The organism is Cohnella zeiphila (assembly GCF_014212055.1).
GTDB lineage: Bacteria > Bacillota > Bacilli > Paenibacillales > Paenibacillaceae > Cohnella > Cohnella zeiphila.
The window spans coordinates 173,015-224,532 of sequence record NZ_JACJVO010000020.1 but is presented as its reverse complement, the minus strand read 5'-3'; the positions used below and the strand labels follow the sequence as shown (position 1 = coordinate 224,532).

The following is a 51,518-nucleotide window of genomic DNA, read 5'->3' as shown; positions in this document are numbered from 1 at the left end:
CTTCGAGAGCCAACGCTTCCGCTACCACCGCGCCCGGTGCCAGCTTGCCTGCCGTCACGCTGCCGTCCGCCAGCTTCGCTTCCGTCACCGCCGCATCCGCCAATTGCTCCTCGCCGACGGCTTCCGCGGCCAGCTTCTCGCTGACGACGGCACCGTCCCGCAGGTGAACCGACGCGATGGCGGCAGGCTCCAGCCGCTCCGATCCGATCCGCTGTTCCGCCCGCTTTACGAGCGTGAACATATCCGGAGCCAGATGCGAGACCGATACCGTCCCTTTCCGCAGATGAAAGCTCTGCACGGAGTCCGGGCTCAGATGCTTGCCTTCTACCGTCTCCAGCATCAGATGCTCGCTGCCGACGCTTCCGATCGCCAGATGCCGCGAATCCACGCTTCCCTCAGCCAGCTTCTCGGCCGTTACGGCACCGTCGGCAAGCGACGAGCCGTTTACGGATCGAGGGGCCAGATGAGACGCTTCGACCGCCCCCGCCTGCAATTGCACCGGACCGACGCTGTCTTCGCACAACTGCGCTTCCGCCACGGAGCTGGCCGCCAGATGCTTGTGCCCCACGCTGCCTTCCTGAAGCTGCCCGCTGCCCACGCTGTTCTCCATCAGCTTGGAGCTGCCGATGCTGGCGTCGGCGATATGCAATTCCCGGACGCTGTTCTCCGCGAGATGGAACCCGAGCACCGACTGCGCCGCCAGTTGTCGGCTGCCGACCGATTCTACCGCCAGATGACGCCGGCTCACGGCGCCGTCCTGGAGCGCATCCGGACCGATCGCCCCCGGCGCGACCGCCGCCTCGACGACGCTGCCGTTGGACAAGTGATCCTCCATCACCGCACCCGCCTGGATATGGCGCGCCCCGACCGCTTCGTCCGCAAGCGCGAGCTCCGTGACCGAGCCGAACGCGATCGCCTGCCGTCCCACAACGCCTGCCCCCAGCTTCGACGCGGTAACGCTTTGGTCCGCCAGCTTCGCCGTCGTCACGGAGAGGTCGGCCAGTTTATCGGTGGACACGCTCTCCGGCGACAGCTTCAGCGAGGTGACCAGATGATCGGTCAAATGGTGGGAGTAAATCGATCGAACCGCCAACTGACGCTCGCCTACCGATCCGGGAGTGATGTGCTCCGCCATTACTGCCCCCGGCCGTATCGCTTCGGCGTGAATCGCCCCTGGCGCGAGATGGCTCCCGTCGATCGCTCCCGCCTTCAGATGCCTGCCTTCGACCGCTTGGGCGGCGATCGCGTCGCTTTGAACCGATGCCTCGCGAAAATGGTCCGCACCGACGCTTTCGGCGGCCAGCTTCTCTCCGGTTACGCTGGCTGCCGCCAGATGCGCCGTCTGGATCGCTCCTTCCGACACATGACGGGCTTCCACCGCCGATTGCGCAAGCTGCTCGCTCCGCACCGCTCCCGACGTCAACTGTTCCGTGCTCACGCTTTTACGGGCCAGCTGCCGAATCGTCACCGCTTCGGCCGCGAGCTGCGACGTGCCGACGATCCCATCCTGCAGATGCTCGGAAGTGACCGAACGGCCGGCCAGCTCGCGGGTTCCGACCGCTCCTTCGGCCAGATGCCGGCGTCCGACCGCATGATCGGCCAGTTTGTCGGAAACTACGCTTCCCTTGGCCAGCTGCTTCGTATTTACCGCTTCATCGGCCAGCTTCGCCGAGACGATGCTCTGGTCGGCGATCTTGGACGACGTCACGGTCTGCTCGACCAGATGCACCGTCGCGACGGACGATTCCGCGAGTTTGGCGGCGGTAACCGCGCCGTCCTTCAGGTGGCGGACGTCAACGGCTCTTTCGCCGATGTGGACGCCGAGAACGACGGCCGGGCGAAGGTGCTCCGCCGCTACCGTTGCTTGGGCCAGCTTGTTTCCCGTTACCGAACGTTCGGCCAGCGCGTCCGTGCCTACGGAGCCTGCGACGAGATGTTCGGACGAGACGGAGGACGGAGCCAGATGTTTTCCCTGCACCACCCCCAGCGCCACGTGATCCGCCAGAATCAAGCCTTTTTTGAGATGGATGGAGTCGATCGCTTCCATGGCCACCTTCTCCGACGTGACCGCTTCCTTCTTCAGCTTGGAAGGGGTGACGGCGTCGTCGGCCAGCTTGGACGTATCGATGCATTCGTTGGACAAATTCTCGCTTCGAATGGCGCCGCTGCGAATCTTCTCCGACGTGACGGCCTGATCCTGCAGCAGCTCCGAGGTGATGATCGCCGCACTCAGATGTTTGGGCTGGATCGAGCCTTCGGCGATCTTGTCGGCGCTGATCGTGCGGTCCGCCAGCTTCGCGGACGAGACGCTTCCGTCCTTCAGCTTTTCCCCGGTGACCGACCGGTCCCGGATTTTCTGCCCGGAGATCGAATTTTTGGTCAGATGCTCGCCGGTGATCGATTCGGGGGCATACTTGGAGGAGGTAATCGATCCGTCCGCCAGTTTGATGGCCGTCACGGCGAAATCGGCGATCGATTCGGTCGCGACGGATTCGGGTGCGAGCTTTTCCGTTTCGACGGAATAAGGCGCCAGCTTGGCCGCGGTAACCGATTCGTCCGCCAAATCATCTGTATAGACGATCGGCGTCGGCCGCGCGGGACGCTTCCGTTCGTCGAGTCTCCGGCTGCGCTCTTCCCGTTCCAATAATTCGTAGGGAGCTTCCGGCACCGCCGAAACGTTTGCAATCGGAGCCTGCGGAGCGTTCGCCGCCGGAGCTTGCTCCTTCATCAGCGCAGCCAACGAATCGGCAGAATCCGCCGCCTGCTTGGCAGCCGCCTCGACGACCGCCACGATCTCCTGCTCCTCTTCCATTACGGCGGACATTTGCTCCTGTTCGTTCTTCTGTTGCAGCTCGGTCGCGTTGGCGATCGCTTTGGAGACCGCCTCCGTATGGCTCCGCTCTTTCTTGTCGGTCCCTGCGGTCTTCGCTCCGGGAACCGGCGCGGCGGCGTTTTTGGCGTTCCCTCCGGCCTGCCTGGACGGGGCAGGCGGCGCCGCAGCCGAGGAGCCGTGCACATTGACCTGTTTTTCATCCGTAATCTGCATCTCGTCCAGCCATTGAAGCTCCATCTTGTTCGGATTGTCGACGTAGAATAACGGCCGGCGAGGCCCCGGTTTCTTATTGCCTTTGCCCTTTCTCATGTCCCTCTCCTTCCCTGCATGCAAGCTAACATATCATATGCATTCACCCATGGGCGCGTCACGCAAAAAAACAGGTTTACATTTCGGGGCGCCGAGCGTATATTATAACCATCAAGAAGTTTTGCACTAGGGAAACATTATGTCTCATACGCCAAAAAGGTTGCCCTGAACAACTTTAGGGACGACTTCTGAGAGGTGATCAACATGCAAGACGATCTGGCAGTCGCGCCGGGGAAATCGCAGCGCGGCTGGCGCCGTCAAGCGAGCCAGCCCTCGCTGCCCGAAGCGCACCGTTCGCTGAGAATTCCGAAGAACGGTTCATGGTTCCGTAAATTTCTCGCTTTCGTCGGACCCGGCTACATGGTAGCGGTCGGTTATATGGACCCGGGCAACTGGGCGACCGACATCGCCGGCGGTTCCCAATTCGGATACACGCTGCTCGCCGTCATTCTCTTTTCCAATCTGATGGCCATGGTTCTTCAGGCTCTGGCCGGGAAGCTCGGCATCGTCACCGGCCGGGACCTCGCCCAGGCGTGCCGGGATCATTACAGCAAGCCCGTCAATTACGGACTGTGGTTCCTTTGCGAGCTGGCCATCGCGGCCTGCGACCTGGCCGAAGTGATCGGCGCCGCCATCGCGCTGAACCTGTTGTTCGGTTTGCCGCTGCTCTACGGCGTCATTCTGACCTCGGCCGACGTGCTGCTCATCTTGTTCCTGCAGCACAAAGGCTTCCGCTATCTCGAAGCGTTCGTCATCGCTCTGATCGCGATCATCGGCATCTGCTTCGGAGCGGAGCTCATTCTGTCGCATCCCGCGTTCGGCGATGTGGTCCGGGGCTTCGTGCCGAAATCCGAGATCGTGTCGAACCCGGCGATGCTGTACATCGCGATCGGCATCATGGGCGCCACGGTCATGCCGCATAACCTGTACCTGCACTCTTCCATCGTGCAGACCCGGCAGTACGAGCAGACGACGCTGGGCAAACGCCAGGCGATCCGCTTCGCGACCTTGGATTCGACGATCGCGCTGTTCTTCGCTTTGTTCATCAACGCGGCGATTCTGATCATCTCCGCGGCGGCCTTCCACACAAGCGGGCACTCGGAAGTCGCCGATATCGGCGAAGCGTACCACCTGCTCGCCCCGCTCCTCGGAACGACGATGGCCTCCATCTTCTTCGGAGTCGCGCTGCTGGCATCGGGCCAGAATTCCACTCTGACCGGCACGCTCGCGGGGCAGATCGTCATGGAAGGCTTCCTGGGGCTTCGGATGGCCCCTTGGCTTCGCCGCCTCATCACGCGCATGATCGCCGTCATCCCGGCGGTCATCGTAACGGCGCTGTACGGGGAGAAAGGAACGAACGATCTGCTTATCCTCAGCCAGGTCATTCTGTCGATGCAGCTGTCGTTCGCGGTCGTGCCGCTCGTTAAATTCACGTCCAGCAAGAAGAAGATGGGGGAATTCGCCAACCGTCCGTGGCTGAAAATGACCGCCTGGGCGATTACCGGACTCATCGTCGTTCTGAACGCTTATCTGCTGTATGCCACCCTTTTCGGTTAAACGTCGAGAAGCCTCTTCCCCGCCCGGGGAGAGGCTTCTCTTCTTCTTAAATAAGGAATTCAGAACGATCGGGTCCCGTCCCGGCCCGCTCCCGGCCGGTTGCCAGCCGCAGCTGCTCTAGCCATTGGTCCGCCGTGTGCTCCCAGGTAAAATGCCGCTGCACCCGCTCCATGCCGTTGCGGCCCATCTGCTGCCGCAGCGCTTCGTCGCGCAGCAGCCGCGTGATCCGGGACCCGAGCTCGGACCGGGCGTTCGCCGGGTCGAACAGCAATCCCGTCACGCCGTCCTCGACGACTTCGGATACGCCACCGACGCGGCTGGCGACGACCGGCAGCCCCGATGCCATCGCCTCGACGTTGACGAGGCCGAACGCTTCCCGCCGCACCGAAGGAACCACCGCGATGTCCGCGGCCGCGAACCACCGGGGAATTTCAAGGTGGCTGACATACGGCTGAAAATGAACGTGTCTCTTCCATGGCTTGGCCATCCGGTGCAGCTTGCGGACATACGACGTCGTCACGGGCGAGCCATAGAACGGGCTGCCCACAATGGCGACAAGTACGTCGGGCGCTTCGCGAACGAGTTCCGGCAGCGCTTCGAGCAGCAAGTGCACTCCTTTGAGCGGAATGAGCCTGCCGACGAACAGAACGACACGGCGCCCGCTCCATCCCCGCTCCGCTTTCTCCAGCTCCTTCAGCCCCCCGGCGAACCGGTTCGCTTCGACGCCGAGATGGACGACGCCCGTCTTCTCCGCCGCTTGGGGAACGCGCCGAGCGATGTATTTTTTCAGAAAATGACTGTTGACCAAAATCCGGTCCGCCGATTCCAGACATCCCGGAAGCGAACGCGGGGTCATATAGGGACGTTCGAGGAAGGTGTTCGATTGAAGGCTTAGCCACACTTGCGCCTGCGGAAAACGCCGTTTCAACACGGGAACCATCAACGGCCGGTTCTCGATCTGGATCACGTCCGGGCGATAGACGCGAAGCCGGTTCGTTACCGCTCGCCAGTACCGGGCTTTGCTTTTGGCCGGAAACCGTTCGCACGGAACGCCCCGATGCAGCCCTCGCGTCCGCAGCCTGCGGCCGATCCGTCCGAAAATTCGGGCGTCGACGGACGGAACGAGCAGCGGCACGACTTTCTCCACGACCCGTTCAACGGAGCCTCCGCGGGGCGAAGGAACCGGATAGTCGCCGGGCGTTACGAATGCCACCTTTACCATGGTGCGCTCCCTCCTGCTCAAGCGAACTGATCGAGATAGCATACACGTGCGGCGTGCAAACGAACACGGCGGTTGTCCATCTTGGGGATTTGAACTTTGCGGAGGGATGTGGCACACTAAATGAAATCGTAGCGCCGAGCGCCTGAAGACGGCGCGCCGGTCTTGAACATGGGAGATAAAGGAGTTGCCGGGAACCAGATGAACCGTTGGCTGCTGCGCGCCATGACCGAGTTGACCTCGCGCAAATTCGTGTCCCGCCTGACGGGACGGTTGGCCAAATCGCCGCTGAGCCGGCGCATGATTCCCCGCTTCGCGGCGATATACCGGATCGCGGCTCACGAGGCGGAGAAGCCGATCGAACAGTACGGGTCGCTGAACGAATTTTTTACCCGGCGGCTGAAGCCGGGCTCTCGCCCCGTCGATCCCGCGCCCGACGCCCTCGTCAGTCCCGTCGACGCCTTGATTACCGCCTGCGGCGTCGTTCGCGACGGAACGCTGCTGCAGGTCAAAGGGCAGGACTATACGCTGGACGAGCTGCTGAACGATTCGCCCCGGATGTCCCAATACCGGGACGGCTGTTATTGGGTTCTCTATTTGAGTCCCACCGACTATCACCGGATTCACGCGCCTTGCTCGGGCGCCGTGGTTGAGAGCGAAGCGATTCCGGGCCGGGTCTACCCGGTCAACGAGTTCGGCCTCACGTCGATGCGAAAAGTGCTGTCCCGGAATGAGCGGCTCGTGACGTACATCCGGCACGACGGCGGCGAAGTCGCCGTCGTCAAAGTCGGCGCGCTCAACGTCAGCAGCATCCGGTACGTGGAGCCTCGGCCGAAGCGGCTGGAGCGAGGCGACGAGCTCGCTTATTTCGAATTCGGCTCGACGGTCGTGCTGCTGGCCGAAGACGGCACCTGCGAGCCCCGCTCCGACCTGAAGCCCGGCGCCAAAGTGCGCATGGGCGAGCGGCTCGGCACGCTGGCCGGAGAGGAGGATGACGGGAGATAACCGATTTTTTCGGCTATCTCCCGTCATGGGGACCGCCATGTGCACCCGTTAGCCGATTTTTTCGGCTATCTCCGGTCGCTCAACCTCCATTTGGCCATGAATAACCGAATTTATCGGTTATTCATGGCCAAAGGCCGTCCGTTCGCTTAGTCCGCCAAGCTGGCCGCTTCTTCCCGGAGCCGCCGGAAAACCCGGTAGCTGCGCCGGGCGCATTCGGAGATCGCGATCGGGTGGAAGCCGTGCAGGTCGGCATGCAGTGTGTCGTTCAGCGGCTCGATCCACTGCGCGGGAAGCACGCGTGCGCCCAGGCTCGCTCCGAGGATAGAGCCGACGGTCGCGCCGTTGCAGTCGGTGTCCCATCCGCCGAGAACGGCGGTCGTGATTCCCTTATCGAAATCTCCGTTCGCGTGGATGAGCGAAGCCGCGACAAGCGCCGCGTTGTTGTTCGTATGCACGGGATCGTAGTGCTTGAACGCTTCCCAGATCCGCTCGACCAGCTCCAGCGGCTCTTCGGCGGATCGCGCAATCTCGATTGCGCGCTGGACGTCCGCGGCCAGCCGGGACGTCGCGGGGATCTCGCTTAAGCCGGCGGCGACGATCTTCTCGGGGTCGGACTCGACGAACGCGGCGGCGATCATCGCGGCGACGAACATTTCCCCGTAGATGCCGTTCTTCACGTGGGAAAAGGAAGCGTCGCGCCAGGCCAGCTCCGCCGCCAGTTCGGGATGGCCCGCCGCGCCGTATGCGAAGCCGTCGGCCCGAATCTGCGCGCCGATCCATTCCCGGTACGGATTCAGATGCGTGCGCACCCACGCCAGGCGAGCCTCCCAGTCCGCCGGTTTCTCTCCGCCCGCATGGAAGGTCGTCTGCGCGAAGTTGAGGTAGGCCTGCGTCTCCGCGGTGCAAACCTGCTGGTAGGCGAGCCGGCTGTGCCACAGCTTGCCGATGTCCCAGGAGTCCCAGTTCAATCCTCGCTCCTCCAGCATGAGCAGGCCGAGCACCGTGTAGCGGACATCGTCGTCGCTCTCCATGAAGCGGATGCTTTCGCGCGTGCTGGCGCTTCCCCACCGCGCCAGCGAGAGGCCCAGCGATTCTGCGCGGGAACGCTCCGGTACGTATCCGCGAATCGGGTAAGCGTCGGCTCCTTCGAACCATAGCTGGACGTTGCGCCAGCCCGGGCGCCCGTCGCTTCCGCTCATCATCGCCCAGTTCTCCAACGGCTTGCCAAGCGCGCAGCCGCTCAAACGGCCGAGCCAAGCGCCGAGGAACCGGTCGTTCCACGTCATCTCGTCATGATCGGCCTCATATCGGCGCGGTCCGTCCGGCCGCAGCCGGCGAATGCCCGTCAGATCGGACGGCTCTTCGAACGGAAAGTCGGTCGATACCTCAAGCCGCGCCAGCTCCCGGTACAGCTCCGTCAGCTTCGCTTCGTCCTCGCCGCATGCTCTCCATTTCTCCTCCATCCCGTCCACGCTGCAGCCTTCTTCCCGTCTCTGCACGATTTCCAGACGAACCAGCTGCCGCAATCGGTCCCAACCTGCCATCGCAAGCACGCTCCCTTATCGGTTTTGTCTTAACCATACCCGCGGGGACGCCGTTGCGCTTCTTCTTTCCGGCCATACCCTTCTCAAAAACGGCTATTCTCGCCCCGAATGGCGGCGACGATATTCAAGCGGATGAACGCCGACCAGTTGACGGAACGAACGGTAGAACGGGGCGGCGCTCTGAAATCCGCAGGCCAGGCTGATCTCGGTTACGGTTCCGTCCCCCGTCGCAAGCAGCCGCTTCGCTTCCTGGATGCGGACGAACGTCAAGTACTCTTTGAACCTCTTGCCCGTCCCCTCTATGAAAAGATGCCGGAATCGCGACGCGCTGAGCCCCGCCCGCTCCGCCGCGTCCGCCAGTTCGAGCGGCTCGCGGAACGAGGCGGCCACGTGATCGAGCGCGGGACGCAGCCGCTCCAGCGCCTTCATCCGGCCGCTCCACTCCTCGCGGGAGTGGCGGGACTCTTCCGCGCGATGCAGGCGCGCGACCAGCTCCAGCATGCGGGCGCGCAGCACCGTTCCGTACAGCGGCCGCTTCGCCTCGTACTCGTTCAGCATCGCGGCGAACCAGTCGCCCAATGCCGGAAAATCGGGCGCCGCAGCCCGCAGCTGCCGCTCGTTCCAGACGCCCGGGCGAACGAACGCCCGCAGCAGCTTGCGCTCGTCCGCGGGCAAAAGCCGCTCGTCGAAGTAGGCAAAGTACCAGCGGCACGCGCGGTCCTCGTCGCCTTCTCCGATATGCGGCTCGTACGGCGGAAACAGCAAAACGGAGCCCGGCCCGACCGCCGTCTCCGCTTCCCCGATCCGGAACCGGCCGCTTCCTTCGGCGCAGTACCCGATCTCGTAGAAAGAATGCCAATGCTCCTCCGTCCGTTCCCGCTTCAGGCGGTATTCGAACAAATGCAGCGGAACCGAAGCTTCGAAGCTGAACATTTCCAACATGCGGTCTCTCTCCTCCCGCTCAAGGCCCGGCCAGAATGCCGTCGATTTCCGCCGCGCTTTCCTTCATCGCTTCCGCCGCCGGCTTCTCCCCGACGAGAATGCGCGTGACCGTCCGGGAGAACACCTCGTCGACCTGATCCCACTGCGGAACCGGAGGGCGCGGGTCGGCGCGGCTCAGCTGGTCGAGGTAGACGCGGAACTCCGGTCTCAGCTTGTCCCGGTCGAACCCTTTGATCGACGGGATGAGCCCCGTCCCCGCCATCAGCTCCTGAACCGGCTCCGACACGAGGAACTTCATGAACGTCCACGCTTCCTGCGGATGGCGCGAGCCTTTGAACAGCACCAGGTTCTCGCCGCCGAGCACCGAGGTTCCCTCCCGGACGTCCGACGGAAAGAGCGCCGTCTCCATGTCGGCCAGGCGCGGCGCGTTGGCGGTCGTCTCGTTCGAAGTAAAAAACCAATGCGCCTCGTCGATCATCATGATTTTCCCGTCGAACAAGCCGTCCCACCCGCCGGGTTCGCCCCCGACGACGGACGGGCTGATCAACCCTTCGTCGAACCAGCCCTTCAGCTTCTCCATCGCCTTGACGCTGGCGGGACTGTCCAGATAGCCGCTCGCGCGGTCCAGCGACGGACCGAGCAGTTCCCCCCCAAGCGTCCGAAAATACGGAAGCATTCCCCACGTGCTCGAGCAGCAGACGCTGATGCCGAACAAGCCTTCGTCTTTGGCCTTCAGCTTTCGCGAAGCGGCGATCAGCTCGTCGAACGTTTGCGGAGGGGCGGAGAGGCCCGCTTCCGCGAGCAGCTTCTTGTCGTAGATCGGCACCATCGTCGTCGCGTCGAGCGGGATGCCGTAGTAGCGGCCGTCATAAAGGTTCGTCTGCAGCAGCGAGCCGGTGAAACGGTGCTCGTAATCGCCGAAGTCCGGCATTGTCGACAGGTCGGTCAACGCTCCGCTGCTCGCGAACTGGGGCACCCAGATGATGTCCATCCGCATGACGTCCGGCTGCTTGTCGTCGGCGACCGCGGCGACGATGTTGTCGTTCAGCTGCGACGTATAGTTCTGGCGGACGGCGTGCACGACGATGTTCGGGTGCTCTTTCTCGAACATCGGCAGCACTTGCGTCTCGAATACTTTGGACTCTACGTCGCTGAACGTATGCCAGAACGTCAGGTCGACCGTCGATCCCGGAGCGGCGCCGGGAGACGCCCCGGCCGGGTCGTCCACGAGCGAGTAAGTGGAGCATCCGGCAAGCAGGATGCCTGCCAGCAGCAGCGACGCCGGCGCCAGCCAGCCCCGGCCGATCCGCCGTCTTCTCATTCCCCGCCGCCTCCCTGCTGCATCCGGCTGCGGTATTCCGCGGGCGTGCAGCCGGATTCCCGTTTGAACATTTTCAGAAAATGCTTGGCGCTGTTAAACCCGGCGTGCCCGCCGATGTCGTATACCTTCAGCGTCGTCGTCTCCAGCAAGTGCTTGGCATAGCGAATCCGCAAGCGGATGACGTAATCGATAAAATTCAGTCCGGTATGCCGCTTGAATTGCTCGCTGAAATAATTGCGGCTCATATGGACATGATCCGCCGCCTCGCGCAGCGACAGCTCCTGCCGGTAACGCTCCTGAATGTACGCAACGGCGTTCTGGATCGCCGCGGCGCCCGCCGAATCCTCGGCGGCGGAAGAGACCGGCAGCGGCTCCCCGGCCCCCGCGCCTTCGCGGAACCTCGCCAGCACGATGCTCTCCACTTCGCTCAGGGAGCCGGCCCGTTTCAGCCGCTCGTGATCGTCCATGAGCAGCTCGAGCTTCTCTTCGGCCTTCAGATAAGGCCGAACCGACTGCATTCGCAGCAGAACGTCTCCGGCCATCTTGCGCACTTCGCCCGGCGGGAACGGCCGCGACCGCCACAGCGAGATCAGCTCTCGCAGCGTCCGCTCGCAGGCGTCCTCGTCAGAAGCGGCGAGCTGGCGAGAGAGCGCATCCCGCAATTCGGCCGATCGCTCCCGGGCGCCGGACTCGGCGGCGCGCAGCGGAGAGGCATGGCCGACCGCCGCGGCGTCTCCGCCGTCCCGGCGGCGAATCTCGCCGTCGTAGCAGGCGCCCGTGCCGCCGAAGAAAGCCGCCTCGAAGGCGTTTCGCACCCACTCGGCCGCTTCGGGCAGCCGCTCCGGCCGATGGAACGGCGGGCTGATGCCGACCGTGAAGGAAAGTCCGTCTTTCATCCCGGCATGAGCTTGCCGGATCGAGAGCCCGGCGGCGCCGGTCCCTCCGTCCGCCTTGCGGTCGGACAGCAGCAGGGCGATTTCCCGCTCGCCGCATCGGCATGCCGTCCCTCCGGGCAGCAGCGCAGCCAGCCGCTGCGCCTGCTTTTCCGGATCGACGTCAACTTCCGCCCGCCAAATCGACAGCACGTACGGACCGGGAAGCTCGGCCGTCAGCGCCGACAGATCGGCCGGCTGCCCCGCCAGCGCGCGCTGAAGCTCGGTCTCCAGTCCGTGCCGTTTGCGTTCCTTCTCTTCTCGGTCCAGCAGCGCCGAGCGTTCCTCCAGCGATTTCTCTTCGTCCAGCTTGCCCCGGCATACCGCCAGCAGGCGGGTGACGTCTTCCGGCTCCATCGTCGGCTTGAGCAGGTAATCGACGACCGCTCCAAGCTGCACCGCTTGTCGGGCGTATTCGAAATCGTTGTAGCTGCTGATCAGGATCGCTTTCAAATGCGGCCGGCTCCTCTTGGCGAGCCGAATCAGCTCCAGGCCGTCCATCTTCGGCATTTTGATATCGGTGATCAGGATATCGATCTCCTTCTCCTCCACCATCCCGAGCGCCGCCTCTCCGTTGCCCGCCTCGCCGGCGCACTCGACCCCGGCTCCCGTCCAATCGACGGTGGAGGCCAGGCCGTAACGGATGATCGGTTCGTCGTCCACGATCAGCGCTTTGTATACCATTGCCGCTCATTCCTCCTTCGGCGCCAACGTCAGCGTCACGATGGTCCCCCGCCCCGCTTCGCTGCGAATGTCCACGCCGCTTCCCGGGCCGTAATACAACCGGATCGTCTCCTGCACGTGATGGAGGCCGATGCCGAGCATGCCCGTCCGGTTCTCCTCCGCCTCGCCGCGAAGCAAGGTGGCGAGCCGCTCCGGCTCGATCCCCGCGCCGTCGTCCGCCACCGCGATCCGAACGGCCGGCGGATGCACTTGGCGGCGGACGTCCAGCCGGATGATTCCTTGGCCGTCGCGGGGGGCCAGCCCGTGGAAAATCGCGTTTTCCGCCAGCGGCTGCAGCAGCATGCGCGGAATCTCGAAATCGAGCGTCTCCTCTTCGGCGGACGTTTCGAGCGACAGTCCTTCTCCGTACCGGAAACGCTGAATGACCATATATTTGTCCAGAAGCTCCAGCTCCTGGCGAATCGTCGTAAACACGCTTGCCTTGCCCATGCTCGATTCCATCAGCTCGACCAGCGCGGCGATTCCTTTGTAGGCGTTGTCGGTTTGGCCGAGCTTGATCATCCAACGGATCGAAGAGAGCGTGTTGTACAGAAAATGAGGGTTGATCTGGTGACGCAGCGCGCGGATCTCGGCTTCCCTTTTCCGCGTGCCGGCCTCCTCCACTTCGCGGATCAGCGTCTCGATCTGTCCCGCCATCTGGTTGAAGCGCAGGCTGAGCCGCCCGATCTCGTCGCGGGAACGGATGCGCGACCGCGCTTTGAAATTGTTGTTCTCGATCGCCTTCATCTGCCTCGTCAGCTCTTTGAGCGGATGCGTGATCCGGGTCGAGAACATCAGGCCGACAAGCAGCGCGACCAGCAGGAACATCGCGGTATACATGGTGACCCGGCGCTGCAGCGAGACGATGTCGCCGATGATCTCCTTTACCGGCACCTGGCCGACCAGCCGCCAGCCGTTCGCCATGCGAACCGAAACGACGTAATCTTCCTCCCCGTTCAGCTTGGTCTGGAATTCGGCGATCTCTTCGTTCTGCGAGGCCAGTCTCTCCGCCAATCCGGCGTCCGCCAGCGGGCGGCCCCATTGCTCGGAGTCGGAGGAGATAAGCACCTGGCCGGTCGGGTCGACGACGCGCCAGGTTCCGGACTTGCCCAGCTGGATCCGCTGCACGGCGTCGAGAATGAGCTGTCCGTCGAGGTTGACGAGGATGACGCCCTCCGTCTGTTTGGTCTTCAAGTTGCGAAAGGCGTCGACCAGCGTCAGCACGAGCTCCGTATCGTCTCCGCCGCCGCTGAACGGATCGTAGCCGAGCGGAAGCCACAGCTCGTTCGCCTTGTCGCTCACGACGTCGCTGTACCATTCATGGCCGGAGAGCGTATACCGCTTCACTTTGGACGCGTTGAACAGTCCGCTACCCCAGCTTTCCCCATTTTCCCGCAAAATGTAGATGCTGCGCACGAACGAGCTGGAGTAGATCGTGTTGTTGAGCGTCTGCCCGACCGAGTCCTTGATCTCGAACTGCTGATCGACCGTCAGATGGCCTTGCCGCTCCTGATTCAGCACTTCCTGCAGCCGCGTGTTGCGGAAGATCTGCTGGCCCATGTCGGTGCCGACCGTCAGCATAAGCGACAGATAGTCCGCCGTCTGCTTGGCCCCTTGCTTGGTGGAAGCCCTTACATGGCTGCCGATGATCGACACGGAGGAGCCGTAGTACGTCATGCTGATAAAAGTCGCCGACAGCAGAATCAGACTTAGCACCATGGCGATCAGCTTCGTGGACACTTTCTCGAAAAGCAGGCGCTTCAGCCATTTGATCATGCGAATTCCAGCTCCAGCCTTCTCGGTAATTTCCGTATGCTCATTATAGCATGCGCGGTTTGCGTTCGGGTGCGCTGTGCGTCGCGCTCGTGCGGACTGGCAGACAGGACGCGACGGCAGTCATCGCAGCGACAGACGCGCGTTCGTCAATCGCGACGCGGCCGCCGCGCACGCCTCCGAATGCGGCAGTCGGTACCGCCGTCCGGCCGCGCGATCTTCAAAAGCCTGCAAAAATGCAGGAATTCACACGCCGAGATTACGAGTTCGGCGAAAGCCTGCAAATGTGCAGGAATTCACACGCCGAGATTACGAGTTCGGCGAAAAGCCTGCAAATGTGCAGGAATTTTTCCCGGATTGGGCACCTGCGTAACGGGAATGCCGAAAAGCCTGCATTTTCGCAGGAATTTCCGCCTTCTCCCCCAAAAACCGAAGCAAAACCTGCACTTTTGCAGGTTTTGCTTCTGCTTTGCCGGCATAACTCCCGACTCTTCCGACCGGTCGGAAAGTCTCGTTCGACTTTGTCGGGAGCCAGCCGGCTTTAGCGGGAATCCGCCAGGTTTAGCGGGAATCTGCCAGGCTTTAGCGGAGCCCGCCAGGCATCGACCGCCGCCGGACTTGCCGGAACTCGGAGCGCCGAATCGCGCTAGTTCGTCTCGGCCGCCATCCCGCCGCGCAGCCGGATGACAACGACCGTCCAATAAGCGAGCTTCGGCAGCGTGAACCGGACGAACTTGCCGCCGTCTTCGCCCCGGCGCGTCCACTCATAAGCAAGCGGCAGCGGCCGGATCGACTCGCCGTCCGGGGATGCGGCGAAAACCGCTTCGATCCGGTCGACGACCTCGACGCTCAGCTCGATGTCGCGTACCGTTTCCGGAGCGCGCTCCTTCGGCGCGTGCCAGACGTCGTTGTCCAAGCCTGCCAGATTGACCAAATGGATGACGTAGGCATCCTTCTTTTCCTTGGCGAGCGTCCACACCGTTCCGGGCGACGCGTCGGTCGAGAACCGCACGCCCTCATCGGCTGCGCGGAACGCCAACTCGTTGTTGATTCCTCCGGTGAACGCGTCGGTCCAGTCGTCCAGCTCCGGATCGAACAGAATGTCGCGATACATGACGATGAAGTCGGAATAGCGGGCCAGCCGCTCGCGGAACGAGGGCGACGCTTGGCCATGCTTCGGATAATACGGGTCGGCCAACACGCCGCCTTTCTCCCCGAGCAGCAAATGGTAAGCGCCCGACGCGAAAATCGCGCTCATGGCGACCCGGGCCCCGATCTCCGCCTGGACGGGTTCGGCCGGCCGTTCCGGATGGAACGGCGGCAGGTACGCGGCGAGAATGATCGGTTTGCGCGTCAAAGCCCGCGTCCGCCGCACGAGCGCATATACGTCCCGCAGCCGCGTGACCGGGTCCCATACCTCGGTGTAGACCGCGTCTTGCCCGGCTTCCGCCGTTGCATGAACCGGATACGTGCCGACGTTGTTGAAGATCAGCCCGGCCTCGGGCAGCTTCTCGCGGGCGCGATCGATGAGCGCGGGGTATGCCTCCGCGAGGCGAACCGTGGCGGAGCCGCCGTCCGGCGTCCGGCGAATCGCCCGCTTGGGGAAGCCGTATTGATCGAGATGGAGGCCGTCGAACCCCCATTCGATCGCGTGGCGGAATTCGTCCGTCACATGCTCCGTCCAGACCGAGCCCGGCGAGATGTCCATAATGTAGAAAAAGTTGCCCAAACTGTAGGGCGTGCCGTCGTTGCGGTACAGCAATTGCTCCGGATGCGCTTCGGCATAGTCCGGCAGGCTGGCGTAAACCGCGGCGTAGGCGAACGAGGCGATGCCCCGGGCCCGCAGCGCCTCGATGCGCGCGCGAACGGCGCTCAGCGAGATCGTGCGGCCAAGCGGGTCGGTAAACGGATCGTCTTCGGTGAGCAGACAATCGTGGCGGTACATCCAGTCGTAAAACTGCACGACGTTCAGATGGTGCCGCAGCAGGAAGTCGGCCTGCTCGGAGCCGTCACCGCTTCCCGGCGCGAAGTCGCTTAAAAATCCATAGCGCGGAGCCTCGCTCCACCGTTCGGCGACATCGAACGCCGTCTCGGCTTCGGCCTCCCCATTCTCCAGCAAGCGCGCGAACACGCCGTACGCTCCGGACGCCGCGAACGCGGGCAGCGCGATCTCGCCGACATGCGTCGCTCCTGAGCCATCGGGATTTCGAATGCTTACGTTCTTCCCCCCTGAGCGAATGGGATTTCGAATGCCGGCGCTCTCCCCCCCTGAGCGAATGGGATTTCGAATACCTGCGCTCTCCCCCCCTGAGCTGACGGGATTCCGATCGTTCGCGTCTCCCGCTCCTGAGCGAACGGGATCCCCATCGCCAGAACGCCCGCCTGCACCCGCAACGGGCAGCAGCTCGCCTTCGCCCTGCGCAATCGTCCGGTCCAGCTCGCAAATTTGCCAGCCGAACCGGACGGCTTGCGCCGGTCCGCCTCCCTCCTCTCGCCATTCCGCGCGGATTCGCACCGCTTCGCCCGGACGATATTGCGCCTTGTCGGGACAGATCCATAGCTTCGGATGTTTTTTCAAAACAAAGTCCTCCTAGTTTTTCAAGCTGCCGTCCGAGAGGTTGGCCTGAACGAATTGCTTCTGGAAGATAAGGAATACGAGAATCGTCGGAACGAGCGCGATGATCGACGCCGCGAAAAACAGCCCATAATACGTCGCGTACTGGCCGCGGAACAGCTGCAGCGCGATCGGCAGCGTCCGGTGAGCCTCCGACTTCATCACCGTCAGGGCGACGACGAATTCGTCCCACGTTCCCTGGAACGAGAAAATCGCTAATGTGCCGATCGCGGGCAGCGACATCGGGATATAGATTTTGCGGAAGATCGTGAACCGCCCGCCCCCGTCGATAACGATCGATTCCTCCAGCTCCCGCGGAATGCGCTCGAAGAAGCCCCGCAGGAAAAACGTGCTGCCCACCAGCCCCGAGCCGACATAGATGAGCACGAGTCCCTGGTACGTGTCGACCAGATGGAGCGCCTTCAGAATCGTAAACTGCGGAATGATGTTGATGATCGCGGGCACGAACAGCGTGAAGATGAACACCCGGAACAGCAGCTCCTTGCCTGGAAAAGGGAACCGCGCGAACGCATACGCCATGCAAGCGGACAGCGTCAGCGAGAACGCCATCGTCAGCAAGGTGACCATCAGGCTGTTCAGGAAGTAAAGCTGGAAGTGGTTCTTGCCCCATGCCTGCGCGAAATTGGCGAACGTCTTCGTATCGGTCATCAGCTTATGGGGCGAAGGCAGGCTGAAGTTGTCGGTCGTCAGCGCGGTCAGCACCATGTAGACGAACGGCGCGACGACGAAGGCGACGCCTATGACGAGCAGCAGGTGGATCAGGATCGTGCGGATTTTCCTCATGGCGGTTCCCCTCTCAATACTCGATCCGGTCGCGTCCGATGGATCGCTGCTGCGTGTAGGTCAAGGCGAAGATAAGCACCCCGAGGCAGACGCTGATTGCCGAAGCGTAGCCGAAGTCGAAGTATTGGAACGCCTGCTTGTATAGGTACGTGTTGAGCAGCTGCGTCGTGTCCATCGGTCCCCCTTGGGTGATCGCGTACGCCTGGATAAAAGCCTGGATCGCCCCGTTGATCAGGTTGATCATCACGTACAGGGTGAGCGGCCGGACGAGCGGGAGCGTGATGTTCAGCAGCGCGGCGAACGGCTTCGCGCCGTCGATCTCGGCCGCTTCGTAAAGCGACTTCGGAACCGACTGGAGCGCGGCCAGATAGAGCACCATGACCCAGCCGACGCCTTTCCAGACGCTGACGATCCAGATGACGGCGTTGGCCGTCCACGTATTCTGCAGCCAATTCACCGGATCCCGCATCACATGCAGAAGGTCGACGAGCACGTAGTTGACGATTCCCTCGTCCCCGTCGGCGAACAGGAACCGGAACAAGTAGGAGACGACGATCCACGAGCTGATGACGGGCACGTAGTAGACGAGCCGCCAGAGCACCTTCAGGCGGACCGTCTTCGCCTGGATCAGCAGCGCGAGCACCAGGCCGATGACCCACTGCCCGGGCACCGTGACGAGCGCGAGCAGAATCGAGTTGCGGAACGCGGTGCCGATCAGCGGATCGCGGAACACGTGCCGGAAGTTGGAGAGGCCGGCGGCTTCGCTCGTCTCCGGTTTGATGACGTTATAGTGGAAAAAGCTGATATACATCCCTTTGACCATCGGGTACATGACGAAAACGATCGTCAGCGCGAAGCCGACGGCGAGGTAGGGAGACACCTGGGCGTATTGCTTGAGCGCTTTGCGCATGGCGGAGCCGTCCTTTCCGGGAAAGCTGGCGGCAGCCGGCCCTGCCGGAAGGCACGGACCGGCCGCCGCGGAGGTGGCGATCGATGGGGATGGTTCGGTTATTCGCTCAGGAAACCGTCAACCTGCTTCGCCGCTTGGTCGAGCGCGTCTTTGGCGCTCGCCTTGTTCTTGAACACCGACTCGAACGCCTTCTGGATCGCGTCGTTGATCTTGTTCGCGTTCGGGCTCGGCGTGCGGGCGTAGGCGGTCCCGAGCTGGTCGATGTACGGCTGCAGGTACCAGACGTCCTTCAGATCGGGAGACTGGGCCGCTTCCTTGTTGGTCGGAATTTGGCCGGTCTGCTTCGCGAGGAGCAGCTGCGTGTCCGTCGACGTCATGAACTGGATGAACTTCCAGGCGGCGTCCGGCTGCTTCGCGCCGTTGAAGACGACCATGTCCTCGCCGCCGATGACCGAATGGCTCTGGCCGTCCGGACCGGCCGGCAGAACGGCCGGCAGCATCTTGCCCTTCGTCTCGGCGTCGCCGATGAGCGAGAAGAACCACGGGCCGTCGGCGATCATCATGTAGGAAGCGGCTTTGCCCTTATCGCCGCGCAGCCCTTCCCACGTGCCAGGCTGGCCGCCGGTGATCGGAGGCGACAGCAGGCCTTCCTTGTACCAGCCGTCGATCGTCTCCAGCGCTTTCACGCTCGCGTCAGAGTTCAGGTAGCCGGTCGCTTTCGTGTAGGCATCGTCGGTATATTTTCCGCCCAGGGTCCAGAACCAGGCCGAGAAGTTCCACACGTCGGGTCCGCCGATCGTGATGCCGGTGTATTTGCCCTGCGCCTTCAGCTTGCGGGCGAGATCGGCCAACTCGTCCATCGTCTTCGGCGGCTCGGAGGCTCCCGCCTTGGCCAGCAGCTCCTGGTTATAGATCGCGACCTGCGTATTCGTATCCAGCGGCACGCCGTAGTACTTGCCTTGGTACAGGTTCGTGTCTACCGTGCCTTTGAACGAATTGTCGAGAATGTCCTGCGCGCCGGGGAACCCGGAAACTTCCTGCAGCGCCCCCTGCTTCGCCATATTCGACACCCAGGTGTTATCCATCCGCATAACGTCCGGCGGCGTGCCTCCGGCGACGGCCGTCAGCACCTGCTGATCGAGATTGTCCGTCGGCATCCGCGTCGCGTGAATTTTGATGCTCGGATTGGCCGCTTCGAACTTCGGAATGACCTGCTCGAGCAGCACTTTCTCTTCCCCTTCTCCGTATGCGTGCCAGAATTCCACCGTCACCTGCGGCTGATCGCTCGGCGCGGCCGAAGCCGACTCGCTCGGACTGGCGCTCGGACTCGAGCTCGGACTCGAGCTGGCGCTGGAACTGGGGCTTGCGCTTGGGCTGGCCCCGGACGACGCATCGTTGCCGTTGCCGTTCGAGCCGCAAGCCGATAGAACGGCCGCCGCCAGAGCGAGCAGAGCGACCCCCTTGGCCGGTTGCATTTTGAATTTCACTTTGAAAGTCCCCCTCGAAAAAAATCTTGGATGATTACGCTTTCAATTATGGGGGAGGGCGCGGGGCTTTCGACATTTCTCTGATTTCCGATTTGGTGCGTTATGTTCGGCATTTTGTCGAAGAAGGCGGGTGCCTAACCGCCGGAAGGTGCACGATGTTCCGTTCAATCGGAAAATAAGCGACAAGATCCCCGGAACTTAGATGCTTTAACGGCAAAAAGCCCGCCTCTCGGCGAGCTTTTCGTTGCCCTTATCGCGTGCGGCACCCTTACCGGTTCGCTTGCAGATGTTCGGCCAAACGGTCCCAAGTTTCCGTGAATCCTTGTTCCATCCCCATATCCAGCACTTGACGAACCGCTTCGGCGGAAGCGTATTCGGCGACGCTTACCACCTTCGTTTTCCCGTCGTTCTCTTCGAAGGTCAGCGTAACCTGAGTAGAAGGCATCTCTGCCGATTCCTTGCCTTCGGCATCCGAGAAGTAGTCGACGTAGACGATCTTTTCTCCCTCTTCAATCTCCCGGTAAACCGCTTTGCCCCAGGATTCCATTCCGTAAAAGTCACCTTGATTCCGATCCTCGCACTTCATGCAGTAGTGCCAGCTGCCGCCCGGCCGAAAATCGACGTTGCAAACGGTCAGGACCCAGCCGCGCGGCCCCCACCACTGTCTCAAATGTTCCTCTTCCGTAAACGCCTTGAACACGAGCTCGCGCGGCGCTTCAAAAACGCGCTCCGCAATAAAATGATTTCCTTCAGCTTTGACGATCATCTTCGACATCGTTGTTCCTCCTCGAATTTGGTTGTGCCTGCAGAATTTGCAGATATCGGTTTAATTGATCGAATCGTTCTTCCCATAGCCGGTACGAGTTCAGCCATTCGTCGAGCTCCCGGAACGGCTCCGGCCGCAGCCTGTAATTTCGGCGGTTGGCGTCGGCGTGAACGTCGACAAGTCCGGCTTCCAACAGGATTTTCAAATGCTTGGAAGCTTGAGGCTGGCGGAGATTCAAGCGATCCGCGATCTCCCCTACCGTCAAAGGACCTCCGCGCAGAAGTTCTACGATGAGCAAACGATTAGGTTCGGCCAACGCGCTAAATGTCTTTAATTCCATCCTTCTTCACTCCGGAAAAAAGCCGAGTTTCCGATATCGGACGCTGCAACCACCTCGCTTCAACAAGTGTTTCCTTTGTTGAATTCAATATACCATCAAAAGAATATTCCCGTCAAGGAATATTTTAAAAAAGCAAACGACCGGCCCTGTTCGAACCGGTCGTCGCAATCGTTGCCTTTTGATTTATTGAACGTTGCCGTAGAACCAGGCTTCGCCCGACGTCATGATGCGGTCGTGAAGCGCCTGGACGTCATCGTCGGTCCAAGCGGACGTGGTCGGATTTTGCCGCACCAGCACGACGTTCAGGTTCGAGAAATCGCCGGTGGCGACAGCGCCGGTGCTCGACAGTTCCGACAGCGGAATCACCATCTCGATGTCGCCGGTCGACGTGCTCCACTGCGGCGCGGTGACGCCGGTAATCGTATGGTCGAACGTCCACGAGCCGCCCGACACCCGGAAGGCCGAGAAGTCGTTGCTGTCGCTCCAGCGGCCGACCATGTATTGCGCCGCATGGTCGAGCGTGCCGCCGTACATGCCGGTGGACGACGACGACGCCGAGCCGTGCTTGTAGTCTTCCGCGTACACCATCACGGCGAAGCGCGGCGCGGTGTTGAAGGCGGACAAGCTGCCGCTTTTGTTCTTGATGCGAACGTACAGGTTGCTGGCGTCGTTGCTGATATAGACGCGCTGAATGTCGGTATCCCCGGACCCCGAAGCGCTGGCGTTGTTGTCCAGGTAGTACGGCACGTTGCTGTACTGCGACAGGTCGGCGGAGACGTTCGTCGTCACCGAGATCGTTTTGTACGCGCCGACGTTCGCCTGCGGCGAGATGACCCGCAGGTCGGCCTGACCGCCGTAAGCGAGCGCCGTCAGGACGAACCAGGCCGCGGTGACCGGCTCGAGCATCGTACTGGGCAGCGGCTTGAGCGTGATGCGGGACACCGCTTCTCCCGGCGCCATGTAGCCGACGCCCATGCGGGACACCATCCACTTCAGCTCCGCCAGCGCCGTCGTGAGGTCGCCTTTATAGATCGAATACAGGGCGTGGTACGACGTCATCTGCGGCCAGCTCGGCTCGTCGCTCTGCGCTTCGTTGCCGGCCGGGCTGTACGGCGACGTATAGTAGAAGTTGTCGCTGTCGTAGCGGGCGATGCCGTACGTGTCGTGCTGGAGGTGACTAAGCACGGCGGAGACGTGGCTGCTCGCCCTCGAAGAAGCCGCGTCAATGGTGCCGTACACGATCGCCGCCATCGACGAGGCGTCCACCAGCGTATTGGAGCCTCCGCTTGTCGTCACCGCGCGGTTGAAGTTCGTGCCGTTCCACATGCCCTTCGGACTCCAGGTATCGTCCCGGTTGATGCTGGTGCGGATCTTGCTCGCCACGCCGTTATAGTCGTCGGCAAGCGACGGCAGCGATTTGGCCCGCGCCATGTACTGCGCCGCATCCAGCCCCGTCGCGTACAGCGACTGCGTGAAGATGTTGTACTCGACCGTCTCCTCCCAGATGCTCGCGTCGGCCGGCCCGAATTGATAGGGGTCCGAGCCGATCGCGTTGTAGATGAAGTCGGCCGACTTTTTGTAACCCGTCCAGATATTGTTCAGGAACGTCGAGCTGCCGGTAATCTTGTAATGCAGATAGGCCCCGATGAGGAAAATGCCGATGGCGTCGTGCTCCGGCTCGACGAAGCTGACGTAGCTGGAGTCCCACAGGTTGAACGTCGTCTTGAAGCTGCCGTCGCTCTGCTGCCGGTCTCTCAGCCAGTACCAGTATTTCTCGGCTTCCGCCGTGAATCCGGCCTGGTCGAGAATCATCGCCGTCACCGCGCTGTCCCGCGCCCACACCTTGTAGCCGTAGGCGATCGGGTTGGTCGTGGCGGGCATCGCGCCGGACACCGGATTGATGGAGTTCTTGATCGCGATCAGCGACCGCTTGTACGCCGAGTTGATGCCGGCGTCGGCGAAGCTGACCGGCTTGCCGCCCGACAGCCAGGTCGCGTAGGCGCTCTGCGTCTGCGTGAACCAATAGGAAGCGGTCTGCCCGAGCGCGGTATCGACGGCGCTCTGGGCGTGGGCCAGCGTGTCGCGGACCGTCGCCACGAACGAGAGCGTCACCGAGCTGTTCGCGGGAATCGTGAACGACTTGTTGAACGCCACGCTGATGTCGGCCGCGGTAACGCTGGCGTTGTTCTTCAGCGTGCCGTTGTCGTCGAACGTATACCAGGGAGCGACGGTGCTGCTGCTCAGGCTCGAGTCGGCGTCGTTCGCCGCCTGGTAGCCGGTCATCGTCTGGAACGCGCCGAGCGCCACGTAATATTGGCCGGAATTGCTCATGTTGACGAACAAGGCGTTCCGGGCGCTGTCGTAGGAAGCGGAGTTCGTGCTGTTCGTGCCGCCGAGCGTCTTGTTGTTGACGTGAATCTGTTCGAGCAGATTGTAGTTGATCGCGGACGAACCGCTGTTGGTGAACGTGTAGGTCGCCACGGTGAAATTCTGGTTCGGCACCATGGCGTAATCCTTCGTCACCGTGAGCGGCATATTCGAGCCTCCGTAATCCAAATACTTCGTGCGCAGGATGCCGCCGTCGTCATAGTACGCTTCGGAATTGAAGCTGTGGATCTGATCGTACTTGACGGAATGGGTCTCGTCGCGGAAGAAGCCGGAATAGTCTTTGATCTGGTTCGTGTTGAAATCGTTCGAGATCCGCATCTCGCCGATGCGCGGGCCGTACGTTCCGGTGTCGTTCTGCGACAGCTTGCTGGCCATCCAGATGTTCATCGAATCGGTCCAGTTCGACATGTACAGGCTGGTCGCCGACTGCGTCGTCGGCGAAGTGGGCGTGTCCGCGGAAGCGGCGGGCGCCAGCATCGGCAGCGCCGTGCCGACGAGCGACAGCGCGAGCGCGGCGAGGCCGCCTCTTTTCCACAATCGGTTGTACCCCATGGATATCCCTCCCGGTTTGGTGTTAGTCGATATCGATCGAGAAATCCGTGCCTTCCCAGCGGTCCGTTCCCGTCTCCATCACGCCGTTGCCATTGTCGTCCCACAGGTAGGTGAAGTTGACGGTCGTTCCGGACGCGAACGGTCCGATCGACGTCTCGTACCGATGGCTCGCGTCGGAGGAGCCGTTGCTCGGCATCGGAGTGTCGGTCGTGCCGGTCCAGCCGTTCGTTCCCCAATGAAGCCAGCCGTACTCGCCGTTGCGGAACGTAATCCGGTAGCCTGCCGGAACGGACGTAATCTGCCGGTCGAACTGCCAGACGTACGTCTTGTCGACGTTCAGCCGGTCGAGGTTGATCGCGCCCGGACTGGACGCTCCTTCCCAGATGACGACCGAATGGAGGCCCGGCTTCAGATGGACGGTCAGCTCTCCGTCGGCCCACGTATCCCAGTTGGCCGTGGCCGGGAACTGGACCGTGCCCGCGGCCGCCCCGTCGACATACACGTCGCGCGCCGCCGCAGACCCGCCGTTGGCGTAGCGGAACCGGAGCGAGTAATCGTCGTCCGTCGTCGCCTGCACGAGGAACGATACGCCCTTGCCGCTCCCGCCGCTAAAGCCGTCCACGAACCCGCTGCCCGAGTAGCCCGTATGGTTCGTATTCACGGTGACGCCCGTCTTGACGGCCGCCTCCGCTTCATACTGGTTGCCCGAAGGCGCCGTGAACGTCCGCTTGACGTAGATCATGTCCCAGTATTGAAGCGACGGAACGGTGAACGAGATGTAGCTGCCGCTGGCGTCCGAGCCGGTCGTGAACGACAGCTCGGAGGTCATGCCGCCATCCTTGTCGGGGGAAGCGACATACACGTGGCCGACCGTCTCGTCCGGCGACAGGTACAGCTTCGTCGCCAGATTCGTCAGCGTCGAAGGGGCCGTCGCGCTGTTGCGCCATTGGTCGTCGTTGCCCTTCAGATTGAGCAAGTGGACGATGTCGTAATCGGGCGTCCGCTTGTCGATCGTCCAGATCGTATTGCCCGTCCCGTCCCCGCTCACCGTCTGCCCGGCGATCGACACGAACTGATTGCCGGAATCGTTGGTCACGACATTGCTGTCGAACAGCAGGTTCTCATAGGCGGTAATGAACGAATAGTGGTCCTTCATCGCGCCGATCAGCGAATTGCGCATGCTCTTGCTGCGGTTCGGATAATATTCGTGCGGCAGCATCTGGTTGTCGTCGCCTAGCTCGATATGCGTCGCTCCGCTGGCGGCCATCATCGCGTCCGCCAGCCGCACCGACGCGTCGTCGAACGTGCCGAGCGTCAGGCTGTCCAAGTTGATCGCGCCCGTGTTGCCCGAATCGTACGCGACTTTGATCGTGTGCGTCCCGGCGGTCAGGTCCACCTGCAGCCAGGCATCGCTTTTCCAGGTGTCCCAGCTTCCCTGGTCGTAGAAGCCGATGTCCTTGACCAGCGTGCCGTCGACATAGAGGTTGCGCGTCGCCATGCTGCCCGTGTCGTTGCCGTAAGCGAACACGAGCGAGTAATGGCCGTCCTCCGGCGCCGTCACCGTGAACGTGACCGAATCCCCTACGGCGTCGAACCCGTCGACGAAGCCGGTGCCGGTGTAGCCCGCGTGGTTCGTGTTCGTCGTCACGCCCGTCTTCGAGGCGGACTCCGCCTCGTAGCGCGGCCCGATGTTCTCGCCGTAGTCCATGTACGCCGCCAGCACGACCGCTTTGCCGCCGCTGTTCGCGCGCAGGGAATCGATATAATTTTTGAGCTGATTATAGCTGTTCGACTTGTACCAGATCTCGCTGTAATTGAAGTCCGTATTCGCGTTGGCGCTGACGTCGTTCGCCGCCCAGCCGCCGACCGTTCCGTCGACGATGTTGAAGGCCAGCTTGTTCTTGGCGGAATTGTTCGCGGTCAGGGCGGTCTTGGCCGCGTTCAGGAACGGAACGAAACGGGCGGACAGATCGATGGAGGCGCCGCTGTACGTATGCACGTTGTCGCGCTGCCCCATCTGGTCCACGTGGATGCCGTCGAAGCCGGCCGTGTTGATCGCATCCTTGTACTGGTTCTGGATGTAGCTCTGCCAGCTCGCGTTGGCCGGATCGAACATCCACAAGTACGTCGAGCCGTCGCCGAAGTCGACGTTCAGCTGGCTCGCGTGGGCGGTGTCGGCGTAGATTCCCCACTGCGGGCTGATGCCATGGGCGTCATAGCCTTCGCGGGCCGCGTACACCATCGCGTAAGCCATGGCGGCCATGTTCTGATTATGCGTGGCGGCGATCTGGTTCTGGATCGTGGACCAGGAGATCGTCCGGTTGAACAGGTCCTGCCAGGTCGAATCGACCGTTCCGCCGGTCCGTTTGAACAGCGTGTCGTGCCGCCACATCCAGTCGTAATATTGTAACGCGTTCAAGTGGTAGTCCTCCGCGAGCCGGTTCACCTTGGCTTGGCTTTGAGAGGAAGTCTCGGTTGTCGGGAATTCGGATAAATAGCCATAGCGGGGATAACGGGTAAAATCGGACGACACGTCGATCGCCGTCGTGCCGGAACCGAACGTGCCGCAGTCGATCTTGACGAAGTAGCCTTGGAAGTCGGTAGACGGTGCCGTCCAATTAAACGTAACCGTAACGGTCGCTCCGGCCGCTACCGTTACGGACTGCGAAGCCGTATACGTCGAGGTCTCGAGATGGGAGATCGCCAGGTGTGCCGTGCCCGTCCAACCGGAAGAACCATGATTGGTCAACTCGGCTTTGATCTGCACCGCGCTTCCCGGCGCGTAACGGGCCTTGTCGGTGTAGACGCGGTTCACGCCGCCGATCGTCTCGGCGTGAACGGCGCGCTGCGCGGCAAGCGGAAGAATCGGCATGAGGCAGATCATCGCAAGCAGAAGGAACCCGGCGCGGCGGGTGAAACCATGCCGACGGAGAGTCATCAAGCGAACCAACTCCTTTGTCCGTTGAATCTTGCGGTCTTACAAGCAGCGCGGCTTGTCCGAAACGCGGCGGAATACAGAGCGGACCTCACCTCCCGTAGTCGAAGTCGGACCCGATGCGGCGGAGCGCCCGCGAAGGCGCCCGCTCCCCGAGCCGATCCCGGGGTATTTCCAGTATAAGGCATTTGGCGAAAGGCGGAGAGTGTTCTAAATTTCGATTTGGTGTCGTCTTTTCGGCATTTGTGAAGCGCTTTCTCGGAAGAGGACGCCGTTTGCCGTTTCTAAGGCTGTTTTCCCGGGACCATTGGGCTAGATGAGTAGAGCCTAGACGAAGAGCCGCGCGACAAACGGCCCGCTAAAAACAAAGAGCCCTATCGAAGTTCCGAAGGGCTCTTTCCCGTGTACTGCTTAAATTGGCGGCTGAAAAAGAAGATATCGCGATAGCCGAGCGTATCCGCCACCTCGGTGACGTTCATGCCGGCGTGAAGCAGCAGATGCTGCGCCCGCTCGATGCGGGAGCGGATCATGTACGTCTGCACCGACGTCCCGATCAGTTCCTTGAACTTGATCGAGAAATAGCGGGCGGACAGGCCGGCCCGCGCGGCCAGATCGTCGACCCGGTGATTGGCGGCGGGGTGCTGGCGGATATAGTTGGCTACCTCGTGAATGCTCTCGGTCAGCTGGTTGCTCGCCTTCCGCTCGACCGGCTCCGCGCGATCCTGGCGCAGCAGGTGGATCATCAACTGCTTCAGAATCAGCCGCGCTTCCTCTTCGGCGGCGAACGTCTTGACGAGGAACAGGCGCACGTAGCGGGACAGCAGGTTCTCGAAATCGATCGGGTCGTCGACGACCCGGTACGGTTCGGGAACGAGCCCGGCCGGCTCGGCTACGTCGAAGTGAAGGTACGTGAGCACGAGCGGCTTCTGCGGCTGATGCGTCGCGCTCGTGTGGTCGCCCGGCCGGAACAGGAAGCAGCTCCCCTTGCCGACCGCGTAAGGCTTGTCGTTCAGCACGACTTCCCCTTCCCCGCTCCAGACATAGAACAAATCGTAGTTGGCCAGCGGCTTCTCCCGCTTCGCCCACTTCCAGCCGGGCTCGCACACCGTCTTGGCGAAGTACGGCAGCAGCACGAACGAATCCGGCGACAATTGGATCATCCGATCGACCCCCTTTGAGCTGAACGGCCGAGCGGCGGCCGCAGCGATATCAGACCAAGCGTTTCCGCCGCTTGGCGAATCCGCGCAAGCCCTTCCGCGATCCGTTCCTCGTCCAGGTGCGCAAAGCCGAACAGCGCCGACGGCGGTTGCTCGGCCGTATCTCCCGCGTAATAAGGCCGCCCGTCGCCCCAGCGAACGCCGCGTCCGCGGCACTCCCGGGCGAGCCGGTCATAGTCCTCCCGGCTGCCGTGCCAGCGGGCGAAAAGGAACAGCCCCGCATCCGCGGGCGCCACTTCGAACAGGTCCCCAAGTCGTCCCTCGAGGCCGTTCTTCAACTGTTCCTGCAGCCGGTGAAAAATCCGCCGGGACCGCCGCAGATGCCGGTCGAAGCCGCCGTCCGCCATCCATTCCGCCAGCGCCAGCTGCTCGGCGATTCCGACAGGGTGCGTATCGTACAGCCGCTTGGCCCGGGCGAACGGCTCGCGCAGCGCCCGCGGCAGCACCGCATAGCCGATGCGCACCTCCGTCCGCATCGACCGGGAGAAGCTGCCGACGTAGACGACTCTCCCTTCCCGGTCCAGCGACTTGAGCGGTTCGATCGGCCGGCCTCCCCAGCGAAAATCGCTGTCGTAATCGTCCTCCACGATCCACGCCTTTCTCCGCGACGCCCAGGCGAGCAGCTCCAGCCGCCGCTCCAGCTTCAGCACCGCGCCGGTCGGGAATTGCCGGGTCGGCGTCACGAACAGAAGCCGGGCGTCCCAGTCGGCGGGAAAAATGCCTTGGCCGTCGACCGGCGCCAATGCCAGCGACGCTCCCGTCGCCGCGATCGCCCGGCGCGTGCCCGCGTAGCACGGGTTCTCCGCGACGGCCGTCCGTCCTTCCTCGAGCAGCAGCTGCGACAGCAGCGCGATCGCCTGCTGCGAGCCGGCGGTGACGACCACGTCCTCCGCGTCGCACACGATCCCCCGCTCCCGCCGCAGCCGCAGCGCGATCGCCTGCCGGAGTCTCAGGCTGCCGTCGGCGGCGGAGTCGGCATCCTCCTCCCCCGTGCCGATCTTCCGCCATTGGGCCGCGACCGAAGAGCGCCATTCCTTCCACGGAAACCAGCGTTCCCCCATTCCCCGCGGGACAAACGAGCAGACGTCGTCATTCGCCGGACCCGCGTCTCCGCCGCGGCTGGCCGGCTCGTCCGCATCGCTTGCCACGCGCCGGCCCCATGCGGACAACGCCTCCGGCTCGGATCGGCTCCGCTGGTTCGCGCCGGGCGAGACCGCCTTCGAACCGATCGGCGCCGCCGCCTCATCGGAGACGAAAGTCCCTTGGCCGACGCCCGCGCGGACATAGCCTTCGGCCGCCAGCATCTCGTAAGCGAGGCTGACGCTCCCTCGCGATACGCCGTACAAGCCGGCGAGCTGGCGCGTCGACGGCAGGCGTTCCCCCGGCTGCAGCCGTCCCCCCGCGATGCCGGCGCGGATGGCGCGGTAGAGGGCCAGATGCTTGGAGCCGCATTCCCGCAGGAAGCTCTCGTACGGAAGCTGGAGCGCCACGACGTCCCCCTCCTCGCGAAATGGTCTATTCATTTTAATGTAGATTGGATCTTTTCAATTGTCAATCGACCCTCTACACTAAGTCACAATCTCGCCATACAAGGAGGACGCGCCATGCGCAGATCCGAATTCGAAGTAAGCGACGAAGCCCAGTGCGAACAATTTCTGAACGAACGTTACGACGGCGTGCTGACGTTCATCGGCGAGGACGGCTGGCCGAAGGCCGTCCCGATCAATTACGCCTACCATCAAGGCAACGTCTACTTCCACGGCAGCAAAAAAGGGGAGAAAATGAGCGGCCTCGCCCTCGACTCCCGCGCGGAGTTCGCCGTTTATCAAGCTCACGCGTTTATCCCTTCCTATTTCAGCGATCCCTATCTGGCCTGTCCCGCCACCGTCTACTTCCGGTCCGTCCGGCTGCGGGGAACGGTCGATCAGGTCGAGTCGGCCGAGGAGAAGGCGCTCGCGCTGTCCGTTCTGCTGGGAAAGATGCAGCCGGAAGGAGGCCACGCGCCGATCGACGCGGAAGACCCGAAGTACGTCTCTTCACTGCGCGGCGTCGCCGTTCTGCGGCTTAACGTCGCCGAGATGACGGGCAAATTCAAATTCGGACAGAACCTTTCCGACAAAAAACGCGGCCAACTCGCCGAAGCCCTTGAGCGGCGCGGCTTGCCGGGCGACCACGAGACGGTCGGGAGGATGCATGCGCTCGCTCCCCCGAGCAAAGAGGCGCGCAGGCGGGAAGCACTCGCCGCCAAGGAAGAAACATTCCGCGAAAAGGATGTCTGATCGCTGCCGAAAATTGCCGCCAATCTCGGTGACGCTCTCCTTCCGATGGTGTATAATAACTGCGAACGAACGGCGACCGAAAGAGGCGTCGCCGCAACCTGATTACGTGGAAGGAAGAGAAGCAATGAATCCCCTCGCGCAGCAGTTGAACGACACGATCAAGCGGGAGAGTCCGCGGATCGCCGAGATGCTATCCGATTTGGGCAAGGCGATCTATTTCCCGAAAGTCGGCATTCTGAGCCAGTCGGCGGAAGCCAAGCAGAAGGCGAACGTGTACAACGCGACGATCGGCATCGCCACCGAGAACGGGCAGCCGATGCATCTGGACGTCATTCAAGAGAAGCTGTCCGCGTTCGCGCCCAAAGATCTGTACGAGTACGCGCCTCCGGCGGGCAAACCGGAACTGCGCACCGTCTGGCGCGACAAGATGCTCAAGGAGAATCCGACGATCGAGGGCCACGGGATCAGCCTGCCCGTCGTGACCAACGCGCTGACGCACGGCCTCAGCATCGTGGCGGACCTGTTCGCGGACGCCGGCGACGCGGTCGTGCTGCCCGAGAAAAACTGGGAGAATTACGAGCTGACCTTCGGCATTCGCCGCGGGGCGGTGATGGTCGAATATCCGCTATATAACGATCAAGGCAAGTTCAACGCGGCTGCGCTGCGCGACGCCCTGTTCGCCCAGAAGGCGAAGGGCAAGGCGATCGTCGTGCTCAACTTCCCGAACAATCCGACCGGCTACACGCCGGGAGCCGAAGAAGGCCGGGCCATCGTCGCCGCCATCAAGGACGCCGCCGAAGCCGGCATCAACGTCGTCGCGGTGACCGACGACGCGTATTTCGGCCTTTTCTTCGAAGATTCGCTGCACCAATCGCTGTTCGGCCGGCTGTGCGGCCTGCACGAGCGCGTGCTGCCGATCAAGGTCGACGGCGCGACGAAGGAAGAATACGTATGGGGCTTCCGCGTCGGCTTCATCACGTACGGCGGAGCTACGGAAGCGACCCTCGCCGCGCTCGAGCAGAAGACGCTCGGCATCATCCGCGCGACGATCTCGAGCGGACCGCACCCGTCGCAGACGTTCGTGCTGGAGGCACTGAAGTCGCCGCAGTTCGAAGACCAGAAGGCCGAGAAGTTCGCCATCATGAAAGGCCGCGCGAACAAAGTGAAGCAGATTCTGGACAGCGGCAAGTACGGCGACGAGTGGGACTACTATCCGTTCAACTCCGGCTACTTCATGTGCCTGAAGCTGAAGAACGCCGGCGCGGAAGCGGTGCGCCAGCGCCTGCTCGCGGAGTACGGCGTCGGCACGATCGCGCTCGGCGAGACGGATCTGCGCGTCGCCTTCTCCTGCATCGAGGAGCCGCAGCTCGAAGACCTGTTCGACCGTATCCACAAGGCGACGCTCGACGTAAAGGCAGCCGGTGGCGTAGCTTCGAGCAAGTAAGCGGGGTCGGCCGAGCGACGCCTTGGCTTCGGCAGGTGAGTTAGTAAGATCAACTGACCGACCGGCCGCCGGCAAAAGGCGTTGCCTCGCATGTAAGAGGGTAACTAGATTGCCCTCTTTGGCGGAATTGCGGCGCGGAGGGTGAAAGAGGCTTACCAGATTGCCCTCTTTGGCGGAATTGCGGCGCGGAGGGAGAAAGAGGGCAACCAGCTTGCCCTCTTTGGCGGAATTGCGGCGCGGAGGGCGAAAGAGGGCAACCGGATTGCCCTCTTTGACGGAATTGCGGCGCAGAGGGCGAAAGAGGGCAACCGGATTGCCCTCTTTGGCGGAATGAAGCGCAGGATGCCAAAATAGCTGCGAGCGGAGCGATCCGTTCGCAGCTTTTTTGGCGGTTGCGGGCGGACGACCATCAATCGTCGTCTTCGTCCGCGGGTGCCTTGCCCAGCCGGCGGGGAATCAGCCAGCCGGCCCAGAGCAGTCCGGCGGCGAGCGCGATCAGCCACGTCGCCGTATCGAACGGCCGGGCGGGCAGAGCCGCCGCCAGCCAGAGCAGAAGGACGGCGGTCAGTCCCGCCGTCCGGGCGACCGCGGCGGCGGCGGGACGGCGCCCCTGCGGATCAAGCGGCACCGCCGACGCGTTCTCGGCGAAGCGGATGCGGCCGAGCTCGGTCAACTGCAGGCTGCCGACGAAAACGGCCATGGCGTAGGCGATCAGATCGATGATCGGCTGCCCCGTCCAGAGCAAAATGACGATCAGCAGCGCGTTCCATCTCCAGAAGGCGCCGAACGACTCGCTTCTAAGCAGCGTTTTGGCGTACAAGTAGCGCCAGGCGGAAGCTTGCCGGCGCGGCAGCAAGTCCGCGGCCCAGACGATCCAGCGGCGTTTCGACGGCCGCGCCGCCGCTGAAGGGACGTCGACGAACCAGCCGAGGAATCGGATCCACCCGCGGCGGGTTGACCCTTCCTCCGCGATCAACCGGTCCCAAGGCAGTTCGTGGCGGATCTGCAGGCGGACGGGCAGCGTGAGCGCCGCGGCGCAGAGCAGCGCGAATCCGACGGCCAGGATGAACGGCTTCAGCAGCAGAGCCCAGACGATCGGGATGACGAGCAGCCGACGAGCCCAGGCCAATCCGGTTCGCCATGCCGCGTCGGCGAGCCGGCGCTCCTGCCAGGCGGCGAAGGCGTTCCAAGCGCCGAGCAGCGCGAGCGCGAGGCCGAGAAGCGTCAGCGAACGCCCGTCGGCGGCGGCTGCGGTAACGGGAGCCGTCGCATACAGCGGCGCAAACGCGGCGAACAGCACCAACATTTTGACCGCGGAGACGATGTAGGATCGCCGTACCTGCGGGCCGATCACCGTGGCCAGCATCTCCCGTTCCAACGGAACGGTAAAGACGGTATCGGCCGGCTGAAAATACGTCCTTAGCGGCGTATACCAGCAAGCGAGCGCCAGTACGGCAACGCCGACGACGTCGGCCGGCCAATGGTCGGGCATTCGGTCCAGCAGCCGAATATAACCGGTAACCAGAAAAAAAGCGCAGGCGGACAGCACGAGGCCGAATCCGCTTTGCAGGACATAGCGGAAATAAGGGACCATCTCTCCGCGAAACGCGGAAGCGCGGTCCGCGCGCTGCTTCCGAAGCTCGGAGGAGCGAGACCGGACAGGCTCAGCCAACGGGACGTCCCCCTCGTTCGGCGTTCAGCACCAACGCTTCGAAGGCGTCGTCCAGCGTCGGCTGCCCGCCGGCGGCCTCCTTCACCTGGTCAGGCGTGCCGGAGGCGATGATTTTGCCCTGATGCAGCACGACCAAATGGTCCGCCCGACGCTCCAAAGCGGGGAGAATGTGGGAGCAGAGAAGGATGGCGCACTCTCTCCTGCGGGCTTCCTCCAACGCTTCCAACAGAGCGCGCGTCGCCAACGGATCAAGTCCGAGAAACGGCTCGTCGATAATGAGCAGCGGAGGCGAGACGAGCAAAGCGTTCATCAGCATGACCTTCTGCTTCATCCCTTTGGAGAGCGTGTCCGGCAATTGCCCCATCGCCTTCTCCATCCGGAACGTCTCGGCGAGCCCGGCCGCCCGCCGGTCGGCTTCTCCCTCGTCCAAACCGTACGCCATGGCGGTCCATCTCAGATGCTCGGCCACCGTGAGGTTCGGGAACAAAGTCGGCTGCTCGGGAACGTAAGAGCAAGACGCCCGAAATTTGGCGCGGTCTTCGCTCAGCCTGACGCCCGCCACCTTCACTTCCCCGGAATGAGGCAGCATCAGGCCGAGAATATGCTTGATGGCCGTACTTTTGCCCGCCCCGTTCAAGCCGATCAGGCCGGTCATCTCCCCCGGCATCACCTTGAAGCTGATCTCGTGCAGCACCGGCCTGCGCTGGCTGTACCCTCCGGTCAACCGGTCGATCTCCAGCGCCGGAACCGAAGATTGCGTCGGCGTCATGCCGACCTCCCCCTTTCTCTCGTAACCTTCATGGTACCATTATAGATCAGCGGCCGGACGGGCACAAAGCAAAGCATGAACCGCAATCAAGAAGAACGGAGGAGAGCGGATAACCGAAAAATGAGCTTAACGAAGGCCTACGGCAGGGGAAGCAGCCAGAGATAGCCGAAAAAAACGGTTAATAAAGGCTCGCGGCGAGACATACTGGCGGAGATGGCCGAAATAATCGGTTAACGGAGGCTTGCGGCGAGACGTAAGATGTGCAGGTCGAGTGAGGTTTAGGGCGAGGTTAGCCATGCAGGAACGCCGGCCTAAATGAGCGAAGGCGGACCGCCGAGGATGGGGGAACCCCGGCAGTCCGCCTTCGCCATGTATGTCCGGCTCGTCCGTCCAAAAACGTTTAGGACTGGATGGCGATGCCGGTGACCACGTTGTTGGTGATCGTGACCGTGACCGTCTGATTCTGAGCCAGGTTGCCGCCGGTGACGACGACGTTGTCCGCCACGTTATACAGAACGGATTGGGACGTGCCGTCGCTTCCGACCTTGGACAACGTCAGCGTGGCCAGCTGATTCGAGTTCAGGGTATAGTAGCTGACCGTGCCGGTATCCGTGGTCGTCACGGGAGCCGTCGCCGCTTGGGTCACTTCGATGAACACGACGTTGCCCTCGTAGGTGCGAACGAGCACCTGGTCCCCGCTAACAAGAGCGGAAGCCGCGACTTTCCTGTCGCCGCGGAACACGAACACGTTCGGATCCAGCGTCAGCGCCACGGTCGTTCCGTCCGACTTCTTGACGCTCAGCGAGCTTCCGGACAACGAGACGACGGAACCGTTGATTGCCTGCGAATCCGGGCTGTCCGGCATTTGTCCGTCCGCCCGGTCCAGCAATGCGGCCAACTCGGCGCGGGTAACCGGCTTGTTCGGCTGGAACGTGTTGTTCGAATAGCCGGTGATCAGCCCTTTGTCCAGCGCTTCGGCCACGTAACCGACGGAGCCGGCCGGAATTTTATCCTCATCCTTGAAGGTGAGCTGCGCATCCATCTTCGTCTTCGCCTCGCCGTCCAGCTTCAGCGCCTTGACGAGCAGAACGGTCGCCCACAGCCGGTCGGCCGGCTTGTCCGGCTGCACGGACGTATCGCCCTCCGCGAACAGATCGTTTTCCAGCGCCACCTTCAGGTAGCCGACCGCCCACGGGTACTTTTTCTTGATCTGATCGAAATCCTTGAAGTTCAACTGGGCGTTCATGTTGGCGTCCGACTCGGCTTCGTCCTTCAATCCGAGCAGGCGGACCGCCGCCACGATCGCCTCGATGCGCTTGATGCTGTTGGCCGGCTTGAAGCTGCCGTCCTCATAGCCATTGAAAACCTGCTTGGAAGCCAGGCGAATGATATGCTCGTAAGCCCACTTCCAATCGTTCTCCTTCAGATCGGAGAAATTCAGGTTGAGCTCGATTTTGCCTTTTGCCTTCGCTTCTTGCGAATGGCCCTGCGCGTTGCCGTTCCCATGCCCTTTGCTGTCCGCGAACGCCCCGGAAGCACCGCCGACCAGCATCGCCGCAGCCATGGTCGCGACGGTCGCGCGCTTCCATACCGGGTTTGTCCGCTTCCGGTCTTTCTTGGTTGCAAATGTCATTGTTCATACACGCTCCTCTTCCAGATGTGCGGGGCACTCGTCCTTCGGCCGCCGTCTAACCACAGCCTTCGACGGGAAGGGGCGCGGGTTTTGGGGTACCCGTACGAAATTGCGACCGAAGTCGCACAAAAGCATGCCTCTATTCCCTAATCCGGATCGACAGAGAGGTGCAGGACCCAATCTCGCGGCAGGGAACTATCCGAAGATCTCAGGCATCGCGGCTTGTCGCCGCCGATGAGTCGGCGCAACCCGCCCCGCATCGGGGCGCTTTCCGGCCCTTTTTTACAGTGCAGGAAGCGTGAACCGACCCGGATTGGGACTCATGGGAAATGTCATCGGCGGGACTCCGGCGCTCTCTCTGCAACCGATATAAGAAAGAAGCGGATCAGCTGCCGGCGGAAAAAGCATCGTACGAAGAAAAGGGCATCGCCGTCCTCGGACGGCGATGCCCTTTTCTGGAGGGAGATACGGTTTTACGTCTCGGTCTCGGAAGCGCCGCTTTGCTTGCGCTTCTCCTTGAGCCAGCGGGGCGCTCCCTTGTCTTTGGTATCGCGCTTGCGCTCGGCCTTGCCCTTGGCCGGGCGAGCCGGCTGGGCAGCGGCCGGGGAGGCGGCCCGGCGAGCCGGCGCGCTCCCCTCGGCGCCGCGCCGGTCGGTTCGCTCCGGCGGAGTGCCGGGGCGTCCCGCAACCGGCGGCTTCCGCTCCGGCGCCGTTCGCGCTTGGGCCTTCGGAGCCGAAGCCGCCGCGCCGGTTCCGCGCGCGGCCGGCCCGGCGGGCTGCTGCCCGGCGTCCACCACTTGCCCTTCGCGCAAGCTTTTCTCGGCCAGTTCGATCCCGAGCTGCTTCCCGAGCTTGGCCGCGATAAAGCGCTCGCGGGGCTCGATCAGCGTGATCGATACGCCCTCGCGCCCCATTCTTCCCGTCCGCCCCGCCCGGTGCACGTAATGATCGGCGTCGAGGGCGGGTTCGAACTGCACCACCAGCGGCAAGCCCGGCACGTCCAGTCCTCTGGCGGCGACGTCCGTCGCGATCAGCAGCTTCACCCGGCCCTGGCGGAACTTCCGCATGACCTCGCCGCGTTCCCGGCCGGGCGTGTCGCCATACAGCGCTTCGACCGCGAATCCTTCGTAGCGCAGCTTGGCGAGGAGCTCGCCGATCTTCTCGATGTCGTTGACGAACAGAAGCGCTCCCGCCGGCTTCAGATGGCGGACGAGCCTTCGCACCAGATCGATCTTGTTGCGGCGATCGCAGACGAAGCACCAATGCTCGATTCCGGGCGAAAGCCCGCTTCCCGCCGCCTCCGCTTCGTTCTCCCACGGATCGCGCAGCCAGCGCTCCTCCGCCTCCCGCATCGCGTCCGAGCGCGTCGCGGAGACGAATACCGTCTGCCGGCCGTGGGCCGCTCCGCGCAGGATGCCCTCTACGTCGGCCTTGCCTCCGAGAGAGAATACCCGGTCGGTCTCGTCGACGACGACCGTCCTTACCGTATGGAGAGGCAGCTTTTTCAGCGAAGCGACTTCGCGGACGCGGCCAGGCGTCCCGATGACGAGCTGCGGGCGCCGCTTCATCCGCTCCAGCTGCCGGGAAAGTGCCGCTCCTCCGATCAGCGCGACCGTCCGAATGCCGAGCGGTTCCCCGTACGCTTCCGCCACGCGCACGATCTGCATCGCCAGCTCCTGCGTCGGCGCCAATACGACCGCCTGCGTCTCGCGAGCCGACGGTTCGATCCGCTGCAGAAGCGGCAGCACGTACGCCAGCGTCTTGCCCGTACCGGTCGCCGATCTCAGCACGCCGTCCCGTCCGGCCAGCAGCGCCGGAATCGCGTCCGCCTGCACCGCGGTCGGGCTGGCGATGCCCGCCTCGGCGAGCTTATGGAGAAGCCGCTCGTCCAAGCCGAGCGATGCGAATCCGTTCCCGCCTGCCGGCTCTGGATCCCGCTCCGCCGCCGTCCTCTCTTCGCCGTCGTCCGCCTCCGTTCGCCTATGTTCCGTCATCGGCATAAGCCTCCTTACTTCTTATTCAACAGCCCGGCGAGCAGCCTGTCCGCCATTGCCGGGAAAACCTGGAACAGCCGCGCGCCGACCGAGGCGACAAACGGCAGATCCTTCTCCGGCCTCGGCCGCTCGATCACCCCGACGATCGCCCGCGCGACTTGCTCGGGCTTCAGCATGAAGCGGCCCAGATTCCGCACGTACGTGCCGTCCGGATCCGCCCGATCGAAGAACGGCGTGTCGATCGGACCGGGGTTGATCGCCGACACGACGATGCCCATACCTTTGCACTCCTGCCGGAGCGCGCTCGTGAAGCCGAGCAGCGCGTGCTTGGACGCCGAGTAGGCCGTCGTTTTCGCCGTGCCGATCTTGCCTGCGATCGACGCCACGTTGACAATGTGGCCGGAACGCGCCGCCGCCATTCGCGGCAGCACCGCCTTGACGCAGCGGACGGCTCCCATCAGGTTGACGTCCATCATCCCCTGAAATTGCGAGACCGTCGTCCGTTCGAACGGGACGAACTCTCCGTAGCCCGCATTGTTTACCAGCACGTCGATTCGCCCGTACTTCTCTTCCGCGCGCCGCACCCCTTCGGCTACCGACTCGTCGTCGGCGACGTCCATCGGCACCGTCAGATGCTCCCCGCGAATCCGGGCGGCCGCGTCACGAAGCTTGTCCGCGGATCGCGCGGCCAGCACCGGCACGGCGCCCCGTTCGGCAAGCAGCGCCGCGGTTTCGGCGCCGATTCCGCTCGACGCGCCGGTGATCAGAACGACACGCCCTTTCAGCGTCGCTTTCACGGCCGATCCCTCCGTTCCTTCCCGCCGAAGTCCCGCTCTCAGCCGGGACTTTCAGCGCACGCAGCTTCCGGAAGGCATCAAAATCCGTCAAACCCATGGTTCTGACGGTCCTGTCCGTTCCGCACCGTATTCGCATCATGCAAAGAGCCCCTTCCGGGGCTCCGTTCATCCTCAGTATAATGGCGGCGCGGCCGATTCGCAAATCCGACCGGCTGTCGATCGCGTTATGCAATCAGCACTTGAATCTCCATCTCGCCGATTCCGTCCATGATCAGCGGAACGGCCAATGCCTTGCCCGTCTTCAAATCCCTGGCGATATCGGCGTGAAGGACGCGGGGCGGCGTAATATCGACTTGAACGCCCTGGTTGTACAGCAGCGTGCTGGCATTGCCGCTGATCATGTTGCCGAGTTCAGAGATCGCGCTCTTGCCCATCTCGTCGATCTCCGTTATGACGAAGCCCCCCATCATCGCCGATATCATCTTCAATGCGACGGATTCGCTCAATCCGAATACGATGTTCCCGCTCATCTGGCCGCTCATTCCAATCTCAATCCAGACGTAGTGATCGATGAGCTGGATGTCCTTGATCGCCAGCTGGCCGGTGCTGGGCCTGATCTGCACCATTTGCTCGATAACGTTGCGCGCGGACTCCAAAAACGGGTTGATGTATTCTGCCTTCATGTCGGAACGGCGCCCCCTAAGCTTAATCTGAAACTCCCGGAACTTGCTATCCGGTATGCGTTACCTCCATTATACTTAATTCCTAGGAGCAAGTATACCTTTTTTTGGACAAATTGTGGGACCTACGGATTAATAACGCCGTTGAATGGGGGACGAAATGTCGAAATATGACTCCATTTCGTCGCCCGACTGATCCGAAGTGCCCAATCGCTAGGCATATTTACCGAGAGACAAAGAAAAAACAGAGGGTAAAAAATCAGAAAGGAAGCGCCGTCTCCTGCCCCGTGGAAGAGATGGCTTCCGCTCGGCCCTTGTCGAGATCGACGAGGGTCAGAAGCGCGATGCCGATCACGAAAAACGCGGCGATCGCCAGCAGCGCCGGCCGGCTGGACCCGGTCGCGAGCCCTACGACGCCGAAGACGAGCGGGCCCAGCAGCGAGAAGAAGCGGCTGGAGAAGCTGAGGAAGCCGTTGAATTCGGCCGTGCGGCCGGGCGGAATCATTCGGCTGTAAATCGCCCGGGACGTCGATTGGGCGCCGCCCTGGACGAGGCCGACCAGAATCGCCAGCGCGAAGAAATGCAGCGCCGTCGTCATGAAGTAGCCGAGCACGACGATGACCAGGTACGTCGCGAGCGAAGCGTACAGCATCGTTTTCCCGCCGATCCGGTTCGCGAGGCGGCCGAACAGCCAGGTCGCGGGAAAGCCGACGATCTGGGTGATGAGGAGGGCGCCGATCAATTGGCTTTGGCCGATGCCGATGTCGGTTCCGTAGCTTGTCGCCATGACGATGACCGTGTTGATCCCGTCGAAGAAGAACCAGTAGGCGAGCATGAACTTGAACAGCTCGGGATAGCGCCGAATGCCGAACAGCGTGTCCTTCAGTCTTGCCGCGCCTTCTTTGACAAGCTCCGCCGCCTTGGTGCGGACGCCATCCGTTCGCCCGGGCTCGGTCACATGGCGGAACAGCGGCAGCGAAAACACGATCCACCAAACGGCTACCGAGAAGAAGGAGATTCGCGATGCCGTGGCGGTGTCCGGGATGCCGAACAGCTCCGGCTTCAGGATGATCGCGAGGTCGAGCGCGAGCAGAATTCCTCCGCCCAGGTAGCCCATCGCATACCCTTGCGCGCTGACGGTCTCCCGCCGGGCCGGCGGGACGACATCGTTGAGCAGCGCATCGTAGAACGCGCTTCCCGTCCCGAAGCCGATCATCCCGATGATGACGAGAATGGAAGCGAGCAGCCAGTCGCCCTCGCCGATGCCGAGCATGGCGGCGCATGCGAGCGCGCCGATCCAGGAGAAGACGCGGAGGAACTTCTTCTTGGCGCCCGCCTGGTCCGCGATCGCGCCGAGCAACGGCGACAGAACGGCCACGAGCACTGCCGCGATCGTCTGGGTGAAGCCCCAATAGGAGCTGGCCCCCTTCACGCCGGCTGCCGCGACGCTGCCGTAAAAGGTCGGCATGACCGCCGCCATGATCGTAGTGGCGAACGCGGAATTCGCCCAATCGTACCAGATCCAGGCGCGCACCGATTTTTTATCGTCCTGCAAAGGAAACTCTCCTCGCGTAGTGGTTGTGACCATTCATTTCGACGACGACGGGACGTTTCCTGTCCGCCGGAGGAAAGTTTACACGGATTTAATGTTCTTTTCGGCTTTCGAAAAGCGTCCTGACCGACGGGGATTTCGAAGGAAAGGGCCGTGTGTTATGGTATAAGCAACAAGAAACACTTAGGAGTTGTATCGTAACGATGAGGACGTTCCATGAGCATTCGGCGGGCAAAGCCGCAGAACCGATCGAACGGGAGACAGCCCGGTTGGCAAGCCTGATCGACGCTCATACTCCGCATGACGGGGCTTTTGGCGGTCGCATCCCCGGGTTGTACCTCAATCGGTATTCGCAAATAGACGTTGCAGATAGCTTCCATACGATCTATTCGCCCGCTGTCGGCATTGCCGCGCAAGGGAAAAAGATCGTTAAGGTAGGCCAGGAGATCTATGAGTACGGCGGGGCGCGAATTTTCGTTACCCCCGTTGCCTTGCCGGTAACCATGCAGACCGTTCAGGCCGGCCCTTCCGATCCGTTTTTGGGCGTGGGGCTGCTTCTCGACCCGCAAAAGACCGCCGAATCGGTCCTGAAGGTGTATCCGCAGGGATTGCCGACGGTTCGCAACAGAAGGGCGGGTTATGTCACGGACGCCGATCCGGATACGATCAATGCCGTGGCCAGACTGGTCCGCTGCCTGTCCGATCCCGGCGATGCCAAATGGCTTGCCCCTCTCGTGGCGGAAGAGATTTTGATTCGGCTCCTGCGCAGCCCCATCGGCGTATACCTTGCCGAGACTGGATTCGCGGACTCCGGCGTGCAGCGCGTCGCGAAAGCGATCGACTGGCTCCGGAGCCATTTCTCCCAACCGTTCAAGGTCGCGGAGTTGGCCGAAATGGTCCATATGAGCGAGACGACGTTTCGCGAGCATTTCAAGTCCGTCACGGCGATGAGTCCTTTGCAGTACCAGAAAGCGCTGCGCCTTCAAGAAGCCAGGCGTTTGATGCTGTCCGGCCAAACGGACGCAACGAGGGCATGCCGGCTGGTAGGGTACGTGAGCGATTCCCAGTTCAGCCGGGATTACAGCCGTTTTTTCGGCAACCCTCCAAGCAGGGATATCGCCAGATGGCGTCAACCATGACCGGCAGATCCTCGCACCCGCGGCCCTAGGGCTTGGCGGGTTTTCTTTTTCCGCCGTCAGGGCCGGATCGCATTCCGTTGAATCAGACAAGAAGTTGCCCGGAAGTGGCAAAGATCCAGGCAGGATTCTTTCTATACTAAGCCTAGTTACTCGACTGAAAGAGGAGGACATCCTATGCGCGTATTTGTCACCGGGGCGTCCGGGTTCATTGGATCGGCGATTGTTCGCGAGCTTATCGAAGCAGGGCATCAGGTCGTCGGTCTTGTTCGTTCCGAAGAGGCGGCCAATCGGCTCATGGCCGCAGGGGCCCAGGCACGTGTGGGTTCGATCGAGAACCCGGAATGCCTGAGTAGGGGCGCCGCCGACGCGGACGGCGTTATTCATACGGCCTTTTTCCACAAGTTCTCCCATGCGAGTCTCTCCACTCGCCTTCGGATTTTGCTCGGGGGCAGCCCGCGCCATGCGGCATTGAGATTCATGACGGCGGCCGTCGAGACGGACCGGCGCGCCGTCGAGACGCTCGGCGCCGCGCTCGCGGGGCGCGACCGCGCTCTTGTCGTCGCCATGCCGACCATGACCCTCGCGCCGAACCGGCTCGGAACGGAAGACGACGCGCCCGATCCTACATCCGCAGGAAAACTGCGCATCCCTTCGGAAGCAGCGACGCTGGCGTTAGCCAAACGGGGAATTCGCTCCTCGATCGTGCGCATCCCCCCGCTCGTGCACAGCCATGACGATAAGCATGGCTTATTCCCCAGCCTGATCGGCATTGCTCGCAAGAAGGGCATCTCCGCCTACGTAGGAGCCGGGGCCAACCGCTGGCCCGCCGTGCATCGCCTCGATGCGGCAAACCTGTTCAGGCTCGCCCTGGAGAAAGCTCCGGCCGGATCGCGCCTTCATGCGGTGGCAGACGAAGGCGTTCCCTTTCGCGATATCGCCGGCGTCATCGGCCGCCGCTTGAACTTGCCCGTGGCCGGCATAGGCGTCGATAAAGCAGGTTCGCACTTCGGCTGGCTCGGAACGTTCGCATCGACCGACAACCCGGTGTCGAGCGCTTTGACTCAGGAGCGATTGGGATGGCGGCCCGTACAACCTGCGCTGATGGAGGATATCGAGCAAGGTCATTACTTCGAAAGTTAATTCCGCACGCCAAAAGACGATTCCTCCGGCACCCGCTCGTGCCGGAAGAATCGCCTCCCTGTACTACTCCGTATGCTAGTCGATCTTTCGCCACTTGCCGTCGGGACCGCGCTCTTCGGCGAAGCGGCCGGAGCGCGCCTCTTCCAGCGTATCCGTAAGCCACGCCAACTCTGCCCGGCCATACAGAATCATGCCGTCCAGCATGCGCTTCGAACTGCTGGGCATGATATTCCCGCGTTCCTGAAGCTTGGCTTCCATCTTCTCGATTCGCTTCCGGCAAGCTTCCAGTTGGCGCTCGGCGATCTCCGCGATCCGCTCCTGATTGGCGTGCCTCAAGAAAGGCATCGCCATCATCATCGGATGCTGCGGATAGGCGCTCTGCTCCAACTGCGCATAGAACAGCTCCAGGAACTTCTCGCGGCCGGCTTCCGTAATGCGGTAAATCGTCTTGTCCGGCCGATGCTCCCCGGGAACGGGCACCACTTCCGAAGCTTCGATCAGCCCGCTCTCGCGAAGCTGATCGACCGCGTAATAAAGCGAGCCGTCCCTCAATTTGAATGCATAGTTCCAATTGCGGTCATTGATGGCCTGCCTCATGTCGTACGGATGGCGGTCATACTCCATCAGCAGGCCGAGCACCATCATCTTCATGGACATGGCGCGTCAGCTCCGCTGAAAAGACGGCTCGGGCTTTTTCGCCGCGTCTCCTCCGCCATGCGATCCGCCGCCGCCGCCCGGAGCGGCCGCTTGCGGGGCCGGTAGACGGGCTTTGCCCATAAGGAGGGCGAAGATCAGGGCGCCGATCGGCAGAATGACCGACCATTGGAAAATATAGATGATCGAGTCGCCCAGCTTCGTCAGCAGCGTGTTCAGCACGTCGGCCGGAATGCCCATCTTCGCTTGGAGAGCCGGGTCGAGCAGCGCCTGGCCGCTCTTGATCTGTCCCGCCATCTCCGGATTCGCGCCCGGCATCGACTTGACCGCGGATTGGAAATGGCCCTTCTGCAGCGCGCCGAAAACGGTGACGCCCACCGCCGAACCGATCGTCCGGAAGAACGTAATGAGCGACGACGCCGACCCTTTATACTGCGGAGGCACCGAGCTGAGCGTCGAGATGTTGAGCAGCGAGAACGAGATGCCCATGCCGAGACCGACGACGACCATGTACAGCGTGATGACGAGCCGGCTGGTCGACAGATCCATCGCGAAGCCGAGCAGCGCGCACCCGACGAGCAGCGTAAGGGCGGACGCGACCATCGAGTCGCGGAACCTGAACTTGGTGGCGAAGCGGCCGCCGATCTGGCTGCTGACGACGACGCCGAGCATCATCGGGGTGAGCACGGTGCTGGTCTGGGTGGCCGTCTTGTGGAAGACGCCTTGGATGAACAGCGGAATGTAGGTCGCGGCGGCGATCATGACGCCCCCGTACAGCAGGCTGATCATCATGCTGCTCGTGAACAGGCGTCCTTTGAACAGGCCAAGAGCGATGATCGGGTCTTTGGCTTTCGCTTCCGCCCACAGGAAGAGCAGAAGCAATGCGCCCGATGCGACGAACAGCGAGACGGTCTTCCAGGAGCCCCACGCCCAGCCGTCCGTGCCGCCGAGCTCCAGGCCGAACATCAGCGACAGAATCGCTCCGGCGAGCAAAATCGCGCCCAGCCAGTCGATTACCTGCTTGCGCCGGTTCGCAGACTCGTGGTAGCCGGCCAGAATGAACGCGAACGCCAGAACGCCGATCGGAACGTTGATGTAGAAGATCCAGCGCCAGCTGATGTTGTCGGTGATCGTCGCGCCCATGATCGGACCGAACACGCTCGACAGGCCGAATACCGCTCCGAAGAGCCCCATCATTTTGCCGCGCTTCTCTTGAGGGAACAGGTCGAAAATAATCGTGAACACGATCGGCATCAGCGCGCCGCCGCCGATCCCTTGAAGCGCGCGGTAGATGATCAGCTGATCCATGTTCTGCGCCGTTCCGCACAGGATCGATCCGATCAGGAACAGCGTGATTCCCATCAGGAAAAACCGTTTGCGCCCGAACATGTCGGACAGCTTGCCGAAGATCGGGGTGGCGACGACCATCGCGATCATGTAGGCCGAGTACACCCAGACGAACTTGTCGAGTCCGCCGAGCTTCTCGATAATCTTCGTCATGGCCGTGGACACGATCGTCTGATCGAGCGCGGCCATGAACAGTCCCAGGAGCAGTCCCGCGATGACGAGGCGGGTGCTGCTTTTTTTGGTATCCATCTGTTTCTCTCTCCCTTGGACATACTCAAATTTGATTATCCGCTCCCTGATTATACTCAAGTTTGAGTAAATATCAAGACCCATTTCCTTTTTTTCTCCACTCGTTTCCGGGGTCCCCGCAAAGTACCTGAGTCAGCTTCGAAGCTAAGTGTCACTTGGGGGGTATCTTATCCTGTTTTGCTCCCTTTTCCGAAATGGCCTATAATGAGGGTAACTTATACAAAAGGAATTTATCCCTTGCCGCAACGCCGATAAGTTTTTTGGATTAAGGAGGCGGTTCGTTGAACATCAGCCAGTTGGAAACGATGCTTACCATTGCCAAGACGCTCAGTTTCCGCAAGGCGGGCGAGATGCTCAACCTGACTCAGCCTGCCGTGTCCGCGCAAATCAAGAGCCTGGAGGACGAGTTCAAGACCGTCCTGGTCGACCGCAACCACCCAGTTACGCTAACCGATCGGGGAGAGGTATTCCTGGAGCATGCGGAACGCATCTTATCGATCGTGGAGGAACTGAAGCAGAAGCTGTCCGATCTCGACGACAATCCGCAAGGCAAGATCATCCTCGGAACGACGACGTCCATCGCCATTCAGATCCTGCCCCGGGTGCTGTCTTACTTCCAGAACCAGTTCCCGCTCATCAAGACGTCGATTCTGTCCATGCCCTCTTCGCAAGTGCTGGCCAGCGTGGAAAACGGCTCGGTCGACATCGGGATCGGCTACCTGACCGAGAGAAGCCCGCATGTCGAGACCTCGGTGCTCTACTACGACACGTTCGAGCTCGTCGTCTCCCCCGCGCACCCGCTCGCCTCGTTGGACCGGATCACGGTCGGAATGCTGAAGGACGTTCCGCTCATTCTGCTGTCTCCCGATACGCAAGGCCGCCGGTTCGTCGACCGGATTTTCCGGGAGCACAATCTGCCGGTTCCGAGTCCCGCCTTGGAGCTGAGCAGCAGCGAAGAAGTGAAGCGGATGGTCGAGCTCAATCTGGGGGCCGCCTTCGTCTCGAAGCTATCCATCTCGAGCGAGCTCAAGCAGGGAACGCTGAAGATGATTCCCGTCGCCGAACTGAACGCGACCCATCCCGTCGGCGTCATTACCAAGTCCGGCCGCTATAAGAACAGCGCGATGCGCAAATTTTTGAGCGACCTCAAAGGAATGCCGGAAGACCAATTCATCGGAAGCGAATAGCGTACCGTCATCCAAGGAGGAGACCATCATGGACAAATTCGACTTGCACACGCACCATTACCGGTGCGGACACGCGGAAGGCGAGATCGAAGATTACATCAAGGCCGCGATCGACGGAGGCCTGACGGCGATCGGCATCTCCGATCATTCTCCCTACTTCTTCCGGGAAGAGGACCACTACCAGCCGGGAATCGCGATGGCCAAGAGCGAATTCGCCCATTACGTCGAAGAAGTGCTGCGGCTCAAGGAGCGCTATAAGGACCGGATCGAAGTGCTGCTGGGCGTGGAGTCGGACTTTTTCCCCGAACATATCGAACTGTACCGCTCCATCTACGAGAAATATCCGTTCGATTACGTCATCGGCTCCGTGCACCAGACGCGGGGGATCAGCATCTTCAACCGCAACCGTTGGAAAAAGCTCGATGCCGAAAAGCACCCGGAGGAGAAACGGCATTATTTCGAACTGATCCGGCAGTCCGCGCATAGCGGGGTGTTCCAGGTGCTCGGCCATATCGACGCGATGAAGGGGTACTACCCCGCCTTCTCCGACATTGCGGGCGCCGAGGACGCGATCGACGAAGCGCTCAAAGCCGTCGCCGAGCGCGATATCGCCCTCGAGATCAATACGAGCGGCAAGACGAAGGATGTCGGCGGCTGGTACCCGTCGGACGCCATTCTCGAGCGAGCGCTCCGCTTCGGCGCGGACGTCACGTTCGGCTCCGACGCCCACGTCTCGACCCGGGTCGGGGACGACTGGGAGCTCGTCAAAGCCCGGCTGAAGGAGATCGGCTTCAAGCGTTGGGTTTATTATCGCCAAAAGAACAAAATCGTCGTGCCTCTGTAACCGTCCCCGTTCGGCCGCCGGAACCTGACCGGCGGTTTTTCTTTTCGCGTCCGCCCCCAAAAAAAGAGGACCCTTCACCGCCGAAGGGTCCTTCCAAATATGAAAAGGGGGTCTTGTTTATCATTGTAACCGGGACGTGCGACAGCGGCGTGACATCCATATTTCAATTGTATGACAAAAAGCGCGTCCCAGACGGATTCCGCTCCCAATAGCGGAGCATGCCGTGATATGATAAGATTCAAACCGCAATTGCCGACAAGGAGTGAGCTTCTTTGAACGACCGCGCGAAACCCGCGTACGATTTCCACCACCTTCGCCATGTGAAGGAACAATCCTCATCCAAACGAGCCCTGTGGATTACGCTTATTTTGACATTGTTTTTTACGGTCGTCGAAGTGATCGGGGGCCTTCTGTCTCACTCGCTGGCGTTGCTGTCCGACTCCGCCCACATGATCTCGGACGTCATCGCGCTCGGCCTGTCGATGACGGCGATCTATCTGGCGACCCGTCCTCCCAACGCCAAGTACACGTTCGGTTACTTGCGCTTCGAGATTATCGCTTCGCTGCTGAACGGACTGGCGCTGTGCGTCATTTCGGTCGGCATTTTCATCGAAGGGATCGCCCGGTTTATCCATCCGGTCGACATCAAGTTCGGCCTTATGCTCGTCATCGCGTCGATCGGCTTCATCGTCAACCTGGTGCTGACGATCGTGCTCAGCCGCAGCCACCACGAAGAAGAGAACCTGAACGTGCAGAGCGCGCTCTGGCACTTTATCGGCGACCTGATGAGCTCGGCCGGCGTCATCGTATCGGCGATCGTCATTTATTACACCGGCCTGATGTTTTTCGACCCGCTTATCAGCATGGTGATCGGGGTCATCATCTTTATCGGCGGCGCGCGCATTCTTCGCGAATCCGTGCTGATTCTGATGGAATCGGTGCCGGAGAAATTCAAGCTGGACGATATCCGCGCCGACCTGCGCCAGGTGGAAGGCGTCGAGGACGTGCACGAGATGCACCTGTGGGCCGTCTCGACCGACCACTATTCCCTTACCGCCCACATGTTCGTGCGCGAGGACATTCAACCGTTCTGCATCATTCTGGCCGTGAACGAGGTGCTGGAGCAGAAATACGGCATCACCCACTCGACGATCCAGATGGAGCATGCGTCCATTCATCCGCACGGCGAATACGGCCGCGAGTTTTTGCGCCACAAAGAAGAGCTGCAGCATGCCGCGGAAGCGAATCCGGAGCCTTCGGTCTGAGCCGGTTTCCGTGCCATTGACAATTCACACTTACTTTTGTATAGTTATATAAAAATTGTTCGCCGTTTCTTACTTTTGCTCATGCCATATGTTATCATGATGATAGAAAGGGGGTGAGCCGGATGGACTATACCAAGATGTGCCCCAAGTATGAAGCTGCCGCCGAATTGCTCGGAAAGAAGTGGACGGGACTCATTATCCGGGTGTTGATGGGAGGTCCCAAACGGTTCAAAGACATCAAGGAGCAAATCCCCGATATGAGCGACAAGATGCTGACGGACCGAATGAAAGAGCTGGAATCGTTCGGCGTCGTCAAACGAACCGTTTATCCCGAGATGCCCGTGCGCATTGAATATGAATTGACCGAGAAAGGCCACGCTCTGGAGGATGTGACGAATTCGATCCAGAACTGGGGAGAGAAGTGGATGTAATCGATGGCGGGCTGGGAGCATTTTGCCTCGGCACTTGAAAGAAGGAGCCCGGAAGCTAATGCTTCCGGGCTCCTTTGTTGTTCGCTAAGATTCTTTACTGCCGCGTCAATGAAGCGGCGCCATCGTCTGCTCCGGCTCGAATTCGCGCGACGGCAGCATGCCGGCCGTTCCCGGAGCCGATTGTTCCGTCGCCGCGGCCCTTGAGCCGCCGCCGCCGAAAAAGATCGTCCAACCTTCGTACAACCGCCCGCACGCACGCAGCATCGCCGAGAGGAACAGGAACAGCAGCAGGCCGATTCCCGCCACGACGAGCGAACGCTGAAACGGAGACAACGGCGGAAGAAGCAGGTTGAACACGACGTCGTCCTGGAACAGCTCATAGCCGTACAGGTAAGACGATACTTTGTACGCCGCCGGCGCGAGCATCAAGCCGAAGACGACGGCCGGAAGCACGACGGACAGACAGAACAAGGCGATGCTGAGCGGGAACTGGGCGATATTGTAGAAAACCGCAAAGTAGCCGCGCGGTTGGGCCAACGTTCTCAGCCATTGTCTCCAGGGCGAGCCGGCTTCATGCTGCGGGCTGCCGATGGCAACCTGGCCGCCGAGCGCTTCATCGCCGGCGAAAGCTTCTTCGCCGTCAAGCGCGCTCAGCAGCTCCCGGGCTCGCTGCGCGGTCGTCGGCCGATGGCCCTGCTGCTGCTCTCGCTGTGCTCCTTGCGTCCGTTGCGCGCCGCGTCCCCATGTGCCCCAGCGGCGGGAATCTTCCGCCATCCGCTTCTCGCACCAGGACATCGTGCCCGCCAAAATCGGAATCCCAACCCCGACGATCAGAAGAGGGACCCCCAAGCAAACTCCTACGACGGCGACAACGAACATCGCGATCCCTCTGGGCAAACCGGCTATCATCATTTTCCAGGCGCTATATGCGCTCGTTTTTTTCATGCTGCGGTATCCTCCGTTTACGCTGATCTTGAGATCATTGTAACAATCGCGGTCTCTTGCCGTCAGCGGCCGGAGGATGGGAACGGCCCCGACTTCGGGCCAGGATGCTCTCAGGACCCGGAACGCTCTTCTATCCCTTGAAGGTCCCTTTACTCCCGGAATCGTTTGACCGCCGTTTCCAGATCCCGAATCCGCTTCGCCAGCTCCGCCATGGCATCGGCCACGCGCCGTACCGCGCCCATCTGCGAATCGGCGATCCCGGCGACGTCCGTGGACCGTTCCGCGCTCGACTCGGAGATCGCTTCGGTCTGCTCGACGAGCGCGGCCAATTCCTCGGACCGGACGCCGATCTCCCGGCTTTCGGACGCCATCTCCCGCAGCTCCTCCTCCATGCCCGCAATGCCGGAAGAGATGTCCTCGAAGGCCCGTCCGGCCTCCTGAACCAGCTGCATGCCCTCCCGCACTTCGCGGTCGCCTTCGTCAATGCGGCTCGCGACATGCCCGATGCTGCCCGCGATCCGCTCCGCCATTGCGGCGATGTCCGCCGCCGTCTCGTCGGACTGCTGCGCCAGCTTGCGAATCTCGCCGGCGACGACGGCGAAACCTTTGCCTTGCTCGCCCGCTCGGCTGGCTTCGATATTCGCGTTCAGGGCGAGAATGTTCGTCCGCGACGCGATCTGCGAGATCGCCTCGGCCATCTTGCCGATGGCGGCGGACTGCTCGACCAGCGCGTGCGTCTCCCGCACCGAGGTCTCGACCGTGCCGGCGATTTTCTCCATCTGTCCGATCGCTCCGCGGACGGTCCCGTTCCCTTGCTCGGCCTGGCGATTCGATTGCTGCGCCGCGGCAGCGACCGAAGCGGTGCGCTCCCCGATCGTCAGAATCCCGTCCAGGATGCCGCGGGTCACTTCCGCCCCGCGGTTCATTCCCTCCTTCTGCGATTCCGCTCCCGCCGCGACTTCCTGCATCGACTCCGAGATGCGGTGCGCCCCCTCGGCCGCGCGGTCGGCTTCCTCCGACAGCGCCGCCGCGGAAGCCGAAGCGACCGCCGCCGTCTCGCGGACGCCGGAGATGATCGCCTTCAAGTGCCGGACCATCTCCCCGAGCGCGAACGCGATGGATCCGATCTCGTCGCTCCGCCGGCTGTCCTTGCCGGCCAGATCCCCCTGCAGGTTCCCGTCGGTCACCGAACGGAGGAACCGGTCGAAGCGGCTGAGCGGAAGAACGATCCGGCGGTGCAGCACCAGCGCAATGAGCGCGATGAGCGCGCAGGCCAGAATGCCCGCCTCCAGGCTGAGCCTGCCGATCTCCTTGCTCACGGCGGCG

Annotated in this window: 38 protein-coding genes and 1 pseudogene (1 of these 39 cut by a window edge); 11 read left to right on the top strand and 28 right to left on the bottom strand. The window is 62.1% G+C overall.

Annotated features, from left to right (window positions below):
- A pseudogene (locus H7C18_RS16720) lies at positions 1-3,142 on the bottom strand (hypothetical protein); the annotation flags it as partial.
- Between the two features lie 204 nt (positions 3,143-3,346).
- Between H7C18_RS16720 and H7C18_RS16715 the strand changes: the two are divergent.
- Positions 3,347-4,699, top strand: coding sequence for an Nramp family divalent metal transporter (locus tag H7C18_RS16715; protein WP_185130224.1), 1,353 nt, complete (start codon positions 3,347-3,349; stop codon positions 4,697-4,699).
- 46 nt (positions 4,700-4,745) lie between these two features.
- Here the strand turns inward: H7C18_RS16715 and H7C18_RS16710 are convergent, their stop codons facing one another.
- Positions 4,746-5,921 carry a glycosyltransferase family 4 protein gene (locus tag H7C18_RS16710; protein WP_185130223.1) on the bottom strand — a complete coding sequence of 392 codons (1,176 nt, stop codon included), beginning with the start codon at positions 5,919-5,921 and terminating at the stop codon, positions 4,746-4,748.
- 198 nt (positions 5,922-6,119) lie between these two features.
- Here H7C18_RS16710 and asd point away from each other — a divergent pair, with 198 nt between their 5' ends.
- On the top strand, positions 6,120-6,923 hold the full coding sequence (gene asd, locus H7C18_RS16705) for an archaetidylserine decarboxylase (protein WP_185130222.1): 804 nt from the start codon (positions 6,120-6,122) through the stop codon (positions 6,921-6,923).
- Between the two features lie 146 nt (positions 6,924-7,069).
- Here asd and H7C18_RS16700 read toward each other — a convergent pair whose 3' ends face one another.
- The 15 genes from H7C18_RS16700 to pdxR all read right to left on the bottom strand — a co-directional run bounded on the left by H7C18_RS16700 (position 7,070) and on the right by pdxR (position 29,661).
- Positions 7,070-8,467, bottom strand: a complete 1,398-nt coding sequence (locus H7C18_RS16700) for an ADP-ribosylglycohydrolase family protein (RefSeq protein ID WP_185130221.1) — start codon at positions 8,465-8,467, stop codon at positions 7,070-7,072.
- A 93-nt stretch (positions 8,468-8,560) separates the two neighbouring features.
- The gene (locus H7C18_RS16695; protein ID WP_185130220.1) at positions 8,561-9,409 is read right to left on the bottom strand and encodes an AraC family transcriptional regulator; all 849 of its coding nucleotides are present in this window, start codon (positions 9,407-9,409) and stop codon (positions 8,561-8,563) included.
- 19 nt (positions 9,410-9,428) lie between these two features.
- On the bottom strand, positions 9,429-10,730 hold the full coding sequence (locus H7C18_RS16690) for an extracellular solute-binding protein (RefSeq protein WP_185130219.1): 1,302 nt from the start codon (positions 10,728-10,730) through the stop codon (positions 9,429-9,431).
- Positions 10,727-12,346, bottom strand: coding sequence for a response regulator (locus H7C18_RS16685; protein ID WP_185130218.1), 1,620 nt, complete (start codon positions 12,344-12,346; stop codon positions 10,727-10,729). Before H7C18_RS16685 ends, H7C18_RS16690 begins: the two co-directional genes overlap by 4 nt.
- 6 nt (positions 12,347-12,352) lie before the next feature.
- Positions 12,353-14,161, bottom strand: coding sequence for a cache domain-containing sensor histidine kinase (locus tag H7C18_RS16680; RefSeq protein ID WP_185130217.1), 1,809 nt, complete (start codon positions 14,159-14,161; stop codon positions 12,353-12,355).
- 643 nt (positions 14,162-14,804) lie between these two features.
- A complete protein-coding gene (locus H7C18_RS16675) occupies positions 14,805-16,736 on the bottom strand; it encodes a glycoside hydrolase family 66 protein (protein ID WP_185130216.1) in 1,932 nt (643 codons plus the stop codon).
- 12 nt (positions 16,737-16,748) lie between these two features.
- Complete coding sequence (locus tag H7C18_RS16670; protein ID WP_185130215.1) at positions 16,749-17,576, bottom strand: carbohydrate ABC transporter permease; 828 nt, start codon at positions 17,574-17,576, stop codon at positions 16,749-16,751.
- Between the two features lie 13 nt (positions 17,577-17,589).
- On the bottom strand, positions 17,590-18,486 hold the full coding sequence (locus H7C18_RS16665) for a carbohydrate ABC transporter permease (protein ID WP_185130214.1): 897 nt from the start codon (positions 18,484-18,486) through the stop codon (positions 17,590-17,592).
- 98 nt (positions 18,487-18,584) lie between these two features.
- Entirely contained in the window at positions 18,585-19,973 is a 1,389-nt protein-coding gene (locus tag H7C18_RS16660; protein WP_337913613.1) for an extracellular solute-binding protein, read from the bottom strand.
- Between the two features lie 268 nt (positions 19,974-20,241).
- Positions 20,242-20,748, bottom strand: a complete 507-nt coding sequence (locus H7C18_RS16655; RefSeq protein ID WP_185130213.1) for an SRPBCC domain-containing protein — start codon at positions 20,746-20,748, stop codon at positions 20,242-20,244.
- Positions 20,723-21,079: an ArsR/SmtB family transcription factor gene (locus H7C18_RS16650; RefSeq protein ID WP_185130212.1), complete on the bottom strand. Its 357-nt coding sequence runs from the start codon at positions 21,077-21,079 to the stop codon at positions 20,723-20,725. Before H7C18_RS16650 ends, H7C18_RS16655 begins: the two co-directional genes overlap by 26 nt.
- Before the next feature lie 183 nt (positions 21,080-21,262).
- A complete protein-coding gene (locus H7C18_RS16645) occupies positions 21,263-24,019 on the bottom strand; it encodes a glycoside hydrolase family 15 protein (protein ID WP_185130211.1) in 2,757 nt (918 codons plus the stop codon).
- Between the two features lie 22 nt (positions 24,020-24,041).
- Entirely contained in the window at positions 24,042-26,957 is a 2,916-nt protein-coding gene (locus tag H7C18_RS16640) for a glycoside hydrolase family 66 protein (RefSeq protein ID WP_238357754.1), read from the bottom strand.
- Positions 26,958-27,328: 371 nt separating this feature from the next.
- Complete coding sequence (locus H7C18_RS16635) at positions 27,329-28,114, bottom strand: helix-turn-helix domain-containing protein (protein ID WP_185130209.1); 786 nt, start codon at positions 28,112-28,114, stop codon at positions 27,329-27,331.
- Positions 28,111-29,661: a MocR-like pyridoxine biosynthesis transcription factor PdxR gene (pdxR, locus tag H7C18_RS16630; protein WP_337913610.1), complete on the bottom strand. Its 1,551-nt coding sequence runs from the start codon at positions 29,659-29,661 to the stop codon at positions 28,111-28,113. The genes H7C18_RS16635 and pdxR overlap by 4 nt, the downstream gene beginning before the upstream one ends.
- 114 nt (positions 29,662-29,775) lie before the next feature.
- Here pdxR and H7C18_RS16625 point away from each other — a divergent pair, with 114 nt between their 5' ends.
- The 3 genes from H7C18_RS16625 (at position 29,776) to H7C18_RS16615 (ending at position 32,248) form a co-directional block, all read left to right on the top strand.
- The gene (locus tag H7C18_RS16625) at positions 29,776-30,450 is read left to right on the top strand and encodes a pyridoxamine 5'-phosphate oxidase family protein (RefSeq protein WP_185130207.1); all 675 of its coding nucleotides are present in this window, start codon (positions 29,776-29,778) and stop codon (positions 30,448-30,450) included.
- 124 nt (positions 30,451-30,574) lie between these two features.
- Positions 30,575-31,894: an aminotransferase class I/II-fold pyridoxal phosphate-dependent enzyme gene (locus tag H7C18_RS16620; RefSeq protein WP_185130206.1), complete on the top strand. Its 1,320-nt coding sequence runs from the start codon at positions 30,575-30,577 to the stop codon at positions 31,892-31,894.
- A 141-nt stretch (positions 31,895-32,035) separates the two neighbouring features.
- Positions 32,036-32,248, top strand: a complete 213-nt coding sequence (locus H7C18_RS16615) for a hypothetical protein (protein WP_185130205.1) — start codon at positions 32,036-32,038, stop codon at positions 32,246-32,248.
- Positions 32,249-32,303: 55 nt separating this feature from the next.
- Here the strand turns inward: H7C18_RS16615 and H7C18_RS16610 are convergent, their stop codons facing one another.
- The 7 genes from H7C18_RS16610 to H7C18_RS16580 form a co-directional block, all read right to left on the bottom strand.
- Entirely contained in the window at positions 32,304-33,566 is a 1,263-nt protein-coding gene (locus H7C18_RS16610; RefSeq protein WP_185130204.1) for an ABC transporter permease, read from the bottom strand.
- Positions 33,559-34,335 carry an ABC transporter ATP-binding protein gene (locus tag H7C18_RS16605; protein ID WP_185130203.1) on the bottom strand — a complete coding sequence of 259 codons (777 nt, stop codon included), beginning with the start codon at positions 34,333-34,335 and terminating at the stop codon, positions 33,559-33,561. Before H7C18_RS16605 ends, H7C18_RS16610 begins: the two co-directional genes overlap by 8 nt.
- A gap of 400 nt (positions 34,336-34,735) precedes the next feature.
- A complete protein-coding gene (locus H7C18_RS16600; RefSeq protein WP_185130202.1) occupies positions 34,736-35,968 on the bottom strand; it encodes an S-layer homology domain-containing protein in 1,233 nt (410 codons plus the stop codon).
- Between the two features lie 473 nt (positions 35,969-36,441).
- Positions 36,442-37,962, bottom strand: coding sequence for a DEAD/DEAH box helicase (locus H7C18_RS16595; RefSeq protein WP_185130201.1), 1,521 nt, complete (start codon positions 37,960-37,962; stop codon positions 36,442-36,444).
- Positions 37,963-37,976: 14 nt separating this feature from the next.
- Positions 37,977-38,759, bottom strand: a complete 783-nt coding sequence (locus H7C18_RS16590; protein WP_185130200.1) for an SDR family NAD(P)-dependent oxidoreductase — start codon at positions 38,757-38,759, stop codon at positions 37,977-37,979.
- A gap of 224 nt (positions 38,760-38,983) precedes the next feature.
- Positions 38,984-39,442 carry a chemotaxis protein CheX gene (locus H7C18_RS16585; RefSeq protein WP_185130199.1) on the bottom strand — a complete coding sequence of 153 codons (459 nt, stop codon included), beginning with the start codon at positions 39,440-39,442 and terminating at the stop codon, positions 38,984-38,986.
- Between the two features lie 256 nt (positions 39,443-39,698).
- Complete coding sequence (locus tag H7C18_RS16580) at positions 39,699-40,994, bottom strand: MFS transporter (protein ID WP_238357739.1); 1,296 nt, start codon at positions 40,992-40,994, stop codon at positions 39,699-39,701.
- Positions 40,995-41,194: 200 nt separating this feature from the next.
- On the opposite strand from H7C18_RS16580, the gene H7C18_RS16575 reads away from it, so the two are divergent.
- Positions 41,195-42,130 (top strand): AraC family transcriptional regulator, encoded by a 936-nt coding sequence (locus H7C18_RS16575; protein ID WP_185130197.1) that lies wholly within the window; start codon positions 41,195-41,197, stop codon positions 42,128-42,130.
- Between the two features lie 174 nt (positions 42,131-42,304).
- Positions 42,305-43,270: an SDR family oxidoreductase gene (locus H7C18_RS16570; RefSeq protein WP_185130196.1), complete on the top strand. Its 966-nt coding sequence runs from the start codon at positions 42,305-42,307 to the stop codon at positions 43,268-43,270.
- 75 nt (positions 43,271-43,345) lie between these two features.
- Here the strand turns inward: H7C18_RS16570 and H7C18_RS16565 are convergent, their stop codons facing one another.
- A complete protein-coding gene (locus H7C18_RS16565) occupies positions 43,346-43,927 on the bottom strand; it encodes a PadR family transcriptional regulator (RefSeq protein ID WP_185130195.1) in 582 nt (193 codons plus the stop codon).
- Positions 43,928-43,933: 6 nt separating this feature from the next.
- Positions 43,934-45,520, bottom strand: coding sequence for an MDR family MFS transporter (locus H7C18_RS16560; protein WP_185130194.1), 1,587 nt, complete (start codon positions 45,518-45,520; stop codon positions 43,934-43,936).
- A 281-nt stretch (positions 45,521-45,801) separates the two neighbouring features.
- Here H7C18_RS16560 and H7C18_RS16555 point away from each other — a divergent pair, with 281 nt between their 5' ends.
- The 4 genes from H7C18_RS16555 (at position 45,802) to H7C18_RS16540 (ending at position 49,247) form a co-directional block, all read left to right on the top strand.
- Complete coding sequence (locus tag H7C18_RS16555; RefSeq protein WP_185130193.1) at positions 45,802-46,707, top strand: LysR family transcriptional regulator; 906 nt, start codon at positions 45,802-45,804, stop codon at positions 46,705-46,707.
- Between the two features lie 28 nt (positions 46,708-46,735).
- Entirely contained in the window at positions 46,736-47,551 is an 816-nt protein-coding gene (locus H7C18_RS16550) for a histidinol-phosphatase (RefSeq protein ID WP_185130192.1), read from the top strand.
- A gap of 272 nt (positions 47,552-47,823) precedes the next feature.
- Entirely contained in the window at positions 47,824-48,816 is a 993-nt protein-coding gene (locus H7C18_RS16545; RefSeq protein WP_185130191.1) for a cation diffusion facilitator family transporter, read from the top strand.
- A gap of 122 nt (positions 48,817-48,938) precedes the next feature.
- The gene (locus tag H7C18_RS16540; protein WP_185130190.1) at positions 48,939-49,247 is read left to right on the top strand and encodes a winged helix-turn-helix transcriptional regulator; all 309 of its coding nucleotides are present in this window, start codon (positions 48,939-48,941) and stop codon (positions 49,245-49,247) included.
- 105 nt (positions 49,248-49,352) lie between these two features.
- Here H7C18_RS16540 and H7C18_RS16535 read toward each other — a convergent pair whose 3' ends face one another.
- Together H7C18_RS16535 and H7C18_RS16530 are read right to left on the bottom strand one after the other, a co-directional pair.
- The gene (locus H7C18_RS16535; RefSeq protein ID WP_185130189.1) at positions 49,353-50,192 is read right to left on the bottom strand and encodes a sensor domain-containing protein; all 840 of its coding nucleotides are present in this window, start codon (positions 50,190-50,192) and stop codon (positions 49,353-49,355) included.
- A gap of 149 nt (positions 50,193-50,341) precedes the next feature.
- A protein-coding gene (locus H7C18_RS16530) for a methyl-accepting chemotaxis protein (protein ID WP_185130188.1) crosses the window boundary here: on the bottom strand, positions 50,342-51,518 show its 3' portion. Its footprint extends 803 nt past the window's final position; only the last 1,177 of its 1,980 coding nucleotides appear in the window; its start codon lies beyond the right edge, outside the window — the gene reads right to left on this strand; the stop codon is at positions 50,342-50,344.

Coding starts and splice junctions, on each gene's coding strand:
- H7C18_RS16605 (WP_185130203.1), bottom strand. CDS start 34,335: ATGACGCCGACGCAATCTTCGGTTCCGGCGCTGGAGATCGACCGGTTG.
- H7C18_RS16640 (WP_238357754.1), bottom strand. CDS start 26,957: ATGACTCTCCGTCGGCATGGTTTCACCCGCCGCGCCGGGTTCCTTCTG.
- H7C18_RS16565 (WP_185130195.1), bottom strand. CDS start 43,927: ATGTCCATGAAGATGATGGTGCTCGGCCTGCTGATGGAGTATGACCGC.
- H7C18_RS16680 (WP_185130217.1), bottom strand. CDS start 14,161: ATGATCAAATGGCTGAAGCGCCTGCTTTTCGAGAAAGTGTCCACGAAG.
- H7C18_RS16670 (WP_185130215.1), bottom strand. CDS start 17,576: ATGAGGAAAATCCGCACGATCCTGATCCACCTGCTGCTCGTCATAGGC.
- H7C18_RS16540 (WP_185130190.1), top strand. CDS start 48,939: ATGGACTATACCAAGATGTGCCCCAAGTATGAAGCTGCCGCCGAATTG.
- H7C18_RS16535 (WP_185130189.1), bottom strand. CDS start 50,192: ATGAAAAAAACGAGCGCATATAGCGCCTGGAAAATGATGATAGCCGGT.
- H7C18_RS16685 (WP_185130218.1), bottom strand. CDS start 12,346: ATGGTATACAAAGCGCTGATCGTGGACGACGAACCGATCATCCGTTAC.
- H7C18_RS16600 (WP_185130202.1), bottom strand. CDS start 35,968: ATGACATTTGCAACCAAGAAAGACCGGAAGCGGACAAACCCGGTATGG.
- H7C18_RS16645 (WP_185130211.1), bottom strand. CDS start 24,019: ATGGGGTACAACCGATTGTGGAAAAGAGGCGGCCTCGCCGCGCTCGCG.
- H7C18_RS16695 (WP_185130220.1), bottom strand. CDS start 9,409: ATGTTGGAAATGTTCAGCTTCGAAGCTTCGGTTCCGCTGCATTTGTTC.
- H7C18_RS16710 (WP_185130223.1), bottom strand. CDS start 5,921: ATGGTAAAGGTGGCATTCGTAACGCCCGGCGACTATCCGGTTCCTTCG.
- H7C18_RS16620 (WP_185130206.1), top strand. CDS start 30,575: ATGAATCCCCTCGCGCAGCAGTTGAACGACACGATCAAGCGGGAGAGT.
- H7C18_RS16625 (WP_185130207.1), top strand. CDS start 29,776: ATGCGCAGATCCGAATTCGAAGTAAGCGACGAAGCCCAGTGCGAACAA.
- H7C18_RS16560 (WP_185130194.1), bottom strand. CDS start 45,520: ATGGATACCAAAAAAAGCAGCACCCGCCTCGTCATCGCGGGACTGCTC.
- H7C18_RS16595 (WP_185130201.1), bottom strand. CDS start 37,962: ATGACGGAACATAGGCGAACGGAGGCGGACGACGGCGAAGAGAGGACG.
- H7C18_RS16715 (WP_185130224.1), top strand. CDS start 3,347: ATGCAAGACGATCTGGCAGTCGCGCCGGGGAAATCGCAGCGCGGCTGG.
- H7C18_RS16655 (WP_185130213.1), bottom strand. CDS start 20,748: ATGTCGAAGATGATCGTCAAAGCTGAAGGAAATCATTTTATTGCGGAG.
- H7C18_RS16570 (WP_185130196.1), top strand. CDS start 42,305: ATGCGCGTATTTGTCACCGGGGCGTCCGGGTTCATTGGATCGGCGATT.
- H7C18_RS16585 (WP_185130199.1), bottom strand. CDS start 39,442: ATGAAGGCAGAATACATCAACCCGTTTTTGGAGTCCGCGCGCAACGTT.
- H7C18_RS16575 (WP_185130197.1), top strand. CDS start 41,195: ATGAGGACGTTCCATGAGCATTCGGCGGGCAAAGCCGCAGAACCGATC.
- H7C18_RS16665 (WP_185130214.1), bottom strand. CDS start 18,486: ATGCGCAAAGCGCTCAAGCAATACGCCCAGGTGTCTCCCTACCTCGCC.
- H7C18_RS16700 (WP_185130221.1), bottom strand. CDS start 8,467: ATGGCAGGTTGGGACCGATTGCGGCAGCTGGTTCGTCTGGAAATCGTG.
- asd (WP_185130222.1), top strand. CDS start 6,120: ATGAACCGTTGGCTGCTGCGCGCCATGACCGAGTTGACCTCGCGCAAA.
- H7C18_RS16550 (WP_185130192.1), top strand. CDS start 46,736: ATGGACAAATTCGACTTGCACACGCACCATTACCGGTGCGGACACGCG.
- H7C18_RS16650 (WP_185130212.1), bottom strand. CDS start 21,079: ATGGAATTAAAGACATTTAGCGCGTTGGCCGAACCTAATCGTTTGCTC.
- H7C18_RS16635 (WP_185130209.1), bottom strand. CDS start 28,114: ATGATCCAATTGTCGCCGGATTCGTTCGTGCTGCTGCCGTACTTCGCC.
- H7C18_RS16690 (WP_185130219.1), bottom strand. CDS start 10,730: ATGAGAAGACGGCGGATCGGCCGGGGCTGGCTGGCGCCGGCGTCGCTG.